Raw genomic sequence first — 57,671 nt, 5'->3', positions numbered from 1 at the left:
CACCACGGTTTTAGCTTCAAATTCCCCATCATCTGTGACAATCTTTTTGGTTGCTCCGTGGTCTTCGATGCGCTCTACCTGTCCAAACAAATGTTCCACACCAAGATTTTCTAAAGGCTCAAACATTTTTTCAGCCAAGTCTGGGCCACTAATATTCGCATAGCCAGGATAGTTTTCAATGTCAGACGTATTGTTCATTTGACCGCCTGGAATTCCTCTCTCAATTAATGCGACTTTTAAATTGCTTCGTGCTGCATAAAGGGCAGCAGTCATCCCTGCAGGACCTGCTCCAATAATCACTGTATCAAACATACTCAACCTCTTTCTGTTTTGTTGTAACCATTATAATTCTAACACGGTCTTTTTGCAATTATCGTGCTTGAAAGATAAACAAAATCCCTATGACCGCAAAGGTTAAAATAGGAATCGTCATGATATCAATTAAGAGGATATCATACAAATGGGCTTGTCGTTGCTTGGCTGTTTTATCTTTCTTCTTAAGGGCACGGTAGCCAATCCAAATACAAGAAGCGATCCCAACTAAAATCGTTGTCGTCACTAAACTTTGTAAATATAAGGACAATAATTTATTTAACATCACGACTCCAAATATTTTTACATTTTCAGAAAACAAACCCAGCTAGCATCGCCAGCTGAGTCTTACCTCTTCTCTATTATATCAAACATAGGTCCGTTTGTAACTAGCAAAGAATTCTTTTGTCCGTTCTTCTTTTGGATGTTGCATGATTTCCTCTGGTGTTCCAGATTCAATAATCCGTCCTTTATCCAAAAATAGGACCTTATCTGCTACTTGCGCTACAAAAGACATATCATGGCTGACCAGTACCATGGTTTGTCCCGATTTTGCCGCATTGGCAATGGATTTTTCAACTTCTCCAACCAATTCTGGATCCAAGGCTGAAGTCGGTTCATCCAGCAAAAGAACCTCTGGTTTCATGGCCAAGGCACGAGCCAAAGCAACCCGTTGTTTTTGTCCACCTGAGAGGTGACGAGGATAGTGATTTTCACGATCCGATAAGCCGACTTTTGCCAGTTCTTCTCGAGCAATTTTCGTTGCTTCTTGATCGGATAAGCCCTTCACAACAATGAGCCCTTCTTTCACATTTTCAAGGGCTGTTTTTCTACCAAATAAATTAAACTGTTGGAACACCATGGCCAATTTTCTTCTTAAGGTTAAGATTTGATCTTGGGTAATGTGCTCAAAATCAACTTCGAAATCATCAATCTTAATTCTACCACTGTCTGGAGCTTCCAAATAGTTTAAACTGCGTAAGAAGGTTGATTTACCAGCTCCCGAAGACCCGATTAAGGCCACGACTTCCCCTTTTTGAATTTCCAAACTTAGATTATTTAAAACCTTTTGACCTGAAAATGTCTTTGATAATTCTGAAATATAAATCATTAGATCCGGACCTCCTGATCTGGTAAATCAATTGCTACGGGAGTCTCAATATCCAGTCGACGTTCAATGTGACGGCCTAGTATTTCAATGAGAATGTTCACAATCCAGTAAACAATCGATACCGTGATAAAGCGTTCAAAGTACTTCAAATCGCTCCCCCCAACAATCCGTGCTTGGGCAAAAATTTCAACCACACTGGCACTAAAGGCTAGCGAGGTCCCCTTGGTCAAGCCAATGAGAGAATTGATTAAGGTTGGAGTTGCAACGACTGCTGCATTGGGAATAATAATCCGTCGATAAACTTGACGGTTGGTCATCCCAAGACTACGTGCTGCCTCAATTTCACCAGGGTCCACTGATAAAATAGCTGCCCGGATGGTCTCACTCGCATAAGCCGCCTCATTAAAGGCAAGAGCCACAATTGCGAACAGCTCAGCCGGAATAGCATTAATGTTAAAAGCTGTTCCATAAGACTGATTGATCGCTTTTAAAATAAGAGGAATCCCATAATAAGTCAACATCAGCTGAACCAACAAAGGAGTCCCACGTAAAAAACTGACAAAAACAGCTTGAATCGGGTAAAGAATTCGTACACGATTAATTTTGACCAGAGCAAAAATCATAGCAAAAACAATCCCAAAAAATGCGCCTCCTAGGGCTAATAAAATCGTCACAGGCAATTTTCCTATGACTGCCGGAAATGCATCCAATACGGCTCTCAAACTAAACAGCTTGCTATCTGGAACGTGTTTTAAAAAGTCAGCATACCAGTTGGCAGTTAAAAGATTAGTTGTAAACATTTTTGTTACTTCCTTTCTCGAACATAAACATTCTATCACATTCACTATCGGAATTCCAAAAATTGCTACAGAAATAGAAAAATGATAGACTACTCAAATTTAGTCTATCATAATTTTAGACAAGTTCCTAATAGTTTTTCTTTATGGAGTTCATAAAGAAAATCTATGTTTTCTTCTGAACATGTGAAAGAAGGGGTTAGAAAGTTTGGCGTTTGGCCTTTCGTTCCGCCCGACCACGCGCACGGTTTTCAGCTCTTTTAGCTTTTCTCCGCTTTTCATCAACTGCCCATTTGATTTTTTTCTTGTAGCCTGGTTTGATTTTTTTCTTTTTCTTCTTCACCAGACCAATCATTTCGATGTCGAGTTTCTCTTGCTTTTTCTCACGATTGGCCCGTCTGTCCCGATCATAAGTATCTTCAATAACCCCATTTTTCAACACTTTCGGTACGAAACGAATTCCCATTTTTTCTAGTTCACGGATATCTGAATCATCACTTGGTTGATAAAGAGTAATAGCGACACCTGGTAGACCATTGCGTCCTGTCCGGCCAACACGGTGAACAAAGAAGGAAAGATCTTGTGGAATAGCATCGTTGATGACATGACTCACCCCTTCGATATCAATTCCACGAGCCGCCAAATCGGTGGCCACAATATACTCAAAATCAAGATTTTTAACCTGATTCATGATCCGTTTCCGTTCACGTGGTGGGATATCTCCGTGAATCTTTGCCACTTTCAATCCCTGAGCCACTAAATAGGCATGGAGATCATCTGCTCTCGTTTTGGTATTAACGAAAATCATGGCCAAATAAGGTTGCAAGGTCTTGGTCAATTGGTAAATTTGCTCATTTTTATCCCGACCCTTGGTGGAAACCAGCCAATTATCGATGGTATCTGAAATCACCGTCTTAGTCTTAATTTGCTCCATGACTGGGTTTGAGAGATATTTTTTCAAGAAAGGCTGCAATTTTTGCGGAATGGTGGCTGAAAAAACTAAAAATTGCAGTTGTTGCGGAAGACTTGAAGCAATCTTATCCACAGTAGACAAGAATCCCATGTCCAGTGTCATATCTGCCTCATCCACCACAAAAGTATGGGCCTTATGAATAGCCAGATCACCCGATGCAACCAGATCATAAATCCGGCCTGGAGTTCCAATCACGATATGTGGTTGTTTGACCTGCAGTTTTTCAATCTGACGGCTTTTATCCGTTCCTCCAACATAATTTACAATCCGAATCTCTTTTTCAGAATGACTAGCGATTTGACGAGCAGCTTGGTAAATTTGCGTCGCCAACTCCCGACTAGGAGCCGTGATGACCGCTTCTACTTGTTGGCTGTCTTCATTTAAGGTTTGAAAAATCGGCAAGAGGAACGTATGGGTTTTCCCAGAACCTGTCTTTGACTCTCCTACCAAATCATTTCCAGCTAGGACAATCGGAATTAGTTTTTCCTGTACTTCGGTTGCTTCTCTAAAATTGATTTCTTTCAGTGCCTCTTGAATATAGGGCTTAAAATTAAACTCTGTAAATTTCATTTTCTCAGTTCCTTTCATGATCTCTATTATTATATCAGAAAAGCTGTCTTCTTGCCTCTCTTATGGGTCATTTTTCCTAACCAGCGAAGTCTCTCTGAGTCAGCAAAAAAACGATGGGCAAGCCCACCGTCGTTTTATAGGTAGAGAAGGACTAGAGTCACGATACTTGTCACCAAGGCAATGCTCCACATAAAGGCATCCACTTTCCATTCTGACCAGTTTTGCCCATTGCCAGAAAGGCCACCCAGTTCTAAATGATGGTGGAAAGGAGTCATTCGGAAAATCCGACGTCCTTCCCCGTAACGTTTCTTGGTCCATTTGAAATAGGTCACTTGTAGCATCACTGAACCTGTTTCAATGACATAGACCAGACCAATCAAGAGCAGCGTCCACTCGACATGCAAAGCCATTGACAAGGCTGCAAGCATCCCTCCAAGAGCTAGACTACCGACATCTCCCATAAAGATTTTAGCCGGCTTGTGGTTGAAGACAAAGAATCCTAGCAAGGCCCCAATCATACTCAAGGTGACAAAGAGAATGTCCCATTTCCCTTGCATATAGGCAATAAAGGAATAGGCACTCAGGCTAATGGCAACGGAGATGCTGGCTAATCCATCGATCCCATCTGTCAAATTGACAGCATTTGAGAAACCAACCAACCAAAATAAAGCAAAGAGAATGTAGAAATGGCCCAAGTAAAGTTCATATCCGAAAACATTCAAAAGGCTTCCTGCACCGTGGCGTTCAGAAAAAATATAGAAGATGATTCCACCAACAAGTTGAAGGGCCAATTTTTGTTTTGGGTTAAGACCTTCATTAATCTTACGAAAAACTTTTAAAAAGTCATCCAAAAATCCAACAATTCCATAAAGAATCAAGATAAATAGAATCAGTTGAACAGGGCGCGTGAAATTTCCAGTCAATACGGTAACGACAAAACTAACTAGAACGGCTGTAATGAGAAATACCACTCCACCCATTGTCGGAGTGCCAGCTTTCGCTTTGTGTTGTTTCACATCTTCGTGCATTTGTTGCCCAGAAATATGAGCACGATGGTAAAATCGAATAAAGGCTGGAATAGCAGCCACTGTTAATAGAAACGATACAAGGATCGTAGCAATATACATCTTAGTCTCCTAATGTTAACGTAATCTTTTTAGTTTTATTGAGTGAGGTGTTCATTTTGACACTTTGTTTAGTTACTTTCTTTCCACTACCTTTATAGGTAATCTCAATTCCAGTCCATTCTCCAAAGATGTCTGCATTTTTCTTAGTCCAACCATACATATCTGGAACCGCATCAAAGTCTTCTGTCAATAACAATACTTGCTGATTGGCTTTGACTTTAGAGCCTATATCCACAGACATTTTGCGGATATTTTTCCCGGTTCCTAGGACAATTGGTTGCACCAAATTGCGACGCAATTCCTCTGAATAAGCACCTGGGCTCAAATTTTGTTTCAGATTCAACTCCTTAGAGAGAGTTTCTACTGAAGGGATTTTGTAGGTCGTTTCTTTGGTCACACCATCCAACGTTGGTGCCTCTGATGTCAAATGCAATTCGTCTTTTAAAGCAACTGCATCTTCCAAAATAGGATTGACCAGCTCTTCCCAGCTGGTCGCTGAGAATTTCACTTCTGGTTGTTGGACCGTCACATACATGATGAATTCAGGATCTTCTGCAGGTGTCATGGCTACAACCGAGTTGATATAATCATTTTCTCCTTGTAAGTATCCTTGATCTGTCGCCATTTGGGCAGTCCCTGATTTCACCGCAACGTTTTGACCTGGTACCTGAATGATGGGTCCATCGCTGTACAAGGTTCCATACTCTGGATCTGTTCCGACGGTGATCATATAGTTCCGTGTCTGTTGCGCAGCTGATCCTGAAACTGGTTTTCCAACAACTTCTTTTTTTGATTTGCGGGCTGTGTCTGATTTTTTATCGTAAATAGCACTAATAAATTTCGGCTCCAACATTTGCCCATCATTAGCGATGGCGCTAAAGGCCCGTAACATTTGGGTTTGACTGACGGAAATCCCTTGACCAAAGGCAGATTGTGCCTGACTGACATAGTTATCCCCTGGAAGACCCCCGTAAGCTTCATTTCCCATTCCAAAACGGGTCGGAAGACCGAATTTAAAGCGGGTTAGGTAGTCCATCCAGACAGCATTTCCCATCTTTTGCTCTAAGCGAGTCATCCCCACGTTACTTGAGTAAGCAAAGCCCTGTGCGATATTCATATAGCGACCTTCAGCCAGCCCCATATTGACATCCCAGTCACGGATCGTCGCATCTTTTACTTGTAGTTCGTTACTGTAGTATACTTCATTATAGGCTGGGAAAGTTCCATGATCAATCGCCGAAGCTAATAACATGACCTTCATGGTTGAACCCGGTTCATATTGATCTTGATAAAGGATGGTATTCCAGGTTTTCAAGTTTTTCAGATCCAACCCTTGTTTGGTATCCGCATTATAGGATGGACGTTGCGTTGTAGCCAGGATTTCTCCAGTTTTTGCACTCACAAGAGTCGCACTAACATACTTTCCTTTTACTTTTTCTTGGAAAACATCCATTCGCGTCTCAAGGTAGGTTTGTAATTCTGCTGAAATGGTCGTATAGACATCTTTTCCATCTTCTGTTTTGACAGAAACCTTATCTGAACCAGGAACGATATTGCCGTTTCGGTCTTTGTCATAGGTGATAACCCCATTTTGACCAGCGAGAATACGATCGAGGGATTTCTCCATCCCTGATTGCCCCTTCAGAGTTTTATTCCCCTCTTTATCTTCTTGAAGAGAGGCCTGACCTATAAATTGAGAAGCAAAAACTCCATTTTTATAGCTTCGATTTGGACTGGTTGTAAAGGCAACCCCTTCAATCTTCGCCGCTTCCATGGCCTCACGGATGGCTGTCATATTACTATAAGTTATGCCGTTTCCGTTCGAGCCAAAAGAAACCTGTTTCAATTTCTTTTGCGACAACTGTTGAATGACGTAATCCTCATCCATCCCTAAGTACTGCTTAAAGATTTCTGCTACTTTTTTAAATTGGCTCTCTTCTACATAGAGGATTTTCCCAGTTGCTGATTTGTACTTTTTATCAATAATGGCATAAACGTTATAGGTCGTCGCATCTTCAGCAATTACTGCTCCATTTCGATCATAGATCGTTCCACGTTTTGCAGGAACAATGACCGTCTGCTCATGGACTTTTTTGGCTTGATCCGATAAGGTCACACCAAATTTTTTGTCAGTCCCAATGATCATTGCAAAATTAATCAGAAAGAGAAAAAAGAGGAAAATCGCCAGTACACTGAGATTTTTCCCAACTTGTTTTCGATTCTGATCCGGCAAGCGACGTTTCTTTATCGAATACCCGATCAAAAATTTTTTGAATTTATTCATCACTACTTGCACTCACTGTTTTTCGATTTTCTTTTTGCAGCTTCATTCCTTGGGAGCTAGCCAACTGTGATAAGCGGTCATAACGTGTTAATTCATTGACCTCTTGACGAACATCTGCCAATTCCGTCTTTTTGGCTTCTAGTTCCGTATTCAAATCAGTCAATTCACTTTGAACTTGTAAAATCCGTGTCTGCATAAAGACGATACTAATGGCTAAAATCACAGCTGTTAGGACAATCGACCCATAAAAAGCCTTTTCTACTCTAGAGAAACGGCGAAAGCGGTCTTGTAGTACCTGTGTTCTTGTTCTCTCATTTCTTGCTGCCATATCAATTCCTCTTACTTGTGTATTTTTCGAGCAACCCGTAATTTTGCTGAATGAGATCGATTATTTTCCTCAAGCTCTTCTTCACTTGGCAAAATAGGTTTCCGGTTGACCAACTCCATCTTTGGTTTCAAATCATCTGGAATAAAGGGAAGCCCCTTTGGAACCTCAACTGTCGAAGCTTCTTTAAACAATTGTTTGGTCAATCGATCCTCTAACGAATGAAAGGTAATCACAGAAATACGACCATCGAGGGCCAACAAATCCATGGCTTGCTGAATTGATTCATCTGCAGCTCCCAGTTCATCATTGACTTCGATACGAATGGCTTGGAAAATCTGTTTAGCAGGATGGCCCTTTTTCTTGAGCTCCTTAGCTGGTTTAGCAGATTTAATAACCTCTGCTAATTCAGTCGTCGTTTCAATCGGTTTAATTGCTCGTGCTTGCTCAATTTTCCGCGCAATTTGCTTGGAAAATTTGTCCTCTCCATATTTGAAAAAAATACGGACTAGATCATGGTAATCGTAGCTATTAACGACTTCATAGGCTGTCAAGGAAGCTTCTTGATTCATCCGCATGTCTAACGGCGCATCTTTCTTGTAAGAAAATCCGCGTTCCCGTTCATCTAACTGAGGACTAGAGACACCTAGGTCATAACAGATTCCATCAATTTCAGTCACACCCAATTCGTTTAGACGTTCCTTCAAATGACGAAAGTTATCCTTAATGAAGGTCACCATGCCTTTCTCGATGAATGGAGCTAAACGAATCTTAGCATTCTCAATTGCATGCTGATCTTGGTCAAAGGCATAAAGATGGCCCGATTCATTTAATTTTGTTAACAAATATTCGCTGTGGCCTGCCCCACCCAATGTGGCGTCTACATAGATCCCATCTGGCTTAACATCCAGCATATCGATCGTTTCATGAAGCAAAACCGTTACATGATGAAATTCTTTACTCATATCTTTACTATTTTACCACAAATGGGACCAAGATGCACTCCTGAAAGAAAATTCACTAACTAACCCTATCGGACCTTTTCAGATCCTACAAAATACTTAGAAAGGCTTGATTTCATTTGTTTCCTCTAGAATTTATGATACAATATTCTTATGAAAATAAGAAAACAGATTCTCATCCCACTTTTATTGGTCGATGCTATCGCTCTCTACTTTTTTCTAACCACTATTGAGGCTTGGATTTTTTGGCTTGCTGCCCTGATCCTAGTCGGTTCACTTTGGTGGTTCAAAAAAGCCATTCAAGGACAAAAAACAGAGATGGAAGAAAAATAATTTCTTCCATCTCTGTTTTTCTTTTAATCACTCCAAGAAATTTCTTAAAAAAAGCAAACTAGCTCTGAAATAAAAACTCACCTAAGGGTGAGTTTTGCGGTTTATTTACTATGTTTCCAATTGCTGTAAATCCCAAAAAGAATGATCCAGATGGTTGCTCCAATCGCTCCAATGTATGTTGATTCTTGCAAGAAGAGACAAACGAATACAAAGAGGAAGAAAACAATGGTCAATGGATTCAACACTTTATAGGCTGGCATGACAAAACCATCTGGCATAAATTCTTTCGATTTACGGTACTTAAGATGGGCAAGCATGGTCAAAATGTAAATAGCAATGTAGACACCAGAAGAAGAGGCCGTAATCAAGGCAAAGGCATCTGAGACACCTGGCAAGACATTGATAAAGGCAGAAACAGCAACCACAATCGCAGAAAAAATAATCGCGCGACTTGGAATCCCCATACGAGATAAGCTATTCAGTTTCAAACGATTCATCACTTTGCTGTTTGGTGTTTCTTTTGCAATCTGGTACAAGTGACGCCCTGTTGAATAGAGGGTGGAATTCAAGGAAGATGCAGCAGCTGTCAGTACAACAAAATTAATCAATCCTGCTGCCCACTTGATTCCAACCATCTGAAAGACCGTTACAAATGGTGATTTATTGACGGGAAGCTGTTGCCAAGGGAAAATAGCCATAATCGCCAACAAAGCCCCTACATAAAAGATTACAATTCGGATTGGAATTTCTTTAATGGCTTTTGGCAATACTTGGCGGGGATTAGCTGTTTCAGAAGTAGTAATTCCAACAAACTCGATCGCTTGATAAGCAAAGAAGACCATTTGGAAGGCCATGACGAACTTGACCCAACCATTTGGAAACATTTGAAAACCACTGGTAATATTGGTTAAGCTAGCGTGTCCAGCTGGTGTTTCAAAATTCGTCGTCACCATAAAGATCCCTGTTGCGATCAGGGCTAAAATAGTGACAATCTTGATCATTCCAAACCAGAATTCAACCTCTCCAAAAACCTTCACAGCGATCAAGTTTACACAACTTAAAAGCGCTAAAAAGATAATTTGAATCTGCCAGGCTGGCCAATTTGGAAACCAAAGCTGGACATAGTTGGAAACAGCGGTGATCTCTGCCATTCCCAAAAATACCAAGGAGACCCAATAGGACCATCCTGAAAAATAACCCCAACCTTTTCCTAGATACTTGGTGATAAAGTTGATAAAGGTGTGTTGATCAGGGTCCATATAGAGCATTTCTCCGATCGCCCGCATCATCAAGTACATGAAGGCGCCAGTCAGCATATAGACTAAAATAATAGAGGGACCTGTCAAAGAAAGGGAACGACCGGCTCCAAGAAAGAGTCCTGTCCCGATGGTTCCTGCAATAGCGATCAGCTGAACATGCCGATTTTGCAGACCACGAACCATCCCATTTTCGGTTTCTTGACTAGGATGATGTTTTTTTGACATATGATTACTCCAATTCTTTTTCTGTACATTTTCAGAAAAGTATACTTCAAATTTTCACACAATCTACTATACCATGTTTTTAAAAATTGGTCAATCTGGTCCAGAATATTCTGAATTTTAAAGATACAAAAGAGTGCTGGAGTCTATTCCAGCACTCTTTTGCTTATGAATTAGGGTCATCGAGACTACGGCCATGCAAACCTTTTTCCCGTTGCACTTGGCGTAGTTTCTCAGGTGTTACATCGTTACCTTCTTCATCCACAATTTTGATACCTTCAATGTGGTGACGAACGGAGCGACGATAACCTTCAATGTATTCTTCACGAAGTTTTGCTTGTTCCACTGCTTCTTCAGGAGTCAAACCTTCTGTTTTTTTCTTTTTAGCCAGCTCATTGATCCGAGCAATTTTTTCAGGTGTCATAATAAAACCTACTTTCTACCTGTCATCAGGTCATTATTTTGTGTTCAATTGATTAAAGGCTGCGACAGCATTAGCTTTCGCTACAAGACCTGCAAGAAGGGCCAGACGGTTGTTTTTAACAGCCTCATCTTCTGCCATCACCATGGTATTGTCAAAGAAAGCATCAATGACCGGGCTAAGAGCAAAGAGTTGAGCCAGTTTGTCGCTAGCTGAACCTGTCAATTCAAGACTTTCTGCTGCTTGAGCCAAGGCTTTTTCTTGATCATTTTCAAAGAGACTCGCATCGACTGCTACTGAAGCATCTGCTTTTTCTGCCAAGTTGAAGGCACGTGAGAGGGATTCAACAGCTGCCTTGTAACCATCCATCTTCGCAGCTTCTGAAAGAGCTTCAGCTGCTTCCAGCATATCAGCCACGACAAAGTTTGAACCAGCAAGAACAGCTTCTTTGATATCTTTTGGTGTGCGTCCCATCATCTTGTCCACACGCGCCTTGATGAAGTTGAGCACTTCTGCTTGATTGTCATAAGAAAGACTATCAAACGACAGACCGTAAAGGCTGTCAATCAACTCATCCATAGGGATATGCCAACCAAAGGCATCCAAGATACGAACAATCCCTTGTGTTGCACGACGAAGTGCATAAGGGTCATTGGAACCTGATGGAATCAAGCCAACAGAAAAGAAGGAAAGGAGGGTATCTAATTTATCTGCAAGCGCAAGGATAGCACCAACCTTAGTCTCTGGAAGGGCTCCATCTGCTGCATCAGGAAGGTAGTGCTCACGGATAGCTGTCGCTACTGCAGGATCCTCACCAGCAAGGAGGGCGTATTTTTCACCCATGATTCCTTGCAATTCATCGAACTCTCCGACCATACCAGTCAAGAGGTCAAATTTGTAGATTTCAGCTGCACGAGCTACGGCTGCCCTTTCTTCAGCAGTCAAACCAGCTTGCTCAGCTAGTGATGCTGCAATAACACCAGCACGCGCCATGTGTTCTGAGAGAGAACCGATTTTTTCATGGAAGGTCACGTTAGCCAATTTAGCAACCAGGTCTTCAATCTTAAGTTTTTGGTCTTCACGCCAGAAGAATTCACCGTCTTCAAGACGTGCCACCAAGACTTTTTCATTTCCTCGAACAACATTTTCCAAGTGCTCGGCGTTCCCATTACGGACTGAGATGAAGTTTGGTTTCAGCTGACCATCAAGGTCACGTACAACAAAGTAACGTTGATGGGTTTCCATTGAGGTCACCAAGACTTCTTCTGGAACGTCCAAATATTTAGTGTCAAAGCTTCCCATAAAGGCTGTAGGGTATTCCACCAAGTTCAAGACTTCGTTCAAAAGTCCTTCTTCGATTTGTACTCGAACACCTTGTTCTGCTTCGATAGCCTTGATTTGCTCACGAATCATGTTTTCACGTTCTTTGCTGTCTGCAATGACGTAAACGGTACGAAGGTCTTCTTCGTACGAATCCGCATTGGTAATTTCCACTTCGTGTCCAAGGAAACGGTGTCCGCGACTCACACGACCTGAATGGATATCCAAGAAATCGAGGTCAAGCGCTTCATCACCCAAAAGGACAATCAAGGTATGAACTGGGCGAATGTATTCAAAGGTGTTGTTAGCCCAGTGCATGCTGACAGGGAAAGTCAATGAAGCAAGTACTTCTGGAACGCCAGCCAAGACTTCTTTGGCAGGTTTTCCAGCTTCATGTTTCGTCACGTAAACGTATTCTTCTCCCTTAACTTCACGGAATTCGATGTCATCTACGGTCAAGCCTTTTCCACGGACAAATCCTTGCGCTGCTTTTGAGAAGTTTCCATCAGCATCCAAGGCAATTTTCTTAGAAGGTCCTTTAAAATCTTCAGTCAAATCCGATTGTTGATCAGCCAAGCCAATGACACGGACTGCCAAACGGCGTGGTGTTGAAAAGGTTTGAATGCTTTCGTATGAAAGACGGTTGTCATCCAAGAAGGCTGCCATTTTCTCACCGAGTTGTTTTTCACTTGGTGTGACAACGTAGGCTGGCAACTCTTCAAGTCCAAGTTCTACTAGTAAGTTTTTTGTCATGTTTTTTCTCCGAAAAATATCTTTTTTTCCAGTTTGCCTTATGTGATTGGCACGCAAGCAACCGACTGCGTCGTTTCATTGCTAAAATTGGAGCCTAAGATCTCCAATTTTGCCTGGTATCGTTAGTTTCTCTAACGATACCTCTATCACTGCGGCAACTAGTTCTGTAGGATTCCTCTATAATCAAATCCTATTTAATATACTCTTTTTATTCTTCCTCTTCTGCTAGGAGTTTGGCGCGTGTGGCTTCATCGAGAAGTGGGTAGCCGAGTTTCTTGCGTTCTGCGACGAATGTCTTGGCTACAACGCGAGCCAAGTTACGAATACGGGCAATGTAGCCGGCACGTTCTGTAACAGAAACAGCGCCACGAGCATCAAGCAAGTTGAAGGTATGTGAACATTTCAAAACATAGTCATAGGCAGGGTGAACCAGACCCAATTCCAAGGCACGTCCTGCTTCTTTTTCAAATTTTTCGAAGTTTTCAAGAAGCATGTCTTGATCTGAAACTTCAAAGCTGTATTTTGAGTGTTCGTATTCTGGTTGAAGGAAAATTTCTCCGTATTTAACTCCAGGAGCCCACTCGATATCGTAAACGGAGTCCACTTCTTGGATGTAAGAAGCCAAACGTTCCAATCCGTAAGTGACCTCAGAAGTTACCGGACCAGTTGCCAAGCCACCAACTTGTTGGAAGTAGGTGAACTGAGTGATTTCCATACCGTCAAGCCAAACTTCCCAACCAAGACCAGCCGAACCAGTTGATGGGTTTTCCCAGTTATCTTCAACGAAACGAATATCGTGTTCCAAAGGATTGATGCCCAATTTTTCCAATGACTCAAGGTAAAGTTCTTGGATGTTTGATGGAGAAGGTTTCATAACCACTTGGAATTGGTGGTGTTGGTAAAGACGGTTTGGATTTTCCCCATAACGACCATCAGCTGGACGACGAGATGGCTCTACATAAGCCGCATTCCATGGCTCAGGACCAATGGCACGAAGAAAGGTGTAAGGACTCATAGTTCCCGCACCCTTTTCATTATCATAAGCCTGCATAAGCATACAACCCTGGTCATTCCAGTATTGTTGCAAAGTCAAAATAATTTCTTGAAATGTTAATTTCTTAGACATTGAATACTCCTTGATTAAAAATGATTTCTTGCGACACGAGTCTGCCTCGTCGATTATACGAGGCAAGACGAGTTAGTACTGCGTCTAGCTCAGGCACCCTAGTGCTGAGCGTGAGGCAGTCCGACTGTAAGGAGGTCTCTGCCACTGACGCAGTGGAAAGTCAATTTTTTAGACATGTTTTACTCCTTTAATTTATATTATCTTTTTAGGTTTATTTATCAAGCAACCAAGAAAAAGCTGGATCCTGAAAAATATGACGTTTGGGAATAGTTTGTAAATTCTGATCGCATTCATCTATTGTACCTAATTTCAAAGCACAGACCTCTGGTATATTTTCTTGAACAGTGAAAATTTGACTATGACAGTTCTGGCAGTAATAACGCTGTTTTCCTGGAGAAGAACTATAGGAAACAAGCTTTTCTTTTCCATGCAATACTAGCTTTTCACTGCTAACTTTAGCATTAACTGTATAGGCAGACGCAGTTGCTTTCCGACAGAATGAGCAGTGGCAAAAAACTAATTCCGATAATTCCTCATCTAAAGTGTAGGTCACTGCTTTACATAAACAAGATCCTTTAAGCATTGTACTCCTTTCTACTTAGGCATTAGACGAATTCAAAAAGAACCGAATTTCAACACCCAAGCCTTGCGACTAGGGGCGTCAGAAACGCGGTTCCACCCTAATTTATTACTTCATTTTATCTGTTTGTCTTCAGCTATTTGCTGATAGAAAGCGCCACTGCTCATTTTGCTCTACTTGGCTTTCACTATCCCAAGCTCGCTAGAAAAACGCCATAAGCCCTTCTTTCTTGACTAGTATTATAGCAAACTTTTAGGTACTTGTAAATAAAAATCCATCCGAAACAAATGTTTCAGATGGATTCTAGGCTAACAAACTATTTTGTTTTTCTTATGGACGTCTTGCAGCTTTTGGTTTTTTACCATGAAGTTTTTTCTTGGCATTTTTCAAGGCTGTCAAAGCATCTTTTACATCTTGTTGGCTTGCTCCTGGATTTGAAAGGATGGTTTGTGCATCCTTGAAAGCCACTAGGTAAGCTTCTTTTTCTTTATTTCCAGCATAGATGAATTTAGCATTCTTTTCTTGGAACTTCAATTCTTCCTTGATGTATTTTTCAAGGCCTGAAAAATCAGTTGCTTTCCCGTTTAATTTTCCTTCCGCACGGCTAAGCTCAGCAAGTGCTTGATTGATTTGTTCTTGTTTCACAGTTGGATCAACTGCAAGCAAGGCCACTGTTTGGAAAGCGCGGTCGTAGTCTCGACGTACTTTTTCTTTGGCATTAGCATAACGACCCGTTTTAGTCGTAGCATCATAAGCTTGCATGGCTTCTTTCAAAGCCGCAACGTTTGAATCTTTCCCATCCAAAGCTTGGCTGGCAGCTTCAAGACTAGCTAGAGCTTGGTTGACTTGCTCTTGACTGACCTTATTGGTCAAGGCTGCTTGGGCAGCTTGCAAGGCTTGATCATAAGCTTCTTTCTTAGCCGCACTCGCATTGAAGTATTGAGCTGTCTTTGTAATATCTGCTTGGTTGTTCAAAGCAGCCAAGAGATCTACTTTTGAGATCACTCCAATACGATAATTGTTATTGCGCCCTGCGACAACTGAGATCACTGGTGCTTCCTCAGCTAGTTCATAGCCTGTAGGAAGGGTTGCAACTAAGGTATATTGACCAGTTGCGACAGATTTACCAAAGCCATTTTTTCCATATTTTTCAGCAGGCAATACAAAGTTTTCACCTTCAGCACCTTTTAATACGATCGTAGCTGCTTTTGAAACCGGTTGATCAAAGCTGATGCTAACTGGTGCATATTCTAAAGTATTGGCAAGAAAAGCGATCGTTTGGAAACTATTATCTTCTGTCAAATCAAATTCTTGCGTCAAGCTGCTGACAAATTTCACTTCCGTACGATCATACGTAAAGATTTCTGCAGTGTAATGACCGAAGTTTAAGAAGTTAAAATCTTTTGTCTTGTCAACTGATACATATTGACCATTGCTATCTTTGATTCGGTAAACATACATAGTATCCAAATCTTTGTTCGTTTTAGCGTCACGAACAGCAATTTGAACCCGACCACTATTTTGATCCCGAACTAAATCAGCTAGTGAAACATAGTCTACATTCCCCGCAAAGTCCTCTACGTAGTAGTAGATATTCTTCTTATCGATGTTTTCAGGAAGATCGAAGCTACCATCTGCATTGGCCTTGATCACATGGTAATTTTCAAGCGCACGAGTACCATTCTTATCTTCACTGGTTTGGACCATTGTCCCCTGATCATCAAATGGAGTCACGTAAACGAGTTTTTCAGTTAAGATACCACCATCACCAACATCTTTGGCTTTACGTGCAACAAACTGTTGTGCTCCATCTTTAAAGCGAATATAGCCAGATGTAATCACTGGTTTTTGAGTATCAACCCGAACCTTGAAGGTCGTTGATTGCTCCTCAGCTCCAGGAACCATTGGGGTATAACGGATGACATAATCATATAGACCATCTGCTACTGCATTCCCATTCGCATCAATACCATTCCAAGCAGTATTATCTAATGTGTAGCTGCGTGGGTTCTTTTGGTCACCGTTGAAGAAGTTCTTACGATGGTCAGATGGGGTTCCTTCCCACAATGGATTTTTATGTTCCGTATCACTTGCTGCATAAACAGTTGCACGAAGGTTTTCAATGTTTCTAAGGGCAACTGTCTTGTATTCGACGAAATCTTTATTTCCATCTTCATTTGGTGAAATGGCAATGCGAACATTTCCGTTTTCATCTAGTTGAAGGGTGTGTGTTCCTTCTGCATTTTCGTCAATACCAAGGACTGTAATCCGACGGCCATCTCGTTTTCCTTGAGTGAGAAGGAAGTCATTTTGCTGAGTGACGAGCGCAGAAACATTCGCACTAGAAGAGATATTCAAATCTTTTGGAATATGGTAGTAGAATCCATCTTTTCCTTCACGAACCAAATCATAGACTGGCTTTTCAACAGCGGGAAGGTTTTGGAATTCTCCCTTGAAGCCCATAAATGGCAAGCTGACCACATCTCCATCATCAGCCGGATCAACAAAGCGAACAAATCCTTCAAGGAAATAGCCATTTGGCATTTCTTTGCTCAATTCTTCTGTAAATTTACTTGTGTCAACTTTCACCGTAACTGTTTCAGAACTATGAGCTTTCACCGTTACTTCAGGCCAGGCAGTTTCAGTTAATTTACGTGGACGGAGGGTAAATTTACCATCTTTCACTTCATCTGTGTCAGTATTGACCAACATTTTCAAGGTACGATCGGTATCTGAAATATTGTGAACCGTAACATCAAATGTAAAGCTATCTCCAACATTACCAAGAGTGACACTTGGGTAGTTGTTTTCACCGGTCACATACAAGTCAGTTGAAACGGCAGCTGCCGTATCGACAACCCCTGCTCCTTGTTGGCGTGGAGAAGTATAAGCACCCGTTTCTTTATTAACGTGTGGTTTAGCCGTAGACATGATCAAGGCTTTCACTGTTTCAGAAACTTGTTCTGGAGTTAATTCTGGGTGATGCTTCACAAGGTATTCTTTAACCAAGGCTGCAACACCTGCTACGTGAGGTGAGGCCATACTAGTACCACTCATATCCCCATAGGTATTGTCATTTAAAGAAGAGAAGATGTTCCCACCAGGTGCTGTGACATCTGGTTTCAACTGACCATCGGTTGTTACACCCCAGCTTGAGAAATCAGACAATTGGTCTGCTTCTGGAGATGGACGGTTGGCCATGGTATTGTTAAAGACAACTTTGTAAGATCCAGCTTTAAGAGCTTCCCCATAGCGTTTTGAAATGAAGACAGATGGAATTTTCTTAGCATCCCCATCAATTGACATTCCAAGGTTTGATCCTTCCACATTATTGTAGACCATAGCCCCTACTGCACCATGATGGAGGGCATTCGCAATTTTTTCTGTGAATGGGATTTCTCCACGTTGAATAAGCGCTAATTTACCAGTAAGATCTAGATCTTTGAAATCATCTTCTTTCCCAAGACCAACAGATACATACTCATATTCTTTGCCTTTTTCAAAGTCTGTATCTGTTGCAGATTTACTATAGTCAAATTTCCCGTTATCTAATTCTGCATTTCCTTCAAGGCCTTTGACTTCAAAAACTTCTGTGGTAATGATTTTATTATTGATAGAGGCAACAGAGATGGAGTCCTCTACTGTTGAAGGATTTCCGACCAAACCATAATCTGGATTTTCAGCAGAAGGTCTTGAGTAACCATTTCCAAAGCTATTGCTATTTCCTGCAGAAATTAAGACAGATACGCCTTTAGCGCGCGCTCGTTTAATGGCATCCACAATATCTGAATCCGCATTGACCGTAGAACCAGTCGTAGAGCCAAGACTCATGTTGATAGTATCTGCACCAAGAGCCACAGCATCATCAATTGCTTTTACATAAAGAGCAGATCCCGTTGTTTTTTGACGATCTGAGAAGACACGCATAAACATAACTTGAGCTTCTGGTGCTACACCATAGATCTTTTCTCCGTTTCCTGCTTCTTTATCAGGATTCCCTGTCGCAATCCCTGTAACGTGCATCCCGTGAGAATCTCTTTCGGCCTCTTTAATATTGTCAGTACCATCAAAATAGTCATAAGCATAGACAACTTTGTCGTTGTACCATTTACCATAATCAATTCCTGCTGCTTTCTTAGCAGCTTCGATTTCTTCTTGGTTTTTAAACTTAGCTTTAGAAGGATCGGTAATCCGAAGAACCTCGTGGTTCACATCCAAGCCAGAATCAATGACGGCGACAACCATCCCTTCCCCTTTGTAGCCTTGCTTCCAGGTTTGTGGAACAGTAATAATCTCGTCACTTTCGATGCTTTGAGGTTTTTCAGCTGCCTCATGGCGATTCGTTGTTTCCGAACTTGTCGCAGTAGCCACTTCTGTCGCTTTTTCTACAGATTTTTCTACAGGTTTTTCCGCTACTTCCAGTTTTGTTTCTGGAACAGCAGCTGCCTCTTTCGGAGCTTCTGTTTTTTCAACTACAGCTGCTTCTGTTGTATGACTTGTCTTTTCAGCAACTGTTGCTTCATTTGCAACTGCTACTTTCTCACTAGCAACTGCTGTACTTGCTTCTGTTGCTTGTGAATGCTCTTCTTCAGCAGGTGCCTGTTGACTGTTTGCTACAAGCTGTGTCCCAGCGCTCGTTTGACCCGCTGTTTGTTCTTCTGCACTCGCTTGTGCAGATCCAAATACCAAAACAGCCCCTAATAAAACTGAGGCTACACCAAATTTGTATTTCCTTAATGAAAAACGCTCTTGTCTATTCATAGAAACTCCCCTTTTATTTTAATAGTAACTATTATAACGCAAAATTATCTGAAAATTCATTCAAAAATGAATTGTAACACAATTGTAATATTTACGTATATTACTAATTATTAACTTATTTTCGTTCGGAAATTTTTGAAGTTGACCGGGAAAATATTATAGAACATCTGTTTTTGTTGGATTCTTAAAATTATTTCATATTTGAAAGGTTTTTAAAAACCGAGAACGAAACTGTCCTCGGTTTTCATTAATGAATAGAAATTCTCTTTTAAAAATCTTTGGTGTCCGGATCTGGTGCACCTGCTTCAACCGGAAGATGGCGCAGGAGTTCCACATCATCTGTCGCCAATTCAAAATCAAAGCAATTTAGATTACTCGCAATCCGCTCAGGCGTAACCGATTTTGGCAATGGAAGGAAGCCTTCTTGTAAACTCCAAGCTAAGGCTAGTTGAGCAACGGTCTTTCCATATTTGGCAGCCATTTCTTTTACTTGTTCATTTTGGAACAACTCCCCTTGGCCAAAAGGTCCCCAAGCCTCTAGTAAGATACCCTGCTTGCGACTTGCAGCAATGGCTTCGCTTTGGTAAACCCCAGGTGCTAGACGAATTTGGTTCACAGCTGGGATGACCCGAGCTGTTTCAAGGAGCGCTTCCAAATGATGGGGAAGAAAATTGCTAATGCCAATAGCCCGAACCTTACCAACAGCTAGCATATCTTCCATGGCTCGCCAAATCTCAGCGTTTCGCACTTTCCAAGCATCATTTTCTCGAAGGGGTTTTGGATTTGGCCAATGAATCAAATAAAGATCGACATAGTCCAAACCCAGTTTCTCAAGAGACTCGTCCAAAGCAGCTTGAGCATCTTCATAAGTATGATTCGTATTCCAAAGTTTGGTAGTAATAAACAAGTCTTCGCGTTTAAGACCACTATCCTTGATCGCCCGACCAACGCTCTCTTCATTTTGATAAATCGCAGCTGTATCGATATGCCGGTAACCTGCTTTTAAAGCAGCTAAAACAGCCTGATAGGCTTCTTCTCCATCCGCTGCTTTCCAAGTTCCAAATCCCAATACAGGAATCTCCACCCCATTATTTAAACGATAATGATTCATTTTTTCTTTCCTTTCTTCAATTTCGGTTTCTTAGGCCCTCGAAGCTTGAGCTCTGGTTTAAAAATATTCTTCTTGGTTGGCTCCATCTTCTTGCTATAAAAACTATAAACTAAGAATGCCCCACCAACGATCACAATAAAAATATTTTTTCTTACAATACCATAGAGCAAGAAAAAAATTCCCATCAATAAAAAACGTATATCAATTGCCTTCATAAGCTACCTCACATTTCAATTCCCATTATAGCATGAAAAGACAGCATTCACAAAATTGCACTACCATGGATAAACAAAAAAAGATCCTACATACTGATCCCCCTATGAATACATCACAAAAACCTCTCCAGGTATGACCTAGAGAGGAAGTATTCTATCTTTAATTCTTGAATCTAGTTGGCAGCTTGGTAACGTTTAACTCCATCGAGATAGGTCGCAACCAGATCCAAATTTTGGTCAAGCACGATGAAGTCCGCATCATAACCTTCTCGAATTTGACCACAAACGTCATCAATATGGACTGATTTTGCCGGATTGAGACTGGCCATCATCACCGCTTCGTAAGGGTTGGCAATCCCCCACTCTACGACATTTTTTAATCCATCTTTCAATTTTAAGATTGAGCCAGCTAAATTACCAGTTGATTTCAAGCGAGCAGTCCCTTCAGCGACCACAACTGGGAATTCCCCAAGCATGTAGTCCCCGTCTTCTAAGCCCCCAGCTGTCATACAGTCCGTAATCAAGGCAACATTTTCTTTTCCTTTTTGTTTCATCAGGATATCACAAGCTAGCGGATCAACGTGATGACCATCACAGATCAACTCTGCTGTAGTATGAGGCAACTCATACATAGCTCCAACCATACCGAGTTCACGGTGAGTCAAACCACGCATACCATTATAGGCATGCACCCAGACACTCGCTCCTGCATCAACCGCTTTTTTAGCTTCTTCAAAAGTAGCATTGGAGTGGCCCAGAGCGACAGTCACCCCTTCTCCTGTAATAGTCCGAACAAATTCTTCTACCCCTTCACGCTCGGGAGCAAGGGCAATCTTATTCAACAGACCATTGGCAGCTTTTTGCCAAGCCCTGAATTCTTCCATACTTGGATCCTTCATATAAGATGGGTTTTGAGCTCCCTTGTATTTTTCTGTAAAATAAGGTCCTTCAAAATAAATCCCGCGAATCTTAGCTCCTGTTGCTTCTTTGTATCGTGCACCGATATTTTCAGTTACTGCCAAAAGTTGTTCGTAAGAGGAAGTAAGGGTCGTAGGCAAAAAGCTCGTAACCCCTGTACTCAAGAGCCCTTCACTCATGGTATGGAGAGTGCCTTCGATATTGTTATCCATCACATCTACCCCACCAAAACCGTGAATATGGGTATCCACCAGGCCAGGCGCAATGCTGTAACCAGAATAATCCAATACATCCGCACCTTCTGGTAAGCTTTCCACATGTTTTCCAAACTTGCCATTGACGAGCTCCAAATAACCTCCACGGCGAACCCCATGTGGGTAATAAAATTGATCTGCTTTAATATATGTAGACATAAAATCGTCCTTTCCATTGTAGGAACTGTGTTCCATTTATATTCATACATATTATAACGCTTTCACTTCCATTTGTAAATGGTCTAGACCTATTTTTGAATAGATTCCAACAAAAAACAGAGTAAGCTTCCTACTTACTCTGTTTGACGTTCATTAAATTTGCTCGATTTGTACTTTCTCAGCGAGATTCATGGCATGGTCTGCAACACGTGTATAGTGAGAAATGATATCAATAAAGTTCACTCCGGCTTGAGGTGTACATTCACCGTGGTTCAAACGACGAATATGGGTTTTCCGAAGTCTTTTCTCCAACTTTTCAATTGCCTCGTGACGTGCTACCAATTGGTTTGCAAGATTCACATCATTGTTCTCAACGGCTTTCAAAGCATCCTCTACAAATTGATGGGTTTGGTTGTAAATATCTTCCAATTCAGCCAAGGCTGCTTCTGAAAAGACGACTTTCTTACGAATTAAATAATCGGTCAGATTGATCAAGGCTTCCGCGTGATCTCCAATCCGCTCCAAATCCCGTGAGGAATCTAAGATATTGGTGAGAACTTCACTTTCTCTCGGACTCAAGGCTTCACTCGACAAACGAATCAAGTAGCGAGTCAAATCATCATCAATGGTATTAATGGCTTCTTCTGTCTTATGTCCCTTTTCAGCTGTTTTTTCATTTTGATGAACAATATAATCATAAGAGAGATTAAAAGCTTTGTCTGCATATCCACCTAAATGAAGCAACTCTTTTTTTGCATTTCCTAGAGCAATCGAAGGCGCTTGAGTGATCAAGTTTTCATCCAAGTAGAGCGGTTCATATTTGACAACCTCATCCTCACCAGGAATCATCTTGGTCACAAAGTAAGCCAAAGCTCCAATGAATGGGAATTGAATAATGGTGTTGGTCACGTTGAAGGCACCGTGAGAAAAAGCAATCGTCATTTCTGGTGACAAATGCAAGAGCCCTTGGAAGTATTCAATCATGGCTGTAAAAGGTGTTAACAAGATCAAACAAAGGATTGTTCCGATCAAGTTAAAGAGCACGTGGGTTGCTGCAACACGCTTGGCAGAAACATTGGCCCCCATAGCTGCAATGATAACCGTCAAGGTCGTTCCAATATTATCCCCAAAAAGGATAGGAAGCGAACCACGAAGATCTAAGAAACCACCTGAATATAAACCTTGTAGGATCCCAATGGTAGCTGAAGAAGCTTGAATCAAAACGGTGATGATGGCTCCCGCTAAAACACCAAGAATTGGATTTTTCCCTAGGGTGATCATATACTGACTAAATTCTGGCAATTCTTTTAAAGGGCTCATTCCCGCACTAATCAGGTTTAAAGCGTAGAAAATTCCTCCAACCCCAAAGAGAATCCGACCAATATTATTAGCCATTCGATTCTTGGTAAAGAAAAGTAAGACCGTTCCAAGAAACATAATTGGAAGGGCATAAGTACCCAGTTTAAACCCAATAATGAATGAGGTGACCGTAGTCCCAATATTAGCTCCCATGATGATTCCAATGGCTTGGCGCAGGGTCAAGAGACCCGCACTGACCAGACCAACGGTAATCACCGTTACCCCAGTACTAGACTGAATAAGGGCTGTCACAACAATCCCTACTAAGACTCCAAGAAAGGGATTGCTGGTATATTTATCAATATAGTAGCGAAGACGGTCCCCTGCAGCTTGTTGCAGTCCTTCTCCCATGGTTTTAATACTATAGAGAAAGAGACCCAACCCTCCCAAAAAGTTAAACAAAATTTCCTGCCAGTTAATGGACATGATCATTCCTCCAAATATGAGATCAGAAATAAAACTCCTCTCCTATTGTAAAGGATAATTTCCAATCACACAAGAGATTTCTGTAAATTTCTATTATTTTTTGAAACCGTTTTTTTCTTTCTGTTTTATTTTCCTCATTTTAAGAGCCAAAAAAGAGGTTGGAAATTTCCAACCCGAGACTGTAGACAAACTATTCTTTTTTATAAATCTAATAAATTCTATAAAAAGAAATGTTACTCGTTAGAGTGATTCAATCATCTACTGAAACTTTTCGTCGTGAGAAAAGTACCTGAAACTTAATAGTTTCAGGTACTCGGAATTATTGAGACCTTAGGCTCAATAATTAGTCATGGAACTTCGAAGAAGTTCGCTGACGTCCGTACTCACCTAAGGAAAGTTTCTAAGAAGACTTTGTCTTTCAATCTGGGCGTGGAAAATTTCCAACCTCTCTAGTCTTTGTTCAAATTGCGCAACATCTCATCGATCTTATTCCCGTATTCGATGGATTCGTCTTTCACAAAAGTAAGATCTGGAATCTTGTACAATTTCAGATTCCGACCTAATTCACGCTTGATGGTTCCTGTTGCTTTTTCAAGGCCTGTCTGAGCCTTTTGATTGTCTGAAGCCAAATCACTCATAATTGAATAATACACTTTGGCCATCGACAAATCACCTAGCATTTGAACATCCGTAATGGTGACGCCTTGAACACGCGGGTCACGGACTTTCTTTTGTAAAATCTCGTTGACTTCACGCTTGATTTCCATCCCTACTCGGTCTGTCCGAAAATGACTTGCCATAGGAACTCCTTTCTGCTCTGAGTTTAAAAACTAGGAAATCAGAGGGATCCCTCTTTTTTCCTAGTCAGCATCTTATTTTTTAATTTCTTCCATGATGTAGGCTTCGATGGTATCATCTGTCTTGATATCATTGTAACCTTCAATCATCAATCCACCTTCACGACCATTTGTGATCTCTTTGACATCATCTTTGAAGTGTTTCAAGCTTGCAAGAGCTCCGTCATAGATCACGACACCGTCACGAATGACACGTACTTTGGAATCACGTGTAACCTTACCACTGAGGACCATAAATCCACCGATGGTACCCACTTTAGAGACCTTAAAGGTTTCACGAATAACTGCTTCCCCGATGACTTTCTCTTCGAACTCAGGATCCAACATACCCTTCATGGCATCTTCCATTTCTTCAATCACTTTGTAGATAATTGAGTGAAGACGGATTTCCACCTCGTCAGCTTCAGCTTGTTGACGTGCTTGTGGAGTAGGACGGACGTTAAATCCGATGATGAAGGCATTTGAAGCTTCTGCAAGGGTCACGTCTGATTCGTTGATCGCACCAACTGCTGAGTGAACGATGGTCACTTTCACACCTTCTACTTCAATCTTTTGAAGGGAAGCAGAAAGAGCTTCAACCGAACCTTGTACATCGGCTTTAATGATGACATTAACAGATTTCACTTCCCCAGCCTTCAAGGTATCAAAGAGATTTTCAAGGCTGACGCGGTTGGTTGCTTGACGTTGTTTCATCAGAGCACGTTTGGCACGTTCTTCACCCGCTGCACGCGCAGATTTTTCATCTTCATAAACCGCGAAGTGGTCACCCGCCATTGGCGCTTCATTCAAACCAGTGATAGAAACTGGAGTAGATGGTCCTGCCACCTTCACACGACGTCCAAGGTCATTGGTCATGGCACGGACACGTCCAAAGGTATTTCCGACAACAATTGGGTCTTGAACATTCAAAGTACCTTGTTGAACAAGGAGGGTTGCCACCGCACCTTTTCCTTTATCCAAGCGCGCTTCGATAACAGTACCGATGGCACGAACAGTTGGATCTGCTTTGAGTTCTTGGATTTCAGCCACAAGAAGGACCGTTTCCAAGAGTTCATCGATATTTTGGTTGAACTTAGCTGAGATTTCTACAAACTCAGAATCGCCACCCCACGCAGTTGACATCACTCCATGCTCTGCCAATTCACCAATGACACGCTCTGGATTAGCGCCTGGTTTATCGATCTTGTTAATAGCCACAATGATTGGAACATTGGCAGCTTTTGAGTGGTTGATGGCTTCGATGGTCTGTGGCATCACCCCGTCATCTGCTGCTACAACCAAGATGGTAATATCCGTAACAGATGCACCACGCGCCCGCATAGAAGTAAAGGCCGCGTGTCCAGGTGTATCCAAGAAGGTAATCTTCTTGCCATTTTCCACGATTTGATAAGCCCCGATGTGCTGAGTGATTCCTCCCGCTTCACCTGTTGCTACACGTGAATTACGAAGGGTATCCAAAAGGGTTGTTTTACCGTGGTCAACGTGTCCCATGATGGTGACAACTGGTGGACGCTCTACCAACTCATCTGGATTCAAATAACCATCTTCAACGAAGAAGCGTTCGATATCGGCATTGTCCACTTCAACCTTTTTCTTGGCTTCAATTCCATAATCCACCATCAAGAGCTCAATCGTATCTCCATCCAGCGATTGGTTTTGAGTCGCCATGACTCCCATCATAAAGAGCTTCTTGACGATTTCAGCCGGTTCACGCTTGATGCGTTTTGCGATTTCTGCAACCGTCATTCCATCCGTATACTCAAATTCACTTGGTAATTCATGGAATTTACGCTCTGTTACTGGTTTTGGAGCATCATTACGGTTGTTCTTTCCTTTTTTATTTTTCTTATTGTTATTCCAGTTACTATTTCTCTGATTTCTCACTTGATTTTGACTATTTCGATTCCTTTGTTGTTTTCTTGGACCATCTTCTTCACGATCAAAATCATCGCGTTTCTTATCTGGTCGCGCTTGTTTCTTCCGACGTGTATCGACTTGAGCTGGAGCAGCAGCAACAGCTGGTTTTGTATGGTTCTCAACAGCTGGCTCCTGTACAGGTGCTTTCACTTCTGGTGCTTCTACCCGTTTCCGGCGCTGTTGACGTTCTTGTTCTGCTTTTGCAGCTTGTTGTTTGTAGCGATCTTCACTTCCACGTGCGTACTCAGCATTTTGTTCAGCTTTCAGTGCTGCTGCACGCGCTTTGAAATCAACTTTTGGTGCCACTTGGGGTTGTGCACTACGTCTTTGATCTGGTCGGTTATTGCGACGCTCAGAACCTTGATTTCGTTGTTCATTTCGCTCTTGTGGTCGTTGATTTCGGTTGTCACCATGACGCTGATTGTCCTTGCGATCACGTTTTGGACGATTGTCTTGTTGTTTCCTACGTTCAGCCTGCTCTTTTGCACGCGCTTCTCGTTCCGCTTTAAAGTTACGACTCTTTGGTTTAGCAGCTGGCGTTACTGATTTTGTCTCAGTTGCTCCTTCTTTTTTGACGGGCGCTGCTTCTTTTTTCTCTGCGACAGCCGTTGTCTTGGCAGCCACTTCTGCTACTTTCTTTTCGACTGTTTCTTTTTTCGCTGAAAAGCTCTTGATCAACTTTTCAGCAACATCAGTATCGACACTAGATGCATGACTCTTGACGTCAAAACCTAATTCTTTCGCTCGAGTGACGACTTCCTTACTTTCCTTGCCCAATTCTTTGGCAATTTCGTATAATCTTTTCTTAGACAATTGCTGTCCTCCTCTTCTATTCCATAAGAGACCTCATTTTCTTTGAAAATCCAGCATCTACAACAGCGACGACCTTACGGGCACGTCCAATTGCAGTGCTTAATTCTAGTGTTGAAAACACGGTAGATACTTGAACCTCATAATAGTGACCCTTATCTGTCACCTTTTTTGTCAGGTTACTAGCTGCATCATTTGCCAGAAAAACTAATTTTGCTTTTTCTTCCTGGATTGCTTTGATCACGAGTTCTTCTCCAGAAATGAGTTTTCCTGCTCTTTGCGCCAAGCCCAACAAATTACTTATCTTTTGCTTATTCAAGGCCTAACTCTCTTCTCTTCACCTTATGATCTACATAAGCGATCAATTCATCATAGAAAGCTTCTTCCACTTCCATATTAAAGCTACGATTAAAAACTTTCTTTTTCTTAGCAAGTGCCGCTTCTTCATTGTCTAGCTTGATGTAAGCGCCTCGACCATTGGCTTTGCCAGTTGGATCGATAAAGACTTGTCCTTCTTTATTTTTGACAATGCGGAGCAAATCGCGCTTATCAATAATTTCATTTGAAACGACAGATTTTCTTAAAGGGATTTTTCTTGTTTTTACCATGTTCCCTCCCTCTCTTAATCGACTTGCTCTTCGCCACTTTCTACTTGGTCTTCAAAAGTTTCTTGAGCTGCTTCCATTTCTTCGAACTCACTAGCAGATTTGATATCGATGCGGTAACCAGTCAAATGAGCTGCCAAACGAACGTTTTGACCACGACGACCGATGGCAAGAGATAGTTTATTATCTGGAACCACAACGAGAGCATGTTTGCTATCTTCATCATCAAAAATAACTTGGTCCACTTCTGCAGGAGCGATCGCATTGTAGATAAATTCAGCTGGATCTGGAACCCACTCGATGACATCGATATTTTCTTCTGTCGGAACCATACGGTCTAATTTTTGATCGTATCGAGCTGGGTGGAACTTGCTGGTAATCTTTTTAATATTCGATCCACCACGACCAACAATAGTCCCAATCGCATCTACGTTTGGATTATGGCTACGAACCGCAACTTTTGTACGATCTCCAGCTTCACGCGCTACACTCATAATCTCAACAGTTCCATCATAAACTTCAGGAATTTCTTGTTCCATCAAACGTTTGATCATTTCAGGGTGGCTTCGGCTAACAAAGACATTAACACCACGTGGATTATCTTCTACCTTGTAGACAAAGACTTCAATCCGGTCATGAGATTGGAACACTTCTCCTGGAATTTGATCTTGCTTAGACAATTGAGCTTCGATCGAACCAAGATTGACATAGATAAATCGATTGTCAAAGCGCTCCACCGTTCCACTCATGATTTCATTTTCATGCTCTTTATAAGTGTTATAGGTGATGGTGCGCGTTTGCTTACGCATTTTTTCCATGATCGTTTGTTTGGCAGATTGAGCTGCTACACGACCAAATTCAGCTGGTGCTTCTTCAAACTTGATCTTATCCCCCAACTCATAAGCAGAGCTAATGGCCAAGGCATCCTTCAAGCTGATTTCTAAACGGCTATCAAAGACTTCATCCACCACTTCACGAACCGTATAAACACGGAAATCTCCAGTTTTTTCATTGAATTCAATCGCTGCACTTTCTGATTGTCCATAACGACGGCGATAAGCTGAACGCAATGATTCTGTGACGGCTTCAATGATATCTTCTTTTTTGATCCCTTTGTCTTCTTCCAAAATGCGGAAGGCTTCTAGCATTTCTTTACTCATGTTTTTCTTGCCTCTACTTATAAAGGCATCCTTTCTTTCATTCTGTTACAATTTTACAGCCAACCTTGCTTTGGACACAAGGTTATAAGGAATTTCTACAGTTTTCTTTCGTGTTTTATCCATATACTCAATGGTCAAAACATCCTCTTCAAAACCTACCAAGTTCCCCTCAAAGACCTTTTGCTTTTCAACAGCCTTATACAAGCTGATATTGACATACTTGCCAACAGCTCCCTCGAGTGCTTCCTTGGTTTTCAAAGGTCTCTCCAAGCCAGGACTGGTAACTTCTAAAAAGTACTGTTCTGGAAATGGATCTGGTTTGATTTGATCCAATAGCGGGCTAATGATTTCTGTCAAATCCGCTGTATCATTCAGTGTGATCCCTTCTGGTTTGTCTACGAAAATGCTTAAGACGTAGTCACCACCCATTTTGCCATATTCAACATCGACCAATTCAAATGGTTCTTTTATAGCTGGCTGAATCACTTCTGTTACTAAGTCAACAATCGTTGCGATGGTTGCCACCTCCTCATAGATAAGAGGCGAAGATATTTCCCCGCCTCTCCTTTTCTATTCATTTAAGGTATTATAACACGATTCCCCAATGATTGCAAGGAATATGCTAAAACTGTGCTTCTACACGGTAAATGACCTGTCCTTTACTTGAGAACTTTTTCTCATATTCCGTCATGACATTGCCCTCAAAATCACTAGCATGAAGGTCTAGCCAGACTCCCTTCAAAATCATACCATACTGTGAAAAGCTCACCAAACTGTATTCAAACAGACCTCGATTATCTGTTTTAAAGTGAATCTCCCCATGTTCTGGAAGAATTTGCTTGAAGGTATCCAAGAAGGTCTTGTAAGTCAAGCGACGCTTCTCATGACGTTTCTTAGGCCAAGGATCTGAAAAATTCAGATAGAGTTGATCAATTTCCCCATCTTCAAAATAGTTGGTCAAGCTATCTCCGTCTACCCAAAGCAATTTAATGTTAGGAACATCAGCTTCTAAGACCTTATCTAAAGCATAACTCAAGACCGATTTTTGAATATCAATTCCGATGTAGTTGATCTCTGGATTGGCCTTGGCCATCCCAGTAATAAAGGCCCCTTTCCCGCTGCCCACTTCGATATGAATAGGATGGTCATTCCCAAAAATTTTATGCCACTTTCCCTTGGCATCTTCTGGATTTAGGACCACATATTGCGGATTCGCTTCTAATAATTCAGTCGCTCCCTTGCGATTTCTAACTCTCATATTTCCTTTCCATATTTCAACCGGAAATTGCGCAGAGCATAGATCTCGCGATTGACATTTTCTAAATCATTATTTTCATAGTATTTAGCAATTTGGCACAAGAAAGAGTATTGACCAAACCAATAGAGTTTATCAAATACTTTTTGATTGTACTTGTAGCCATAATAGCCTAACCAATCGCGCCAATTAGAATCTGGGATATAGTGACTCAAGATATGCGCCACATCCAACATCCGGTCTGTCAAACGAACAGAGTCCCAATCGACTAGATAAATCAAGCCGCTCTCTGTCTCAATCCAGTTACTATGACGAACATCTCCGTGGACGATCGTCGCATAATCCTCCCGAAAGGCAGGCACTGTCTTACGTAAATTCTTTACGACTGATTGGATATAGTGGTTCTGACGTAGGGCAATTGGCAACCGGTTACTCCAAGAATTGAGCAATTCTAATGGAGATTCCACAGGATAGCCAAGTTTTTTTAATTGAGTCATCAAAGGTCTAGAACGGTGCAATCTCGTTAAAATATTGACGACTTGTTTTTTCGACATCCCATTTGGCGTGAGAATTTCCCCATTCAACCATTCTTGGGCACTCATCACATTTCCATCTGGCAAGCGTCGACTCCATAACAATTGAGGAGCAATCTGTTCTTTTGCTAGACCCGCAAGGATTGGGGTCGTATTCATTTTTACAAAAACGCGCCCACCATCTGGGTAGGTCCCCATGTAGGCCTTCCCACTCTTCCCAGGAATTGGGGTGAGGCTTAGCTCTTTTTCATTCGAGTCCATCTTTTCCTCCGTAAAAAGTTTCCAATCTATTTTACTAATTTTAACGACTTTCGTCAACCAAGCGCGCCATCTTAAATGGAAGATAGAGTAGGATTAAAGCAACTGTATAAGCCAGTAAGCCTAACAACAGGACTTTATCTGAAATAAAGACCAGGCCAATTCCCCCTTCTATCACCGTTATCATCCCCATGACCAGCTGAATCGTTTTGTTCAACCCTGCCTTTTTACTGCCCCTTTTCATCGGGAAAAGAAGGGTCAACGGTTGGTAATCAAAAGCACTATAAAGCCCCAGTAATTGAAAAATAATTAAGTAATTGAGCAAGGCTACAAGCGCAATCACCACTAGAGGTTGAGGAATAAAGATCATGGCAAGAATGGAAAGAGCCAAGAGCCGTAGGGTCATAGAGAAAATATCTCCATTCCGTAGGAAGGAGCGCATATACAAGTGAAGCCAAGTATTCCCATGTGTTTTGGGAAGAAGCCCCAAGAAACCATCTAAATAAGCTCTTCTTTTGACACTGTTGGTAATGCCTTTCACCGTTGTAAACAAGGCAAAAAAGCGAAGAATCAATTGTTTCCTTGCATTCTCACGAGCAATAGCCAAGGTCCAATTCAAATTTCCATCTTGGTAGAAGCGGGCTTCCTTCCAGCTAAAGACAAGCCCTTTAGCTACCCCTAAAATAAATAAGTAAGCCGTTATTCCAAGTGCATTCACCCCCGTTGCAAGAAGAAGGGGAACAAATAATAGAAGGATAACACTTTGAATCAAAAGCCAAAATACAAAAGACTTCCTGACCTGCCCTTTGATATAGTTTTTTACTTCCTCTTCCTTTACCAAAAGGAATAAGGCATCGGGCTTCTCTAGGTAGGTCGAAATGGAGCCGATCGGAACCAAAAGGAGCAAACCGATCAAGAGACTCCAGCGAATCAAGCTTGTATCTTTGGGTAACTCTTGCAAGAATTGGCTATACTGAACCGACAAAAATCCTATAAAAATCAGCATAAAGAGGACGAAATGATCATTGAGAACATAGCGGCTATATTTTACACATTGAGTTCGAAACGTTTCTTGCCGTTTTTTCATCAACTCTTTCATGCTGTTTCCTCTTCTGTCAAGGTCATGTAGATATCGTTTAGACTCGCTTGCTCATCCCCAAAAGTTAAACGCAGCTCATCTAAGGTGCCTTGTGCTCGGACCTGACCCTTGTGGAGGATCACAAAACCATCACACATCTTTTCAGCTGAATCCAGAACGTGGGTACTCATCAAAATTGATTTTCCTTTTGCCTTTTCATCCGCCAACAATTGAATCAAATCTGCAATCGCAACAGGATCCAATCCCAAAAAGGGTTCATCAACAATATAAAGGCTTGGATCTACTGCATAGGCGCAAATAATCATAACCTTCTGCTTCATCCCCTTTGAAAACTGGGTCGGGAACCAATCTAATTTTTCAGCCAAACGGAAGCGTTCCAACAAAGGCTGGACGCGCACCATGACCTGATCCATATTTAAATCATAAGCCATAGCTACAGTCTCGATATGCTCTCTCAGGGTTAATTCTTCATAAAGACTAGGGGTTTCTGGAATATAACCAATCTTCTTCCGATATTCAGTCGGAGCTTCTGGCAGACTAAGACCATCAATCCGTACCTCCCCAGCATAAGGATGCAGGAGACCAATAATTTCATTAATCGTGGTTGACTTCCCAGCTCCATTTAGTCCAATCAAACCAATCAGTTGGCCATCCGGAACCGAAAAGCTCACCTCTTTCAGGACAGGGATGTTGACATAGCCCCCTGTCAACTTGTTGATTTCTAACATATTTTCTCCGATTTCTGGTATAATGTTCTTATATTATAACAAAATTTAGTCTAAATGAGGTGTATTTATGGTTGATGATTGTATTTTTTGTAAGATTATAGCTGGCGACATTCCTTCATCCAAAGTCTATGAGGACGAGGAGGTCCTCGCATTTTTGGACATCTCTCAGGTTACTCCTGGTCATACGTTAGTCGTTCCAAAAAAACACGCCCGCAACCTCTTAGAGATGGACGAAACTGCCACAGCTCAACTATTTGCACGTGTCTCTAAAGTTGCTAAAAAAGTAGAAGCTGCTACCCAGGCCAAGGGAATGAATATCATCAGTAACATGGAAGAAGTTTCTGGACAAACTGTTTTTCACACCCATGTCCACATTATCCCTCGCTATTCCGCTCAAGATGAACTGGCCATTTCATTTACTGAACACGAACCTAATTTTGAACAATTAGCAGTTCTCGCAGAAACCATCAAAAACAGCTAAGAGGAGACCATATGAAACTCAAAAATCTCTTTTGGTTTGCAACAGGAGCTAGCATTAGCTACCACCTGGTTAAAAACCGCAAAGAAATCAAAACTGAGGTGACTGAATCCAGCCAATTGGTTAAGGGCATTCAAGATAACCTAGCAAAAATCCAACGTAATCTGGATATTATCCAAGACCAAAAGACCAATCTTCAAGAATTGGTAACGGATTTCCAATACAAGACCAAACTCTTTAGCCAGCAAGCAACTGCCTCTCTAAAAGAAATTCAAGACATCTGGCAACCAAGTAAAAACGATTGAGAAAACTCAATCGTTTTTTTCTTATTCCGACGGCGCAGCTGGTGCGACACTGCTCGACTCTGTAGCTGCAGGGGCAACTGGCGTTACTGGTGCGACAGAACTTTGAGGTGTCACCACTCCCGTATCCTGAGTCGATGGTGCAACTGGCAGTTGGTTAAACTCTTGGTAAACAGGTGCTTCCTCAGATGATGCCACTGGCGTATCATTTTGAGAAGAAGCATTCTTCAAATCTTCATCTCCATCCAATAGATAAGCATTGGTTTTCAGTGTTTTGATTTCTTTCTTGCCTAAAGCTTTGCGGATGATATTTTGAATTTTTAAGATATGTTTTGAAGTGACAATCTGGTAGCTACCACCATCTGCTAAGGTTGCATCTTCTCCTTTCAACTGGTACTGATGAATCGTTGAAAGGGCGTCTTTATAGCCGAGCAATTGAAGAAGGCTGTTGCTGTCAAGTGAAATGTTGGTTTGCATATTGTCACTAACAGACTCAATGATTCCTTTATAATGACTCAAACTATTGAGGCTTAATACTTTCTCAACAATCTTTTTGATCACTTCACGTTGACGTTTTTGGCGTCCATAGTCTCCTTCTGGGTCCTGATAACGCATTCGTGAATAAACGAGGGCTTGATCCCCATTAATCTCCTGACGTCCTGGTGCAATCTTAGCCGTATATTCTGGCTCATTTTCCTCGATCGAGATATCAAAGTCAAATGGATTGTTGACCGTAATGCCACCAACCTTATCCACTAATTGAACCAATCCCTTCATATTGATCATGACATAACGGTCAATATGGATATTCAAGAGATCCTGAATGGTTTTAATGGCTAACTTGGCACCACCTTGAGCATATGCCGAATTCAATTTTGCTTGGACTGTTTCGCCATCTGAAGTAATATTGGTTAAAATATCTCTTTCCAAGCTAGTCATGGTTGTTTCTTTGGTTTGAGGATTAACAGTCACCAAAATCATGGTATCACTATTTCCGGCCCAAGGATCTTCCCGAGAACCGCTACCTGTATCAACCCCCATCAAAAGGATAGTCATCGGCTTGTTTTCTGCAATGACATTGGTCTCATTTCCAAAGCCTTTATAGGTCTTACTGAGAGTCCCAGTCGTTTGGTTTAGGATGGTAAGGCCATAGGCCCCAATCCCAATCACTGTTACCGTCAATAAGCTCAAAAACATCAAAATAATTTTTTTAACCATTTAGAATCTCTCTCTAATCTATCAGTTTCCCCATAAGGTAAACATCTAAGAATTCTCCTTCAGCTGAACAAGCTCCACGAGCTTGACAACCTTCGATCTCAAAACCTAACTTTTTATACAGGTGAACTGCTCGTTCATTGCGCACTTGGACATTCAAGACTAGTTTCCTAAGAACACCCGTCGAGTGCGCCCACTCAATTCCTTCTTCCAACAAGATCTGTCCAAGCCCTTGATTCCAATAAGCTTTTTGAACCACAATAAAGACATCACCAATATGCCGAACAGACCGTTGAGAAGCTGCAGTGATATTTAACAAAGCTGCCAGTTCCTGATCTAGAAATAGCAAGAGGCAAATCCGATTTTCCGCCATTTCTTGCACCATTAGAAATTGCTCCATGTCTGCTGGAGACATGCCAATTCCAGCTTCATCTAGCGTCATGTAATCTGACTCTTTCCCAACTTGATTTAAGAAATCAACGACAAGAGCCGCGTCTGCACTGTCAGCTTGCCGAATCTCTACTGTCACTTCCTTTTCCTTAGTCATCGGTTTTTTCCACCTGCTCAAAGGATGCCAGTAAAGCTTCTGCACGCGCTCCATGAGCTTCAAAAGCTAACTCTCGCCCATCTTCTAATTTTCGGATAAAAATTTTTAGATAAGCATCCGAGAGACTCGGCTCAATCAGCTCTCCCCATTCAATAATGGTAGCACCATCTCCAAATAGGAAATCATCTAAATCAATAGAATCTGGATCATTCCCAATCCGGTAAACATCCAAATGGTATAAAGGCAAGCGGCCTTCGTATTCACGAACAATGGTATAGGTCGGGCTTTTAATCATCTGATCAATCCCTAACCCCTTTGCAATTCCTTTGGTAAAGGTCGTTTTTCCTGCTCCTAGATCACCTGATAAGATAATCACGTCTTGCTTTTCTAAGAGTTTTCCTAGCTGTTTTCCTAGAGCGATCAGCTCCGTTTCATTATGACTAATCATTTCTCTATTATACCAAACTTTTTAAAAATCTGCTCTTTCTTTTAGAAATTGTTCGACTCCGGTTTGTTTTTTAGATAGATAGACAAACTATTTTAAAGTAATATAAGTTAAGTGATTCTGCAAAAAAATAAATTTGAGTTCCAATTTTTAAATCGATTTAAGAAAATACTGAAACTTTCCGCTGTGAGAAAAGTGCCTGAAACAATAACGTTTCAGGCACTCGGAATTATTGAGACCTTAGGCTCAATAATTAGTCATGGAACTTCAAAGAAGTTCGCTGACGTCCGTACTCACCTAAGGAATATTTTTAGTATAACTTTGTCTTCAATCTGAAAGGAATGGGAGTCACCCCATTCCTTTTTAAATATTTCCCTGATACTTAATTCAAGGCCATGCTAACGTAGTTTAAAATAAAGAGAACATCTAGGATCCAAATCATGCTGTGCACTTCTTTGGCTTGTCCTTTAACCACTTTCACCAAGCTATATGTGATAAATCCAGCAGCGATCCCTTGAGTAATCGAGTAGCTGAAGCCCATAAAGATAGAGGTGAAGAAGGCAGGAACTGCTTCTGACATATCTTCCCAATGGATATTTTTCAAGCCACTCAACATCATGATCCCAACAACAATCAAAATTGGAGCTGTAGCAGCGGTCGGTACAATCGCCAACAAAGGACTAAAGAGACTTGAAATAGCAAAACAGATCGCTACAACCAAGGCTGTCAAACCAGTGCGTCCACCAGCTCCAATACCAGCTGCAGATTCAACATACGTCGTTACGTTTGAAGTTCCTGCAATAGCACCGACTGAAGTCGCTACAAGGTCTGAATAGAGGGCCTTATCTAATTTCGCTGATTGATGGTTTTCCCCATTTGTCGCAACAATCCCAACTTTTTCACCCGTACCGATTAAAGTTCCAATTGTATCAAAAATATCCGTCAAGGAGAAGGCTAAGATGGCCATTAAGGTCTCAGGCAAACGAGACGTATTGGAAATCAAAGAACCCAATCCTTTTGATCCCAAAGCTTGACCAAAGATCGTGCCTAAATCATTAAAGGCAGCTCCTAGATGATTACTTGCAAAGTCAATTTTAGTGATATCAACAACATGGATGAGAATTCCAAGCACAGTCGTCACCAAGATGGAAAGGATAATCCCTCCCTTAATCCCTTTGACAACAAAGAAAATGGTAATCGCAAGACCAACAAGGGCCAAGAGGACAGCTGGATTGTTAAAATCAACCAATCCTGGAACAGCAGATGCATTGGCTGAAATCGTTGCATTTGCCTTATCTGCTCCTTCCCCGACCACTGTATAAGTATGAGGGTCAATCGTGAATTTCAAAAATCCTGCATTCTTAATCCCAACATAGGCCAAGAAAATCCCGATCCCCGCTGAAATAGCAGACCGAAGAGCAGTCGGAATTGATTCGATGATCATCTTCCGGACATTTGTCAATGTGATAATCAATGAAATCACACCACAAATGAAGACCATTCCCAAAGCTTCCTGCCATGAGTAGCCCATACCAAATACAACGGTAAAGGTAAAGAAGGCATTCAAGCCCATCCCAGGTGCTTGTGCATAAGGTAAATTGGCATAAAAAGCCATCATCAAGGTCCCGACAACGGATCCAATAATCGTTGCAAGGAAGACTCCTTGAGCTGGCATACCTGTTTGTGACAACATTTGAGGGTTTACGAAGAGGATATAACTCATCGCAAAAAAGGTTGTCAAACCAGCAAGAACCTCTGTTCGAACAGTGGTCCCATGTTCTGAAAGTTTAAAAAACTTATCCATTTCAGAATAAACTCCTTTTTCATCATTCTCGCTCCCAATCAATTTGCGAACGTTATTTCTATTTTACCAAAAGATCTTTCGCCTTTCAAGAAATCCTACTTCTCTTCTCGATTTTTGAGCGCTTTTCCGATTTTTCTGATATAATGGTCTCATTCTTCTCGAAAGGAACTGAATTATGCATAAAAAGATGATCGCTCTAGATTTAGACGGCACCCTCTTAAATTCCGAAAGCAAATTGAGCGACTTTACTATTGATACGATTAAAAAAATTAGTGCTCTTGGCCATAAAGTTATTATTACAACAGGCCGCCCCTACCGTATGGCGCACACCTATTACAAACAGCTAGAGCTAGATACTCCGATGATCAATTTTAACGGCTCCCTAACGCATCTCCCTGAGAAAAAATGGGCGGATGAACAATGTTTGACTTTAGATAAAAAATACCTGTTAGATATGGTCGCTAACCGAGACACCATCCAAGCGGACTTTATCGCTGGCGAATACCGCAATAAATTCTTTATTACCGATCCAAATGAGCACGTTGCAGATCCTAAACTATTCGGTATTGAATCTTTCCAACCAGAAAATCAATTCAATCCCAAACGGGTAACGAGCGACCCAAACTGTATCCTCTTTCAAACGAAAGCGGAAGACAAATATGCTCTGGCAGATGAAATGAATCGGCATTATGACTACAATCTGTCTATCAATACTTGGGGTGGTCCCTTAAATATTCTGGAATGCAATCCAAAAAATGTGACCAAAGCTTCTGCTCTGACCTACCTTCTGGATAAACTCAATATGGATCAGAAGGATTTGATTGCCTTTGGAGACGAGCACAACGATACCGACATGCTAGCTCTCGCTGGTCATGGATACGCTATGAAAAATGCCAGCTCCGTCCTTCTCCCATATGCAGACTCCATCACAGATTTCACCAATAACGAAGACGGTGTAGCGCGCCAACTCATTCAATTATTCTTATAATAGGAACAGACATGAGTTATCCCCTCATGTCTTTTTCTTCGCCAAATACTTAATCGGTTAATCAATACCCTCCTTTTTTTCCATTTTTTTATTGTTCAATAGATAAGTTTGTGATATTATTAACATAGTTATTAAAGAAGCGCTTTCAAAAAATGCTAAATCGCTTCTCGTTCACTTAAGGAGGAACAAAATGAAAGCTGTTGTTGTTAATCCAGAAGGTACTGGTGTTGAAATCGTTGCAAACAAAGACATGCGTCCACTTGAAACAGGGGAAGCACTTGTTCAAATCGAATACTGTGGTGTCTGCCACACTGACTTGCACGTTGCTCACGGGGACTTCGGTAAAGTTCCAGGCCGTGTTCTTGGACACGAAGGAATCGGTATTGTTAAAGAAGTTGCTCCAGATGTCAAGAGCCTAAAAGTTGGGGATCGTGTCAGTGTCGCATGGTTCTTCGAAGGATGTGGAACTTGTGAATACTGTACAACTGGTCGTGAAACTCTTTGCCGTACTGTAAAAAATGCTGGTTACTCTGTTGATGGAGGAATGGCTGAACAATGTATCGTTACTGCAGATTACGCAGTGAAAGTACCTGAAGGATTAGATCCAGCCCAAGCTTCTTCTATTACCTGTGCAGGTGTTACAACTTACAAAGCCATCAAAGAAGCCAAAGCTGAACCAGGACAATGGATCGTTATCTATGGAGCTGGTGGACTAGGAAACTTGGCTGTTCAATATGCTAAGAAAGTCTTCAACGCACATGTCATCGCTGTCGATATCAACAATGATAAACTAGAATTGGCGAAAGAAGTTGGTGCAGACTTTGTCATCAACGGTCGCGAAGTTGAAGATGTCCCAGGATTGATCAAAGAAAAAACAAATGGTGGAGCTCACTCTGCTGTCGTAACAGCTGTTTCTAAAGTAGCTTTCAACCAAGCAGTAGATTCTGTTCGTGCAGGTGGCCGCGTGGTCGCAGTTGGTCTTCCTTCTGAAATGATGGACCTCAGCATTGTGAAAACTGTATTAGATGGTATCCAAGTCATTGGTTCTCTTGTAGGAACTCGTAAAGATTTAGAAGAAGCTTTCCAATTTGGTGCAGAAGGCTTGGTCGTTCCTGTCGTTCAAAAACGTCCAGTGGAAGATGCTGTCAAAGTCTTTGACGAAATGGAAGCTGGAACCATTCAAGGACGTATGGTACTTGACTTTACAAACTAAACAACTGAACCTACAGGACTAGCCCAGTTGGGCTAGTCTTTTTGAGTGCTCTCAATCACTCTATTTTACAATTTATTATATATTTATTTTTTATTTTTGCGGATATAGATCGATTGTTGGAATATTTTTATTGAAATTCAAATCCTATGAAACTTACATATCATTGATTTCTTCTGCCATCATCAACTAATAAACAAGAGCCATTCAATAGCATTTAATTTTTATTTACCGATAATTTAATATAATAAATTAATATTTTTACATCGAGATTTTGATAGAAAAATTGACTTAAGTGTGGAAACGATTTATAATAAAGTAGCTTAAAGTTTTCTTAAACTGAAAGTCAAACAAATTTTATAAGGAGGAATGTCAATAATGAGTATTGGTATCATTATTGCTAGCCACGGTGAATTTGCAGCTGGAATCCACCAATCCGGCTCGATGATCTTTGGGGATCAAGAGAAAGTTCAAGTGGTTACGTTCATGCCAAGTGAAGGCCCGGATGATCTCTATGCTAAATTCAATGCAGCTGTTGCCGCATTTGATGCAGAAGATGAAGTCTTGGTTTTGGCTGACCTTTGGAGTGGTTCTCCATTTAACCAAGCAAGTCGCGTCATGGGAGAAAATCCAGATCGTAAATTTGCGATCATCACAGGATTGAACCTTCCGATGTTGATTCAAGCTTATACAGAGCGTTTGATGGATGCAAATGCCGGCGTTGATAAAGTCGCTGCAAACATCATTAAGGAAGCAAAAGACGGTGTCAAAGCTCTTCCAGAAGAATTGAATCCTGTTGAAGAAGCTAGTACAGCCGCTGCTGCTCCTGTAGCCCAAGCTGCTATTCCAGAAGGAACAGTTATCGGAGATGGAAAACTCAAGATTAACCTTGCCCGCTTAGATACACGTCTTCTTCATGGACAAGTCGCAACTGCTTGGACACCTGATTCAAAAGCCGATCGGATCATTGTTGCTTCAGATTCTGTTGCCAAAGATGAACTCCGTAAGGAATTGATCAAACAAGCGGCACCAAATGGTGTGAAAGCAAACGTTGTCCCAATTCAAAAATTGATCGACGTTGCAAAAGATCCACGTTTTGGAAATACCCATGCTTTGATCTTATTTGAAACACCCCAAGATGCTCTTCGCGCCATCGAAGGTGGTGTTCCGATTAAAACCTTGAACGTTGGTTCAATGGCCCACTCAACTGGTAAAACCATGGTGAACAATGTGTTGTCAATGGATAAAGATGACGTGGCTACATTTGAAAAAATGCGTGATCTTGGAGTAGAATTTGACGTCCGTAAAGTGCCAAATGACTCTAAGAAAGATTTGTTTGACTTAATTAACAAAGCTAACGTTCAATAATCGATTACTTACGAAAGGATTTTAAACATGTCTATTATTTCTATGGTATTAGTGGTCGTTGTTGCCTTCTTAGCAGGTCTTGAAGGTATCCTTGACCAATTCCAATTCCACCAACCCCTTGTTGCTTGTACCTTAATCGGTTTGGTAACAGGTAATTTGACTGCTGGCATTATGCTTGGTGGTTCACTTCAATTTATTGCACTTGGCTGGGCAAACATTGGTGCCGCAGTTGCACCCGATGCTGCTCTTGCATCTGTCGCTGCTGCCATCATCATGGTACTTGGGGGAGACTTCAGTACAAAAGGAATCGCTGTCGCTCAAAGTGTCGCTATTCCACTTGCAGTTGCTGGTCTTTTCTTGACCATGATCGTCCGTACCCTTTCCGTTGGTTTGGTTCACACTGCCGACGCTGCTGCTAGAAAAGGGGATATCAAAGGTGTAGAACGCGCTCACTTTGTGGCCCTTCTTCTTCAAGGTCTTCGTATCGCCATTCCTGCAGCCCTCTTGTTGATGATTCCTGCTGAAACTGTCAAAACTGCTCTTGAACAAATGCCAAAATGGCTCTCTGATGGAATGCAAATCGGTGGTGGTATGGTTGTAGCCGTTGGTTATGCCATGGTTATCAACATGATGGCGAGCCGTGAAGTATGGCCATTCTTTGCCATTGGTTTTGCTCTTGCAGCCGTTAGCCAATTAACTTTGATCGCTCTTGGAGCAATTGGTGTTGCCCTTGCCTTGATCTACCTTACTCTTTCTAAGAAAGGTGGCAATGGAGGTGGCGGAGCCGCTACTTCTAACGATCCAATCGGCGACATTCTCGAAGACTATTAAGAAAGGTGTGACACTATCATGACTGAAAAATTACAATTATCTAAATCAGATCGTCAAAAAGTTTGGTGGCGTTCAACCTTCTTGCAAGGTTCTTGGAACTATGAACGGATGCAAAACTTGGGTTGGGCTTACTCATTGATCCCAGCTATCAAAAAACTCTACACGAAGAAAGAAGACCAAGCGGCCGCTCTTGAGCGTCACATGGAATTCTTTAACACTCACCCATACGTTGCCGCTCCTATCATCGGGGTAACACTTGCTCTTGAAGAAGAAAGAGCAAACGGTGCTGCTATTGACGATGCTGCCATCCAAGGGGTTAAAATTGGTATGATGGGTCCTTTGGCGGGTATCGGAGATCCAGTCTTCTGGTTTACAGTACGTCCTATCCTTGGTGCCCTTGGTGCGTCACTTGCTGCGTCTGGTAACATCCTTGGCCCACTCATCTTCTTTATTGCATGGAACGCTATTCGTATGTCCTTCTTGTGGTATACCCAAGAACTTGGATACAAAGCAGGTTCCGAAATTACCAAAGATATGTCTGGTGGGATCTTGCAGGACATCACTAAAGGAGCTTCTATCCTTGGGATGTTCATCCTCGCTGTCCTAGTAGAACGTTGGGTATCGATTAAATTCGTCTTCAATGTTTCTTCTGTCAAATTAGCCGACAAGGCTTATATCCACTGGGATAAACTTCCTGAAGGATACAAGGGTATCCAAGAAGCCTTCGCTCAAGTTGGCTCAGGCCTATCTCAAACACCTGAAAAAGTTACAACTTTCCAACAAAACTTGGATTCATTGATTCCTGGTTTGATGGGATTGCTTCTTACTTTTGCTTGTATGTGGTTGTTGAAGAAAAAAGTATCTCCAATCACTATCATCATCGCTCTCTTTGTAATCGGTGTATTAGCACACGTTGCTGGCTTGATGTAAGCAAAGATCAACTAAAAAGAAGGTTTCGGCCTTCTTTTTATTATGATATAATGGAGTGAACAGCAATACAGGAGGATCTCATGGCTCAATCATTGAATAAAACCGTTGAATTCCATACTACAGGGGTTTCTTACCTTGGAGTGGGGGGAAAGGTTGGAAAAATCCTAGTCGGGAATGCCGCTTTTGAATTTTATGCGGATGCAAATGTAGAAGACTACATCCAAATTCCCTGGCAAGAAATCGAGCGAATCGGAGCCAATGTATCCGGACGTAAAATTAGCCGCCATTTTGAAATCTATACCAGAGAATCAAAATTTCTCTTTGCTTCAAAAGACTCTGGAAAAATTTTAAAGATTGCTCGGGAACATCTAGGAAATGATAAAATTGTCAAACTTCCTACGTTGATCCAAATCATCACGGCTAAAATTAAAAATCTATTTGCAAAATAGGATCTTTTCTTGTATAATAGACGCAAACGGATAAGTAAGTTAAGAGGTTCTTTCAGAAAGTCTGCGGTTGCTGCGAGCAGATAGAAATCTTAATTGAAATTCTACCGTTTCTTTAAAATAAAATATCGAATCAAGTGCACACCTGTGAAGTTGGATGGAACCGTGGCTCTGCCACTCCAACACTGTAACAGGTGTGTTTTTTGTTAAAGGAGAAGCTATGTTAGATATTAAACGAATTCGTACAGACTTTGATGCGGTTGCTAAAAAATTGGCAACACGTGGCGTAGATGCAGCTATTTTGAATGAAATGAAAGAAATCGATGCCAAACGTCGAGATATCTTGGTCAAGGTAGAAAATCTCAAAGCAGAGCGTAACACTGTATCTGCTGAAATCGCACAAGCTAAACGCAACAAGGAAAATGCAGATGATAAGATTGCTGCCATGCAAACCCTCTCTGCAGAAGTCAAAGCATTGGATACAGAATTGGCTGAAATCGATGCCAAATTAACTGAATTCACTACTACCCTTCCAAATATCCCTGCTGACAGTGTCCCTGTTGGAGCGGATGAGGATGACAACGTTGAGGTTCGCCGTTGGGGAACACCGCGCGAATTTGGCTTCGAACCAAAAGCTCACTGGGATTTAGGTGAAGACCTTGATATCCTTGACTGGGAACGCGGGGCTAAAGTCACTGGTGCTCGTTTCCTCTTCTACAAAGGACTTGGAGCTCGCTTAGAACGTGCTATCTACAACTTTATGTTGGACGAACATGGCAAGGAAGGCTACACTGAAGTCATCCCTCCTTACATGGTCAACCATGATTCTATGTTTGGTACTGGTCAGTATCCAAAATTCAAGGAAGATACTTTTGAACTTAGCGATACCAATTATGTCCTCATTCCAACAGCTGAAGTTCCTTTGACAAACTACTATCGCGATGAAATTCTTGATGGGAAAGATCTTCCAATCTACTTCACCGCTATGAGTCCATCTTTCCGTTCAGAAGCTGGTTCAGCCGGTCGTGATACCCGTGGCTTGATCCGTTTGCACCAATTCCATAAGGTTGAAATGGTGAAATTTGCCAAACCAGAAGAATCATATGATGAATTGGAAAAAATGGTTGTCAATGCTGAAAATATCCTTCAAAAACTGAACCTTCCATACCGTGTGGTAGCTCTCTCCACTGGAGACATGGGCTTCTCAGCTGCTAAGACTTACGACTTAGAAGTATGGATCCCAGCACAAAATACCTACCGTGAAATCTCAAGCTGTTCCAATACAGAAGATTTCCAAGCTCGTCGTGCGCAAATCCGCTACCGTGACGAAGCAGATGGCAAGGTAAAACTCCTTCACACTTTGAACGGTTCTGGATTGGCTGTCGGACGTACCGTCGCTGCTATTCTTGAAAACTACCAAAACGAAGACGGTTCTGTGACCATTCCAGAAGTCCTTCGCCCATACATGGGTGGCGTAGAAGTCATCGCACCAAAATAAAGTTTAAAAAAACTGAGTCTTGCAAATTGCAAGCTCAGTTTTTTAATATTTACGAAAACGTTGGTAGCGTTGCTCCAGAAGATCTTCGAGAGGCAAGGCTTGTAAAACCTTTAACTCTTCCTGTAATTCCTTCTTCACGTTAGCCAGTAGTTCTCCATTTGAAAATCCATGCTCGGGAATCACCTTATCGACAATTTCCATATTTAACAATTCGTGAGAAGTAATCTTCATCAACTCTGCTGCTTCCATGGCACGACTTCCATCTTTCCAAAGAATAGAGGCGAAACCTTCTGGACTCAAGACTGCATAGATAGAGTTCTCAAGCATCCAGACCTTATCTGCTACAGCAAGAGCCAAGGCACCACCAGAACCACCTTCTCCGATGATAATCGCGATAATCGGAACTTTTAAATCACTCATTTCCATGAGGTTACGGGCAATGGCTTCACCTTGTCCTCGTTCTTCAGCACCAACACCAGGATAAGCACCCGCTGTATTGATAAAGGTCACAACTGGACGACCAAATTTCTCCGCTTGCTTCATGAGGCGCAAAGCTTTTCGATAGCCTTCTGGATGTGGTTGCCCAAAATTACGTTTTAGATTATCCTGAAGATTTTTTCCTTTTTGGATTCCAACGACTGTAACCGTTTGATCGCCTAAGCGTCCAATCCCACCAATCACCGCACCATCATCACGGAAGTTTCGATCTCCATGTAATTCGATAAAATCATCAAAGATTCCTTGAGCAAAATCAAGCGCAGTCAATCTTCCTTGGTCACGTGCCTCTTTAATAATCTGTGTTATTTTACTCATGTTTACCTCCATGAAGGGCCAATAATTGTCCAACTGTTGCTCGGATTTGGCTTCTCTCCACAATCAAGTCTACAAATCCATGTTCTTGTAGAAATTCTGCTTTTTGGAAATCATCTGGCAATTTCTCACGCACAGTTGATTCGATCACGCGTCGACCAGCAAACCCGACCAAGGCTTGACTCTCTGCCATGATAATATCACCTTCCATAGCAAATGAAGCCGTTACCCCACCGGTTGTCGGATCTGTCAATACCGTCAAATAGAATAATTTTTCTTTAGAATGACGTTGAACAGCCGCAGAAATTTTTGCCATTTGCATCAAACTCACGATACCTTCTTGCATCCGAGCGCCACCGGAAGCAGTAAAGAGAACAACTGGCAATTTTTCTTTTGTCGCAAATTCAAATAAACGAGTAATTTTTTCACCTACTACAGAACCCATTGAAGCCATGATAAAGTTGGAATCCATGATCCCAAGAGCAACTTTTTGGCCTTTAATCAAGGCAGTTCCAGTTAGCACAGCTTCATCCAGCCCTGTCATTTCCCGCACTGCTGCCAGTTTCTTCTTATAATTAGGAAAATTCAAAGGGTCTGTCGTTTCGATTCCTGTAAACATTTCCTCAAAGCTAGCTGGATCCACTGTCAGCGCCAAGCGTTCTTTAGCAGAAATACGGAAGGTATAGCCACAATTCGGGCATACCCGTTCACTACCTAAATCTTTTTGGTAAATGGTATGTTTACAACCTGGGCATTGTGAAAATAGTTCATCAGGTACTTCAGGTTTTGGCTGAGGTTCCTTCCAGGCTGACCTATTCGGATTGATCCGAATATATTTATCTTTTTTAGAAAATAATGCCATTACTTACTCCTTATAATATGCTACAGTATCTGCAGCATTACTATAAAAGCCTGCAACTGTGAGGATGATGTTCATACTTCCCTCACAAGTCCAGGCTTTTTCATCATTCCTTATTATAATTTGGAAGGAATTGTTCCATCAAAAATGCAGTATCATAATCACCAGCGATCACATGTGAATCTGAAATCAAATCCAACTGGAAACTGCTATTGGTTGTGACACCATCGATTTCCAACTCATAAAGAGCTCTCTGCATTTTCATCAGTGCATCAAAGCGATTTTCACCATGGACAATGATCTTAGCAATCATACTATCATAATATGGTGGAATCGTATAACCAGGATACACAGCCGAATCCACACGCAATCCAACCCCACCACTTGGAAGATAGAGATTAGTGATCTTACCTGGGCTTGGTGCAAAGTTAAAGGAAGGATTTTCCGCATTGATCCGGCATTCAATCGCATGGCCTTTAAAGACAATATCCTCTTGAGTAACGGATAATTCTTGTCCAGCTGCAATTTTAATCTGTTCCTTAACGATATCAACTCCTGTTACAAATTCTGTAACAGGATGCTCTACTTGCACACGGGTATTCATTTCCATAAAGTAGAATTCACCCTTGCCTTCATCATACAAGAATTCAATCGTTCCAGCATTCTCATATCCAACTGACTCAGCTGCCCGAACAGCAGCAGAACCAATGCGATTGCGAAGCGTTTTTCCGATGGCAATCGAAGGGGATTCTTCTAGAACTTTTTGATTGTTCCGTTGAAGAGAGCAATCACGTTCACCTAAGTGAACGACATGTCCATGCTGATCCGCTAAAATTTGTACTTCAATGTGGCGTGCAGGATAAATCACCCGCTCCATATACATGGCACCATTCCCAAAAGCAGCTTGAGCTTCTGAGGAAGCTGATTCAAAAGCAGCAACCAGATCCTCTGGTTTTTCAACCTTCCGAATTCCTTTACCACCGCCTCCCGCAGATGCTTTCAACATCACAGGATAACCGATGCGTTCGGCAATCTCGAGGGCTTCTTCAGCAGTATACACTTCACCATCTGATCCAGGAATAACAGGTACTCCTGCTTTGATCATCTGTTTACGAGCATTAATCTTATCCCCCATCATATCCATGACTTTAGCAGATGGACCGATAAATTTAATACCTACTTCCTCACACATGGTTGCAAATTTTGAGTTTTCACTTAAAAATCCAAAACCAGGATGGATGGCTTCTGCACCTGTTAAAACAGCAGCAGACAAGACAGCACTCATATTTAAATAAGATTCTGTTGATTTAGCAGGTCCAATACAGACTGCTTCATCCGCTAGTAAGGTATGCAAGGCTTCTTTATCAGCAGTAGAATACACCGCAACCGTCTCGATGCCAAGTTCACGAGCTGCACGAATAATGCGAACTGCAATCTCACCACGATTGGCGATTAAGATCTTACGAAACATAGATAGGCCTTTCTTAATTTCCAATTGCAAAAGTAAGTGTTCCTGAAGCTGCAAGCTTGCCGTCTACCTCTGCCTTTGCTTCAACAACAGCAATGGTTCCACGACGTTTGACAAAAGTAGCTGTCATCACCAATTGATCTCCAGGAACGACTTGTTTTTTAAACTTCACCTTGTCCATCCCTGCATAAAAGACTAATTTCCCTTTATTTTCAGGTTTTGACAACTCTAGTACACCTGCTGTTTGTGCCAAAGCTTCCATGATAAGAACACCTGGCATAACAGGATATTGTGGAAAATGTCCATTAAAAAATGGTTCATTAATCGTTACGTTCTTAATGGCAACAATCGTATCTTCGCTTGTTTCCAATACGCGATCCACCAAAAGCATTGGGTAACGATGCGGCAAAGCCTCACGAATAGCATTAATATCAATTGTCATTTGATTCGAACCAATCCTTTTCCAAATTCAACCATTTCTTCATTCGTTACCAAAATTTCAGTGACTACCCCATCTTTAGGTGCTGGGACTTCATTCATCACTTTCATGGCTTCGATGATCAAGAGTGTTTGACCCTTAGTGACCTTATCTCCTACAGATACAAAGGCTGGTTTATCCGGAGCTGGTGACAAGTAAGCTACCCCAACCAATGGACTTTCAACCACATCACCTTCTGCCGCTTGAGCTGGAGCAGTAACTGGTTCAGCCGCTACAGCTGGAGTTGCTGGTGCTTCAACAACAGGAGCTACTACAGGAGTTTGAGGTGTTGCTACCACTTCAACTGCAGGAGCTACCGGTGTAGCCGCAACTGAACTCGTTTGGTTTTTACTCAAATTCAATTCTTCCCCGTTATTTTTATAGGAGAATTCACGCAAAGTTGACGCATCAAATTGAGCCAACAAATCTTTGATTTCAGAAATATTCATGAATTAACCCTCCCAACGTTTAAAGGCCAGAACAGCATTGTGTCCTCCAAAACCAAAGGTATTTGAGATAGCGTACTGAATATCCGCTTCTTGACCTTCACCATAAACAACGTTTGCTTCGATATAGTCAGACAATTCTTTAGTACCAGCAGTTTTTGGTACAAAGCTATGACGAATCGCTTCGATGGTAGCAATCGCTTCAACTGCACCAGCAGCACCAAGCAAGTGTCCTGTAAATGATTTCGTAGATGATACAGGAACTTCTTTACCAAGGACAGAAACAATAGCTCCGCTTTCACCTTTCTCATTGGCTGGTGTAGATGTACCATGTGCGTTGACATAATCGACATCTTCAGGCTTGATACCAGCTTCATTGATCGCTAATTTAATCGCTTTAGCCGCACCTGAACCATCTGGTGTTGGTGTTGTCATATGGTAAGCATCACAGTTTGATCCGTAACCAACAATCTCAGCCAAAATATTAGCACCACGTTTTTGGGCATGTTCCAAACTTTCGATGACAAGAACCCCTGCACCTTCACCCATCACAAAACCATTACGGTCTTTGTCAAATGGGATAGATGAACGTTCTGGGTCTTCTGTTGTTGAAAGGGCCGTAAGAGCATTGAAACCACCGATACCAATCTTAGTAATCGAAGCTTCAGCACCACCTGCCAAAACAACATCATGCATACCAAATTTAATTTCACGGAAAGCTTCACCAATGGCATCGTTGGCAGAAGCACAAGCTGTTGTCACGGATTTACATACCCCTTGAGCCCCAATCTTAAGTGCGATGTTTCCAGCCCCCATGTTTGAAAGAGCTTTTGGAATAAACATTGGCTGGATTCTCTTCATTCCACGTTCATGCATACGGATAATTTGATCTTCCAATTCTTGCAAACCACCGATACCAGATGAGACAATCACACCTACACGATCGCGGTTTTCTTCTTCCATATTCAAGCCTGAATTTTCAATAGCTTCCATCGCAGCATAGATTGCATACAATGAGTAGGTATCCATACGATTTTGATCTTTCTTTACGAAATATTTATCGAATGGGAAATCTTGAATTTCACCAGCATTAAAGACTGGAATTTCAGAAGCATCAAATTTCGTAATGGGTTTAATCCCAATTTTTCCTTCATGAAGGCTATTCCAGAACTCCTCTGGTGTATTTCCGATTGGTGAGGTTACACCGTAACCTGTAACAACAACACGATTTGTAGACATATATATTCTCCTTTTGTCGGATGGATATTTAAGTAAGTAATTTTCGATCAGTGACCATTCGTTATTGCATAGTCATTCCGCCATCAATGGCAATTGTTTGACCAGTTAAATATTCTTGACCTGCCAAGAAAGCCGCAACTTCTGCCACTTCTTCAGCTTGACCAATTCGTTTCATTGGCACTTGCGCTAGCATGGCGTCCTTCATTTTCTCTGGAATAGCGTCTGTCATATCTGATTCAATAAAACCAGGTGCAATGGCATTCACACGAACCCCACGAGCCGCAACTTCACGCGCAACGGATTTGGTAAAACCAATCAATCCAGCTTTTGAAGCTGCATAGTTCGCTTGACCAATATTCCCCATAAGACCCACTACAGAGGACATGTTGATAATGGCACCTTGACGAGCTTTAGACATAGGTTTTAAGACAGCTTGAGTCATATTAAAGGCACCGGTCAGGTTGATTTTCAAGACCCGTTCAAAATCTTCTTCAGTCATTTTCAACATCAACTTGTCGTTTGTGATGCCAGCGTTATTGACCAAAACATCAACACTTCCAAGCTTTTCAATTGCTTCAGCTACCATACGTTGCGCATCTTCGCCATTAGAAATATCCCCAGAAATACCAACAACAGTCACACCATAATCAGCAAACTGAGCTAATAAATCCTCTGAAATTTCTGAACGGCCGTTCAAGACAATATTAGCACCGAGACTCGCAAACTTATGAGCCACAGCCAATCCAATTCCACGTGTTGAACCTGTCACAAAAACATTTTTATTTTTAAGTTCCATATTTACCTCGTTTTAAGCATTCAGAAGAGCATCTAGACTAGCCTGATCTTCGACGTTATAAGTTGGAAGAGTTTTATCAATTTTCTTCAAGAATCCTGACAAGACTTTTCCAGGTCCGATCTCGATGACTTCATCTACACCAAAGTCTTGAATCGTAGCAATTGAATCATAGAAACGAACCGGTTCTTTTACTTGACGTGCCAAAAGTGCTTTCACATCTTCTGACTTCATGATAGTAGCTTCTGTATTCCCAACTAAAGGAAGATCAAAATCATTAAATGATACTTTTTCTAGTTCAGCCGCCAATTTTTGACTAGCAGATTCCAGTAAGGCTGTGTGGAATGGACCTGACACATTCAAAGGGATCAAGCGTTTGGCACCTGCTTCCTTCAATAGTTCAACAGCATAGTCCACAGCTGCAACCTCACCACCAATCACAATTTGGGCTGGTGTATTGTAGTTAGCTGGTGTCACTACACCCTTTTCAGATGCTTGTTGACAAATCTCTTCGATCAAACTTGGATCTGTATTCATAACAGCAACCATTTTCCCACTTCCAGCAGGAGCTGCCGTTTCCATGAATTCACCTCGTTTCGCAACCAAAGCTACTGCATCTTCAAACGAAAGAGCTCCAGCCGCAACCAGGGCAGAATATTCCCCCAAAGAGAGGCCGGCAACAATATCAGGAGTGATACCATTTTCTACTAAGAGACGATAAATGGCTACTGACGTTGTCAAAATAGCTGGTTGAGTATAGCGTGTCTGATTCAGTTTTTCTTCGTTAGAATCAATCAATTCACGCAAATCATAACCGAGAATACGACTAGCCGTATCAAATGTCTCTTTAACAACGGGATAAGCCGCATACAAATCGCTCGCCATGCCCAATTTCTGAGCCCCTTGACCAGCAAATAAGAACGCACGTTTTGTCACTATCCTAATCCTTTCGACGTTTTTAGACGTTTACATCTGCCCAACGAGCAGCCTCTTTTTTAATCACCTTGGCTGCACCATAATAGATATCTTCTAGAATTTCAGCACAAGTTTCTTCCTTGCTGACAAGTCCAGCAATTTGACCCGCCATTACAGAACCATTGTCAACATCTCCATCAACAACGGCATTGCGAAGGGCTCCTGCTCCTAATTCTTCAATTTCTTCTTGAGTCTTCTTACCTGCCAAGAAATCTTTTTCAGCTTGGTTATAGGCAGAAGCCAATTTATTCTTGATCGCACGAACAGGGTGTCCAACAACTGATGCTGAAACTACCGTATCAATATCTTTCGCTTTCAAGATTTTATTCTTAAAGTTTTGGTGAGCATTAGATTCTTTTGCAACCACGAAACGAGTTCCCACCTGAACAGCTTCGGCACCTAACATAAAGACAGCTGCAGCACCGGCACCATCAGCGACTCCTCCAGCACCAATTACTGGAATAGAAATAGCTTCAACCACTTGGCGAACCAAGGTCATAGTCGTCAATTTACCAATGTGACCTCCAGCTTCCATTCCTTCTGTAATCACTGCATCGGCACCCAATTTTTCCATCCGTTTTGCAAGGGCAACAGATGGAACAACAGGAATGACAGTGATCCCTGCTTCATGGAAACGATCCATGTATTTCCCAGGATTTCCAGCTCCAGTTGTAACAACTTTTACACCTTCTTCAATCACCAGGTCAACAATGTCATCCGCGAATGGGGACAAAAGCATGATATTTACACCAAAAGGTTTATCTGTAATAGACTTCACTTTATCAATGTTAGCCTTTACAACTTCTTTTGGAGCGTTCCCGCCACCAATGATTCCAAGACCACCGGCGTTTGATACTGCTCCAGCCAAGTCACCATCAGCGACCCATGCCATCCCACCTTGGAAGATTGGATATTTAATATTCAATAGTTCAGTAATTCGTGTTTGCATCATACCTACCTCTTTTTTCGCTTAAGTAATAGTTTGAGTTTAAAAGATTGTTTCTTTGAGCCTCAAACTATTACCTAAACAAGAGAGAATATCTTTCGATACTCTCATCTATCATTATTTTGTTTTTTCTTCTACGTAAGCGACAAGGTCACCAACTGTAGATAATCCTTCTTCAGTTTCGATTTGGATGTCAAAAGCATCTTCAATTTCAGAGATAACTTGGAACAAATCCAATGAATCTGCTTCTAAATCTTCGAATGTAGATTCAAGAGTTACTTCTGATGGTTCTTTACCAAGTTCTTCAACGATAATTTCTTGTACTTTTTCAAATACTGCCATGACAGGCCTCCTTAAAAAATAATATATAAATTTTTAAAATGTGTTTCCACATGTTTAACTAGATTGTAACAAGAAGTGTGCCCCATGTCAAACCTCCACCGAAACCTGTAAGAAGAATTTTTTGACTTCCATCCATCTTGATTCGATAATTCTCGACACACTCCGATAATAGAATGGGGATACTAGCAGCACTAGTGTTCCCATATTCCATCATATTTGCTGGGATCTTCTCTCTAGAGACACCCAGTTTTTTTGACATCTTATCTAACATTCGGTCATTCGCCTGATGTAAAAGAAAATAGTCAATCTCTTCTGCTTCCATAGAGGCGTCTGCTATAATCTTTTGAATGCTTTTCGTGACATCACGAATAGCAAAATCAAAAACTGCCCGCCCATCCATCGTCAGATATCTTCGATCGGTAACTTCCTCTGAATAAGGAGAAGACAGACCCAAATAGCAAGATTCAAGACTAGAACCACGGCTACCATCCGTAAAAAGACTTTCAGCTAAAAACGATTTTTGATCGCTCGCTTCAAGCAAGACACCGCCAGCTCCATCTCCAAAAAGTACTGAAGTAGAGCGATCTGACCAGTCTAATACTTTTGAAAGCGTCTCACTACCGATCACAATCCCTCGCTGGTACATCCCTGAAGAAATGTATTTTTCAGCAGTGGCTAATGCAAATACAAATCCGCTACATGCTGCAGTCAGGTCAAAAGCAAAGGCTCGAGAAGCTCCAATATTAGCTTGTACCCGGGCTGCGGTCGATGGCATTAAGCTATCTGGAGTAATCGTAGCCACAAGGATGAAATCAATTTCCTCAGCGTCTATCTTTGCTTTTGCTAATAATCTTTGTGCAACAACTGTTGCTAGATCACTTGTCGTCTCATCTTTTGAAATGTGACGCCGAAGGATACCTGTCCGACTACTGATCCATTCATCACTTGTATCCATGATCTCAGCCAAATCATCATTTGATACGACTTGGTCAGGTGCATAATGAGCAACTTGACTAATTTTAGCAAAGACCATTATTTAATTTCCTCCAAGAAACGATACAGATTTTGCAATCCTTTTTGCATCACTTTCTTCTCTTCGGGACTCATATCTCCAATAATCTGGTTGACCATCCGTTTATGGAATTGCTGATGAAGACGATAAAGTAGACGACCGTTCTTCGTTAAACTCAAGTGTACAACCCGGCGATCAACTTCCGATCTTCTTCTTTCGATATACCCTTTGCGTTCAAGATTATTCAAACTTGTCGTGACAGTCCCCAAAGTCACCATCAACTCCCGTGAAATATCACTCGGGGTTGCATTCGGTGTCGAACCAATCACATCGATCGTATGCATTTCTTTAATAGAAACATCTTTGAATCGACTTGCTCTTAGGCTCGACTCCTCAATAACCAAAACATTATTAAAGATGGATGTTAAATAGTCGTTAACTAATTGGTAATTCAAAACTCCACCTCCTAATTTTACTTTGATAGTCAAATTTTATCAAAAATGAAAATAATTTGCAAGCATTTTTTCACAAAACATAGAAAAAATACAAATTTATTTTCCTTTAAATTGTGGCCGACGTTTCTCAGAGTAGGCAATAACCCCCTCCTTGAAATCTTCTGTAAATGCTAGTTTCTTTTGCAAATCCAATTCAAGATCCGCATATTGGTCCCATTCTTTCAAGAATGCTTCCCAAACCATTTCTTTCATGGCAGCATAAGAATTTGAAGATCCTCTTCTTAATTTTTTAAGCAATTGCTCAACGGTTTTATCGAGTTTTTCAGATTCACAAACACGATAAGCTAGGCCATAATCAAATGCTTTTTCAGCAGTCAAGGCTTCACCCGTCATTACTAAATGAGTAGCCCGAGACATGCCAATGGCTTTTCCTAACAAGAATAACCCACCCGCATCTGGTGCTAAACCAACCCCAACAAAGGCTTGGATAAATTTAGTACGATCACTAATAATACAAAAATCAACAGCTACTGCAATGTTAGCAGCTGCTCCAGCAACCGCTCCATCTGCCACCATAATAACCGGTTTTGGCAATTGCTTGATTTTCTTTGAAATCGTATTAACTAATTCGGCAATTAAAACAAGAGACTCGATGTCATCCGCATCGACTGCGCGTTTCATTTCGCTCAAATCTCCACCAACTGAAAAGATTTTCCCTTCTGCTGATAGAATAATGAATTTTACTTCCTCATTTTTTTCTGCATCTTCCAGGGCAGCTAAAATTTCCTGACACATTGGAATGTTAAAACCATTGGATACTTCAGGACGATTTAAAGAGATTGTCGCGAGGTCGTTTTCGACAGAATACAAAATTGTTTCAAACATCACAGACTCCTTTTGTTTAAATATAAAATATTTTGATATTAAAACTTTTGAATTATAACATATCATACCACAAAAAAGTAAAATAGTAAAATATATCTATAAGATGTAACAAAATTGTAAAATTTGAATAATTACAATTTCTCTCCTCTACAGAATCAATTATTTTATGCCCTATCTGTAAATACATTGTATCAATAACTGAACTTTGGTATAATGTATTAATGAAACTATTAAGGAGAAAATATGAAAGTAACTAAATTCGGTGGAAGTTCTCTAGCATCAGCTTCTCAATTAAAAAAAGTACTTGATATCATTAAAGATGATCCAGAAAGAAGATTTGTAGTTGTATCAGCTCCAGGTAAGCGCAACGCTGAAGACACAAAAGTAACAGATGCTCTGATCCGTTATTATAAAGAATTCACTTCAGATAAAGATGTTACGCAAACACAACAGTGGATTATTGAGCGTTATCGTGCCATTACAGAAGAATTGGGTCTCAAAGATTCTATCATTCAAGAAATTGCTGAAGATATCTATGATCTGACAAATTTGCCTAAAAAAGGAAATCCATTTACATACGATGCATTTTTGGCAGCCGGTGAAAACAACAACGCTAAACTCATAGCTGCCTATTTTAATCAAAATGGATTAGAAGCAAAATATATCCATCCAAAAGAAGCAGGAATTACAGTCACCGCAGAACCTTCCAACGCTCGTATTTTACCTTCTAGTTACGATAAAATTGAAGAACTAAAAGATGCAAGTGAAGTAATTGTCATTCCAGGTTTTTTTGGTGTTACCCAAGATGGGGACATTTGTACATTTTCTCGTGGTGGATCTGACATTACAGGATCTATCATTGCAGCTGGCGTAAAAGCAGACTTATACGAAAACTATACAGATGTAAATGGTATCTTTGCAGCACATCCAGGTATTATTAAACACCCACATTCAATTCCTGAATTAACTTACAAGGAAATGCGTGAATTAGCCTATGCAGGTTTTTCAGTCTTACATGATGAAGCACTCGTTCCAGCATACAGAGGTAAAATTCCATTAGTCATTAAAAATACAAATAATCCAGACCATCCAGGAACCCGAATTGTTTTGGAACATTCAAATGATCATGTGACTGTTGTAGGGATTGCAGGTGATTCAGGATTCGTTAGTATCAACACTACCAAATACCTCATGAACCGAGAAGTCGGTTTTGGTCGAAAAGTCCTTCAAATTTTAGAAGATCTCAATATTAGTTGGGAACATATGCCAACTGGAATCGATGACTTGTCTATCATTTTGCGTTCACGTGAACTGACTCCGATTAAAGAACAAGAAATTCTGAAACAATTAACACAAAAACTCGAAGTTGACACAGCTGAAATTGAACATGATCTTTCAATCATTATGATTGTTGGTGAAAAAATGAAGAGCCAAGTAGGGGTTACCGCAACTGCAGCTAAGGCACTGTCAGAAAATGAAATTAATATTCAAATGATCTCACAAGGATCTAGTGAGGTTTCTATTATGTTCGTTGTAAGTAAAGATCAAGAAGAAAAAGCCATTAAAGCCTTATATAATGCATTTTTCCCAAATAACTAAAAGTATAAAAGCTCCGTTATAAAAACGGAGCTTTTATATTTCCAAATTTGTAAAATTAAGCAAGACCAAAAAAGCTATTTATGTTAGGCTCAGATAAACACCACATTTGTCTGAAAGGAACTAACATAAATGACCCATACTCATCTTACCACAAACGAGCTTGCTATCAAGAAAACATAAAAGTTTCAGACTAGGTTTTGAAAAAAATAAAAATAAAAAGACCAGGCCACTGGTCTAATTCCTATACTCCGCCAGTAGGACTCGAACCTACGACATCATGATTAACAGTCATGCGCTACTACCAACTGAGCTATGGCGGAAAAAAGCTAAGCGACTACCTTATCTCACAGGGGGCAACCCCCAACTACTTCCGGCGTTCTAGGGCTTAACTGCTGTGTTCGG

At 41.3% G+C, this 57,671-nt stretch carries 56 protein-coding genes, 1 tRNA gene and 2 pseudogenes (1 of these 59 running past the window's edge); 11 read left to right on the top strand and 48 right to left on the bottom strand.

What is annotated here, in order from left to right:
* The 9 genes from trxB to rsmH form a co-directional block, all read right to left on the bottom strand.
* Positions 1 to 312 carry the 5' portion of a thioredoxin-disulfide reductase gene (trxB, locus tag ACESR9_RS07165; protein WP_373106188.1) on the bottom strand. The gene continues 600 nt to the left of window position 1, outside the view, so 312 of the gene's 912 nt are visible here — the first part of the coding sequence; it begins with the start codon at positions 310 to 312; its stop codon lies beyond the left edge, outside the window.
* Between the two features lie 58 nt (positions 313 to 370).
* Complete coding sequence (locus ACESR9_RS07160; RefSeq protein ID WP_003003995.1) at positions 371 to 598, bottom strand: DUF4059 family protein; 228 nt, start codon at positions 596 to 598, stop codon at positions 371 to 373.
* Positions 599 to 679: 81 nt separating this feature from the next.
* Positions 680 to 1,423: an amino acid ABC transporter ATP-binding protein gene (locus ACESR9_RS07155; RefSeq protein ID WP_003003991.1), complete on the bottom strand. Its 744-nt coding sequence runs from the start codon at positions 1,421 to 1,423 to the stop codon at positions 680 to 682.
* On the bottom strand, positions 1,423 to 2,223 hold the full coding sequence (locus ACESR9_RS07150; RefSeq protein ID WP_009732322.1) for an amino acid ABC transporter permease: 801 nt from the start codon (positions 2,221 to 2,223) through the stop codon (positions 1,423 to 1,425). The genes ACESR9_RS07155 and ACESR9_RS07150 overlap by 1 nt, the downstream gene beginning before the upstream one ends.
* A 196-nt stretch (positions 2,224 to 2,419) precedes the next feature.
* Positions 2,420 to 3,763 carry a DEAD/DEAH box helicase gene (locus ACESR9_RS07145; RefSeq protein ID WP_037608303.1) on the bottom strand — a complete coding sequence of 448 codons (1,344 nt, stop codon included), beginning with the start codon at positions 3,761 to 3,763 and terminating at the stop codon, positions 2,420 to 2,422.
* Positions 3,764 to 3,897: 134 nt separating this feature from the next.
* Entirely contained in the window at positions 3,898 to 4,890 is a 993-nt protein-coding gene (gene mraY, locus ACESR9_RS07140; RefSeq protein ID WP_049490973.1) for a phospho-N-acetylmuramoyl-pentapeptide-transferase, read from the bottom strand.
* A 1-nt stretch (position 4,891) separates the two neighbouring features.
* Positions 4,892 to 7,174, bottom strand: coding sequence for a penicillin-binding protein PBP2X (gene pbp2x / locus ACESR9_RS07135; protein ID WP_009732319.1), 2,283 nt, complete (start codon positions 7,172 to 7,174; stop codon positions 4,892 to 4,894).
* The gene (ftsL, locus tag ACESR9_RS07130) at positions 7,167 to 7,502 is read right to left on the bottom strand and encodes a cell division protein FtsL (RefSeq protein ID WP_021154536.1); all 336 of its coding nucleotides are present in this window, start codon (positions 7,500 to 7,502) and stop codon (positions 7,167 to 7,169) included. Before ftsL ends, pbp2x begins: the two co-directional genes overlap by 8 nt.
* An 11-nt stretch (positions 7,503 to 7,513) precedes the next feature.
* Positions 7,514 to 8,464 (bottom strand): 16S rRNA (cytosine(1402)-N(4))-methyltransferase RsmH, encoded by a 951-nt coding sequence (rsmH, locus tag ACESR9_RS07125; protein WP_155168414.1) that lies wholly within the window; start codon positions 8,462 to 8,464, stop codon positions 7,514 to 7,516.
* Positions 8,465 to 8,614: 150 nt separating this feature from the next.
* Here rsmH and ACESR9_RS07120 point away from each other — a divergent pair, with 150 nt between their 5' ends.
* Positions 8,615 to 8,794 (top strand): hypothetical protein, encoded by a 180-nt coding sequence (locus ACESR9_RS07120; protein WP_042759811.1) that lies wholly within the window; start codon positions 8,615 to 8,617, stop codon positions 8,792 to 8,794.
* 101 nt (positions 8,795 to 8,895) lie between these two features.
* On the opposite strand, the gene ACESR9_RS07115 is transcribed toward ACESR9_RS07120, so the two are convergent.
* The 21 genes and pseudogenes from ACESR9_RS07115 to ACESR9_RS07015 form a co-directional block, all read right to left on the bottom strand.
* Positions 8,896 to 10,278 (bottom strand): amino acid permease, encoded by a 1,383-nt coding sequence (locus ACESR9_RS07115; protein ID WP_021154532.1) that lies wholly within the window; start codon positions 10,276 to 10,278, stop codon positions 8,896 to 8,898.
* Between the two features lie 163 nt (positions 10,279 to 10,441).
* On the bottom strand, positions 10,442 to 10,699 hold the full coding sequence (locus tag ACESR9_RS07110; protein WP_003012632.1) for a DUF896 family protein: 258 nt from the start codon (positions 10,697 to 10,699) through the stop codon (positions 10,442 to 10,444).
* Between the two features lie 33 nt (positions 10,700 to 10,732).
* Positions 10,733 to 12,769: a glycine--tRNA ligase subunit beta gene (gene glyS, locus ACESR9_RS07105; RefSeq protein WP_373106187.1), complete on the bottom strand. Its 2,037-nt coding sequence runs from the start codon at positions 12,767 to 12,769 to the stop codon at positions 10,733 to 10,735.
* 208 nt (positions 12,770 to 12,977) lie between these two features.
* Entirely contained in the window at positions 12,978 to 13,895 is a 918-nt protein-coding gene (gene glyQ, locus ACESR9_RS07100) for a glycine--tRNA ligase subunit alpha (RefSeq protein ID WP_002886077.1), read from the bottom strand.
* Positions 13,896 to 14,106: 211 nt separating this feature from the next.
* Entirely contained in the window at positions 14,107 to 14,478 is a 372-nt protein-coding gene (locus ACESR9_RS07095) for a GFA family protein (RefSeq protein WP_373106186.1), read from the bottom strand.
* Between the two features lie 327 nt (positions 14,479 to 14,805).
* Positions 14,806 to 19,236, bottom strand: a complete 4,431-nt coding sequence (locus ACESR9_RS07090; protein WP_373106185.1) for a S8 family serine peptidase — start codon at positions 19,234 to 19,236, stop codon at positions 14,806 to 14,808.
* A gap of 268 nt (positions 19,237 to 19,504) precedes the next feature.
* Positions 19,505 to 20,347 (bottom strand): aldo/keto reductase, encoded by an 843-nt coding sequence (locus ACESR9_RS07085; protein ID WP_373106184.1) that lies wholly within the window; start codon positions 20,345 to 20,347, stop codon positions 19,505 to 19,507.
* The gene (locus tag ACESR9_RS07080) at positions 20,344 to 20,562 is read right to left on the bottom strand and encodes a hypothetical protein (RefSeq protein WP_023920264.1); all 219 of its coding nucleotides are present in this window, start codon (positions 20,560 to 20,562) and stop codon (positions 20,344 to 20,346) included. Before ACESR9_RS07080 ends, ACESR9_RS07085 begins: the two co-directional genes overlap by 4 nt.
* Before the next feature lie 173 nt (positions 20,563 to 20,735).
* Positions 20,736 to 21,893 (bottom strand): N-acetylglucosamine-6-phosphate deacetylase, encoded by a 1,158-nt coding sequence (gene nagA, locus ACESR9_RS07075; RefSeq protein WP_373106183.1) that lies wholly within the window; start codon positions 21,891 to 21,893, stop codon positions 20,736 to 20,738.
* Between the two features lie 153 nt (positions 21,894 to 22,046).
* Positions 22,047 to 23,678, bottom strand: a complete 1,632-nt coding sequence (locus ACESR9_RS07070) for a Na/Pi cotransporter family protein (protein WP_373106182.1) — start codon at positions 23,676 to 23,678, stop codon at positions 22,047 to 22,049.
* A 449-nt stretch (positions 23,679 to 24,127) separates the two neighbouring features.
* A complete protein-coding gene (rbfA, locus tag ACESR9_RS07065; protein WP_003003976.1) occupies positions 24,128 to 24,478 on the bottom strand; it encodes a 30S ribosome-binding factor RbfA in 351 nt (116 codons plus the stop codon).
* Between the two features lie 72 nt (positions 24,479 to 24,550).
* A pseudogene (gene infB, locus ACESR9_RS07060) lies at positions 24,551 to 27,043 on the bottom strand (translation initiation factor IF-2); the annotation flags it as partial.
* 98 nt (positions 27,044 to 27,141) lie between these two features.
* Positions 27,142 to 27,265: pseudogene (locus ACESR9_RS07055) on the bottom strand (translation initiation factor IF-2 N-terminal domain-containing protein); the annotation flags it as partial.
* A gap of 16 nt (positions 27,266 to 27,281) precedes the next feature.
* Positions 27,282 to 27,581: a YlxQ-related RNA-binding protein gene (locus ACESR9_RS07050; protein WP_003010399.1), complete on the bottom strand. Its 300-nt coding sequence runs from the start codon at positions 27,579 to 27,581 to the stop codon at positions 27,282 to 27,284.
* On the bottom strand, positions 27,574 to 27,870 hold the full coding sequence (rnpM, locus tag ACESR9_RS07045) for an RNase P modulator RnpM (RefSeq protein WP_003010401.1): 297 nt from the start codon (positions 27,868 to 27,870) through the stop codon (positions 27,574 to 27,576). The genes ACESR9_RS07050 and rnpM overlap by 8 nt, the downstream gene beginning before the upstream one ends.
* A 14-nt stretch (positions 27,871 to 27,884) precedes the next feature.
* Positions 27,885 to 29,027, bottom strand: coding sequence for a transcription termination factor NusA (gene nusA / locus ACESR9_RS07040; RefSeq protein ID WP_003010402.1), 1,143 nt, complete (start codon positions 29,025 to 29,027; stop codon positions 27,885 to 27,887).
* 45 nt (positions 29,028 to 29,072) lie between these two features.
* The gene (rimP, locus tag ACESR9_RS07035; protein WP_021154518.1) at positions 29,073 to 29,552 is read right to left on the bottom strand and encodes a ribosome maturation factor RimP; all 480 of its coding nucleotides are present in this window, start codon (positions 29,550 to 29,552) and stop codon (positions 29,073 to 29,075) included.
* 97 nt (positions 29,553 to 29,649) lie between these two features.
* Complete coding sequence (gene trmB / locus ACESR9_RS07030; protein WP_373106181.1) at positions 29,650 to 30,285, bottom strand: tRNA (guanosine(46)-N7)-methyltransferase TrmB; 636 nt, start codon at positions 30,283 to 30,285, stop codon at positions 29,650 to 29,652.
* Positions 30,282 to 31,076: a cell cycle regulator CcrZ gene (gene ccrZ, locus ACESR9_RS07025; RefSeq protein ID WP_003003852.1), complete on the bottom strand. Its 795-nt coding sequence runs from the start codon at positions 31,074 to 31,076 to the stop codon at positions 30,282 to 30,284. The genes trmB and ccrZ overlap by 4 nt, the downstream gene beginning before the upstream one ends.
* Before the next feature lie 40 nt (positions 31,077 to 31,116).
* Positions 31,117 to 32,172 (bottom strand): ABC transporter permease, encoded by a 1,056-nt coding sequence (locus tag ACESR9_RS07020; RefSeq protein WP_373106180.1) that lies wholly within the window; start codon positions 32,170 to 32,172, stop codon positions 31,117 to 31,119.
* Positions 32,169 to 32,900, bottom strand: a complete 732-nt coding sequence (locus ACESR9_RS07015) for an ABC transporter ATP-binding protein (RefSeq protein ID WP_254728491.1) — start codon at positions 32,898 to 32,900, stop codon at positions 32,169 to 32,171. Before ACESR9_RS07015 ends, ACESR9_RS07020 begins: the two co-directional genes overlap by 4 nt.
* A 67-nt stretch (positions 32,901 to 32,967) precedes the next feature.
* On the opposite strand from ACESR9_RS07015, the gene ACESR9_RS07010 reads away from it, so the two are divergent.
* Positions 32,968 to 33,381, top strand: a complete 414-nt coding sequence (locus tag ACESR9_RS07010) for an HIT family protein (protein WP_373106179.1) — start codon at positions 32,968 to 32,970, stop codon at positions 33,379 to 33,381.
* An 11-nt stretch (positions 33,382 to 33,392) separates the two neighbouring features.
* The gene (locus ACESR9_RS07005) at positions 33,393 to 33,683 is read left to right on the top strand and encodes a hypothetical protein (protein ID WP_003012641.1); all 291 of its coding nucleotides are present in this window, start codon (positions 33,393 to 33,395) and stop codon (positions 33,681 to 33,683) included.
* Between the two features lie 21 nt (positions 33,684 to 33,704).
* Here the strand turns inward: ACESR9_RS07005 and lytR are convergent, their stop codons facing one another.
* The 4 genes from lytR to ACESR9_RS06985 form a co-directional block, all read right to left on the bottom strand.
* A complete protein-coding gene (lytR, locus tag ACESR9_RS07000) occupies positions 33,705 to 34,898 on the bottom strand; it encodes a glycopolymer--peptidoglycan transferase LytR (RefSeq protein WP_049515148.1) in 1,194 nt (397 codons plus the stop codon).
* Positions 34,899 to 34,911: 13 nt separating this feature from the next.
* On the bottom strand, positions 34,912 to 35,442 hold the full coding sequence (locus tag ACESR9_RS06995) for a GNAT family N-acetyltransferase (protein ID WP_373106178.1): 531 nt from the start codon (positions 35,440 to 35,442) through the stop codon (positions 34,912 to 34,914).
* On the bottom strand, positions 35,435 to 35,890 hold the full coding sequence (gene tsaE / locus ACESR9_RS06990; protein WP_031575203.1) for a tRNA (adenosine(37)-N6)-threonylcarbamoyltransferase complex ATPase subunit type 1 TsaE: 456 nt from the start codon (positions 35,888 to 35,890) through the stop codon (positions 35,435 to 35,437). Before tsaE ends, ACESR9_RS06995 begins: the two co-directional genes overlap by 8 nt.
* Before the next feature lie 379 nt (positions 35,891 to 36,269).
* Positions 36,270 to 37,691 carry an NCS2 family permease gene (locus ACESR9_RS06985; protein WP_049522745.1) on the bottom strand — a complete coding sequence of 474 codons (1,422 nt, stop codon included), beginning with the start codon at positions 37,689 to 37,691 and terminating at the stop codon, positions 36,270 to 36,272.
* Positions 37,692 to 37,866: 175 nt separating this feature from the next.
* On the opposite strand from ACESR9_RS06985, the gene ACESR9_RS06980 reads away from it, so the two are divergent.
* The 7 genes from ACESR9_RS06980 to serS all read left to right on the top strand — a co-directional run bounded on the left by ACESR9_RS06980 (position 37,867) and on the right by serS (position 44,962).
* On the top strand, positions 37,867 to 38,679 hold the full coding sequence (locus tag ACESR9_RS06980; protein ID WP_070664898.1) for a Cof-type HAD-IIB family hydrolase: 813 nt from the start codon (positions 37,867 to 37,869) through the stop codon (positions 38,677 to 38,679).
* 190 nt (positions 38,680 to 38,869) lie between these two features.
* Complete coding sequence (gene adhP, locus ACESR9_RS06975) at positions 38,870 to 39,892, top strand: alcohol dehydrogenase AdhP (protein WP_003003874.1); 1,023 nt, start codon at positions 38,870 to 38,872, stop codon at positions 39,890 to 39,892.
* A gap of 375 nt (positions 39,893 to 40,267) precedes the next feature.
* Positions 40,268 to 41,257 (top strand): PTS sugar transporter subunit IIB, encoded by a 990-nt coding sequence (locus tag ACESR9_RS06970; protein ID WP_031575194.1) that lies wholly within the window; start codon positions 40,268 to 40,270, stop codon positions 41,255 to 41,257.
* 27 nt (positions 41,258 to 41,284) lie between these two features.
* A complete protein-coding gene (locus tag ACESR9_RS06965) occupies positions 41,285 to 42,088 on the top strand; it encodes a PTS mannose/fructose/sorbose transporter subunit IIC (RefSeq protein ID WP_003003888.1) in 804 nt (267 codons plus the stop codon).
* 18 nt (positions 42,089 to 42,106) lie between these two features.
* A complete protein-coding gene (locus ACESR9_RS06960) occupies positions 42,107 to 43,018 on the top strand; it encodes a PTS system mannose/fructose/sorbose family transporter subunit IID (RefSeq protein WP_373106177.1) in 912 nt (303 codons plus the stop codon).
* 80 nt (positions 43,019 to 43,098) lie between these two features.
* Positions 43,099 to 43,467, top strand: a complete 369-nt coding sequence (locus ACESR9_RS06955; RefSeq protein ID WP_023920226.1) for a DUF956 family protein — start codon at positions 43,099 to 43,101, stop codon at positions 43,465 to 43,467.
* A gap of 217 nt (positions 43,468 to 43,684) precedes the next feature.
* Positions 43,685 to 44,962, top strand: coding sequence for a serine--tRNA ligase (gene serS, locus ACESR9_RS06950; protein ID WP_129299726.1), 1,278 nt, complete (start codon positions 43,685 to 43,687; stop codon positions 44,960 to 44,962).
* Positions 44,963 to 45,004: 42 nt separating this feature from the next.
* On the opposite strand, the gene ACESR9_RS06945 is transcribed toward serS, so the two are convergent.
* The 13 genes from ACESR9_RS06945 to fabM all read right to left on the bottom strand — a co-directional run bounded on the left by ACESR9_RS06945 (position 45,005) and on the right by fabM (position 55,673).
* Positions 45,005 to 45,775 (bottom strand): acetyl-CoA carboxylase carboxyl transferase subunit alpha, encoded by a 771-nt coding sequence (locus tag ACESR9_RS06945; protein WP_003012573.1) that lies wholly within the window; start codon positions 45,773 to 45,775, stop codon positions 45,005 to 45,007.
* Complete coding sequence (gene accD, locus ACESR9_RS06940) at positions 45,768 to 46,634, bottom strand: acetyl-CoA carboxylase, carboxyltransferase subunit beta (RefSeq protein ID WP_003003810.1); 867 nt, start codon at positions 46,632 to 46,634, stop codon at positions 45,768 to 45,770. Before accD ends, ACESR9_RS06945 begins: the two co-directional genes overlap by 8 nt.
* A gap of 103 nt (positions 46,635 to 46,737) precedes the next feature.
* Complete coding sequence (locus tag ACESR9_RS06935) at positions 46,738 to 48,102, bottom strand: acetyl-CoA carboxylase biotin carboxylase subunit (RefSeq protein ID WP_049499918.1); 1,365 nt, start codon at positions 48,100 to 48,102, stop codon at positions 46,738 to 46,740.
* Between the two features lie 13 nt (positions 48,103 to 48,115).
* Positions 48,116 to 48,541, bottom strand: coding sequence for a 3-hydroxyacyl-ACP dehydratase FabZ (fabZ, locus tag ACESR9_RS06930; protein ID WP_003004019.1), 426 nt, complete (start codon positions 48,539 to 48,541; stop codon positions 48,116 to 48,118).
* The gene (gene accB / locus ACESR9_RS06925; RefSeq protein ID WP_368403499.1) at positions 48,538 to 49,026 is read right to left on the bottom strand and encodes an acetyl-CoA carboxylase biotin carboxyl carrier protein; all 489 of its coding nucleotides are present in this window, start codon (positions 49,024 to 49,026) and stop codon (positions 48,538 to 48,540) included. Before accB ends, fabZ begins: the two co-directional genes overlap by 4 nt.
* A 3-nt stretch (positions 49,027 to 49,029) precedes the next feature.
* Positions 49,030 to 50,262, bottom strand: coding sequence for a beta-ketoacyl-ACP synthase II (gene fabF, locus ACESR9_RS06920; protein WP_315376846.1), 1,233 nt, complete (start codon positions 50,260 to 50,262; stop codon positions 49,030 to 49,032).
* 61 nt (positions 50,263 to 50,323) lie between these two features.
* A complete protein-coding gene (fabG, locus tag ACESR9_RS06915; protein ID WP_315376844.1) occupies positions 50,324 to 51,058 on the bottom strand; it encodes a 3-oxoacyl-[acyl-carrier-protein] reductase in 735 nt (244 codons plus the stop codon).
* 12 nt (positions 51,059 to 51,070) lie between these two features.
* On the bottom strand, positions 51,071 to 51,991 hold the full coding sequence (gene fabD, locus ACESR9_RS06910; RefSeq protein ID WP_373106176.1) for an ACP S-malonyltransferase: 921 nt from the start codon (positions 51,989 to 51,991) through the stop codon (positions 51,071 to 51,073).
* 22 nt (positions 51,992 to 52,013) lie between these two features.
* Entirely contained in the window at positions 52,014 to 52,979 is a 966-nt protein-coding gene (gene fabK, locus ACESR9_RS06905) for an enoyl-[acyl-carrier-protein] reductase FabK (protein WP_373106203.1), read from the bottom strand.
* A gap of 114 nt (positions 52,980 to 53,093) precedes the next feature.
* Positions 53,094 to 53,318, bottom strand: a complete 225-nt coding sequence (locus ACESR9_RS06900) for an acyl carrier protein (protein WP_003003892.1) — start codon at positions 53,316 to 53,318, stop codon at positions 53,094 to 53,096.
* A gap of 58 nt (positions 53,319 to 53,376) precedes the next feature.
* Positions 53,377 to 54,351, bottom strand: a complete 975-nt coding sequence (locus tag ACESR9_RS06895) for a beta-ketoacyl-ACP synthase III (protein ID WP_373106175.1) — start codon at positions 54,349 to 54,351, stop codon at positions 53,377 to 53,379.
* Complete coding sequence (gene fabT, locus ACESR9_RS06890) at positions 54,351 to 54,785, bottom strand: fatty acid biosynthesis transcriptional regulator FabT (protein WP_003003993.1); 435 nt, start codon at positions 54,783 to 54,785, stop codon at positions 54,351 to 54,353. Before fabT ends, ACESR9_RS06895 begins: the two co-directional genes overlap by 1 nt.
* A gap of 96 nt (positions 54,786 to 54,881) precedes the next feature.
* Positions 54,882 to 55,673 (bottom strand): trans-2-decenoyl-ACP isomerase, encoded by a 792-nt coding sequence (gene fabM / locus ACESR9_RS06885; RefSeq protein WP_373106174.1) that lies wholly within the window; start codon positions 55,671 to 55,673, stop codon positions 54,882 to 54,884.
* 240 nt (positions 55,674 to 55,913) lie between these two features.
* Between fabM and ACESR9_RS06880 the strand changes: the two genes are divergently transcribed.
* Entirely contained in the window at positions 55,914 to 57,269 is a 1,356-nt protein-coding gene (locus ACESR9_RS06880; protein ID WP_373106173.1) for an aspartate kinase, read from the top strand.
* A gap of 246 nt (positions 57,270 to 57,515) precedes the next feature.
* Here ACESR9_RS06880 and ACESR9_RS06875 read toward each other — a convergent pair.
* Positions 57,516 to 57,589, bottom strand: a tRNA-Asn gene (locus ACESR9_RS06875).
* Positions 57,590 to 57,671 lie beyond the last annotated feature (82 nt).

It is taken from the genome of Streptococcus parasanguinis (genome assembly GCF_964238605.1).
In the GTDB taxonomy this organism is placed as follows: domain Bacteria; phylum Bacillota; class Bacilli; order Lactobacillales; family Streptococcaceae; genus Streptococcus; species Streptococcus parasanguinis_AJ.
Note: the sequence above shows the minus strand (reverse complement) of the source record. Positions and strands in the feature narration are given on the sequence as shown.

What these genes read in the sequence shown, in the direction of transcription:
- ACESR9_RS07160 (WP_003003995.1), bottom strand. Translation starts at nt 598, where the DNA reads ATGTTAAATAAATTATTGTCCTTATATTTACAAAGTTTAGTGACGACA.
- ACESR9_RS07155 (WP_003003991.1), bottom strand. Translation starts at nt 1,423, where the DNA reads ATGATTTATATTTCAGAATTATCAAAGACATTTTCAGGTCAAAAGGTT.
- ACESR9_RS07150 (WP_009732322.1), bottom strand. Translation starts at nt 2,223, where the DNA reads ATGTTTACAACTAATCTTTTAACTGCCAACTGGTATGCTGACTTTTTA.
- ACESR9_RS07145 (WP_037608303.1), bottom strand. Translation starts at nt 3,763, where the DNA reads ATGAAATTTACAGAGTTTAATTTTAAGCCCTATATTCAAGAGGCACTG.
- mraY (WP_049490973.1), bottom strand. Translation starts at nt 4,890, where the DNA reads ATGTATATTGCTACGATCCTTGTATCGTTTCTATTAACAGTGGCTGCT.
- pbp2x (WP_009732319.1), bottom strand. Translation starts at nt 7,174, where the DNA reads ATGAATAAATTCAAAAAATTTTTGATCGGGTATTCGATAAAGAAACGT.
- ftsL (WP_021154536.1), bottom strand. Translation starts at nt 7,502, where the DNA reads ATGGCAGCAAGAAATGAGAGAACAAGAACACAGGTACTACAAGACCGC.
- rsmH (WP_155168414.1), bottom strand. Translation starts at nt 8,464, where the DNA reads ATGAGTAAAGAATTTCATCATGTAACGGTTTTGCTTCATGAAACGATC.
- ACESR9_RS07120 (WP_042759811.1), top strand. Translation starts at nt 8,615, where the DNA reads ATGAAAATAAGAAAACAGATTCTCATCCCACTTTTATTGGTCGATGCT.
- ACESR9_RS07115 (WP_021154532.1), bottom strand. Translation starts at nt 10,278, where the DNA reads ATGTCAAAAAAACATCATCCTAGTCAAGAAACCGAAAATGGGATGGTT.
- ACESR9_RS07110 (WP_003012632.1), bottom strand. Translation starts at nt 10,699, where the DNA reads ATGACACCTGAAAAAATTGCTCGGATCAATGAGCTGGCTAAAAAGAAA.
- glyS (WP_373106187.1), bottom strand. Translation starts at nt 12,769, where the DNA reads ATGACAAAAAACTTACTAGTAGAACTTGGACTTGAAGAGTTGCCAGCC.
- glyQ (WP_002886077.1), bottom strand. Translation starts at nt 13,895, where the DNA reads ATGTCTAAGAAATTAACATTTCAAGAAATTATTTTGACTTTGCAACAA.
- ACESR9_RS07095 (WP_373106186.1), bottom strand. Translation starts at nt 14,478, where the DNA reads ATGCTTAAAGGATCTTGTTTATGTAAAGCAGTGACCTACACTTTAGAT.
- ACESR9_RS07090 (WP_373106185.1), bottom strand. Translation starts at nt 19,236, where the DNA reads ATGAATAGACAAGAGCGTTTTTCATTAAGGAAATACAAATTTGGTGTA.
- ACESR9_RS07085 (WP_373106184.1), bottom strand. Translation starts at nt 20,347, where the DNA reads ATGAATCATTATCGTTTAAATAATGGGGTGGAGATTCCTGTATTGGGA.
- ACESR9_RS07080 (WP_023920264.1), bottom strand. Translation starts at nt 20,562, where the DNA reads ATGAAGGCAATTGATATACGTTTTTTATTGATGGGAATTTTTTTCTTG.
- nagA (WP_373106183.1), bottom strand. Translation starts at nt 21,893, where the DNA reads ATGTCTACATATATTAAAGCAGATCAATTTTATTACCCACATGGGGTT.
- ACESR9_RS07070 (WP_373106182.1), bottom strand. Translation starts at nt 23,678, where the DNA reads ATGTCCATTAACTGGCAGGAAATTTTGTTTAACTTTTTGGGAGGGTTG.
- rbfA (WP_003003976.1), bottom strand. Translation starts at nt 24,478, where the DNA reads ATGGCAAGTCATTTTCGGACAGACCGAGTAGGGATGGAAATCAAGCGT.
- rnpM (WP_003010401.1), bottom strand. Translation starts at nt 27,870, where the DNA reads ATGGTAAAAACAAGAAAAATCCCTTTAAGAAAATCTGTCGTTTCAAAT.
- nusA (WP_003010402.1), bottom strand. Translation starts at nt 29,027, where the DNA reads ATGAGTAAAGAAATGCTAGAAGCCTTCCGCATTTTGGAAGAAGACAAA.
- trmB (WP_373106181.1), bottom strand. Translation starts at nt 30,285, where the DNA reads ATGAGAGTTAGAAATCGCAAGGGAGCGACTGAATTATTAGAAGCGAAT.
- ccrZ (WP_003003852.1), bottom strand. Translation starts at nt 31,076, where the DNA reads ATGGACTCGAATGAAAAAGAGCTAAGCCTCACCCCAATTCCTGGGAAG.
- ACESR9_RS07020 (WP_373106180.1), bottom strand. Translation starts at nt 32,172, where the DNA reads ATGAAAGAGTTGATGAAAAAACGGCAAGAAACGTTTCGAACTCAATGT.
- ACESR9_RS07015 (WP_254728491.1), bottom strand. Translation starts at nt 32,900, where the DNA reads ATGTTAGAAATCAACAAGTTGACAGGGGGCTATGTCAACATCCCTGTC.
- ACESR9_RS07010 (WP_373106179.1), top strand. Translation starts at nt 32,968, where the DNA reads ATGGTTGATGATTGTATTTTTTGTAAGATTATAGCTGGCGACATTCCT.
- ACESR9_RS07005 (WP_003012641.1), top strand. Translation starts at nt 33,393, where the DNA reads ATGAAACTCAAAAATCTCTTTTGGTTTGCAACAGGAGCTAGCATTAGC.
- lytR (WP_049515148.1), bottom strand. Translation starts at nt 34,898, where the DNA reads ATGGTTAAAAAAATTATTTTGATGTTTTTGAGCTTATTGACGGTAACA.
- ACESR9_RS06995 (WP_373106178.1), bottom strand. Translation starts at nt 35,442, where the DNA reads ATGACTAAGGAAAAGGAAGTGACAGTAGAGATTCGGCAAGCTGACAGT.
- tsaE (WP_031575203.1), bottom strand. Translation starts at nt 35,890, where the DNA reads ATGATTAGTCATAATGAAACGGAGCTGATCGCTCTAGGAAAACAGCTA.
- ACESR9_RS06985 (WP_049522745.1), bottom strand. Translation starts at nt 37,691, where the DNA reads ATGGATAAGTTTTTTAAACTTTCAGAACATGGGACCACTGTTCGAACA.
- ACESR9_RS06980 (WP_070664898.1), top strand. Translation starts at nt 37,867, where the DNA reads ATGCATAAAAAGATGATCGCTCTAGATTTAGACGGCACCCTCTTAAAT.
- adhP (WP_003003874.1), top strand. Translation starts at nt 38,870, where the DNA reads ATGAAAGCTGTTGTTGTTAATCCAGAAGGTACTGGTGTTGAAATCGTT.
- ACESR9_RS06970 (WP_031575194.1), top strand. Translation starts at nt 40,268, where the DNA reads ATGAGTATTGGTATCATTATTGCTAGCCACGGTGAATTTGCAGCTGGA.
- ACESR9_RS06965 (WP_003003888.1), top strand. Translation starts at nt 41,285, where the DNA reads ATGTCTATTATTTCTATGGTATTAGTGGTCGTTGTTGCCTTCTTAGCA.
- ACESR9_RS06960 (WP_373106177.1), top strand. Translation starts at nt 42,107, where the DNA reads ATGACTGAAAAATTACAATTATCTAAATCAGATCGTCAAAAAGTTTGG.
- ACESR9_RS06955 (WP_023920226.1), top strand. Translation starts at nt 43,099, where the DNA reads ATGGCTCAATCATTGAATAAAACCGTTGAATTCCATACTACAGGGGTT.
- serS (WP_129299726.1), top strand. Translation starts at nt 43,685, where the DNA reads ATGTTAGATATTAAACGAATTCGTACAGACTTTGATGCGGTTGCTAAA.
- ACESR9_RS06945 (WP_003012573.1), bottom strand. Translation starts at nt 45,775, where the DNA reads ATGAGTAAAATAACACAGATTATTAAAGAGGCACGTGACCAAGGAAGA.
- accD (WP_003003810.1), bottom strand. Translation starts at nt 46,634, where the DNA reads ATGGCATTATTTTCTAAAAAAGATAAATATATTCGGATCAATCCGAAT.
- ACESR9_RS06935 (WP_049499918.1), bottom strand. Translation starts at nt 48,102, where the DNA reads ATGTTTCGTAAGATCTTAATCGCCAATCGTGGTGAGATTGCAGTTCGC.
- fabZ (WP_003004019.1), bottom strand. Translation starts at nt 48,541, where the DNA reads ATGACAATTGATATTAATGCTATTCGTGAGGCTTTGCCGCATCGTTAC.
- accB (WP_368403499.1), bottom strand. Translation starts at nt 49,026, where the DNA reads ATGAATATTTCTGAAATCAAAGATTTGTTGGCTCAATTTGATGCGTCA.
- fabF (WP_315376846.1), bottom strand. Translation starts at nt 50,262, where the DNA reads ATGTCTACAAATCGTGTTGTTGTTACAGGTTACGGTGTAACCTCACCA.
- fabG (WP_315376844.1), bottom strand. Translation starts at nt 51,058, where the DNA reads ATGGAACTTAAAAATAAAAATGTTTTTGTGACAGGTTCAACACGTGGA.
- fabK (WP_373106203.1), bottom strand. Translation starts at nt 52,979, where the DNA reads ATGCAAACACGAATTACTGAACTATTGAATATTAAATATCCAATCTTC.
- ACESR9_RS06900 (WP_003003892.1), bottom strand. Translation starts at nt 53,318, where the DNA reads ATGGCAGTATTTGAAAAAGTACAAGAAATTATCGTTGAAGAACTTGGT.
- ACESR9_RS06895 (WP_373106175.1), bottom strand. Translation starts at nt 54,351, where the DNA reads ATGGTCTTTGCTAAAATTAGTCAAGTTGCTCATTATGCACCTGACCAA.
- ACESR9_RS06880 (WP_373106173.1), top strand. Translation starts at nt 55,914, where the DNA reads ATGAAAGTAACTAAATTCGGTGGAAGTTCTCTAGCATCAGCTTCTCAA.